54 protein-coding genes and 8 pseudogenes (1 of these 62 only partly in view) are annotated in these 56235 nt (G+C 61.9%); 27 read left to right on the top strand and 35 right to left on the bottom strand.

Translation table 11 applies throughout. The features are described from left to right. The 4 genes and pseudogenes from OMK73_RS00310 to OMK73_RS00295 form a co-directional block, all read right to left on the bottom strand. Positions 1-158 carry the 5' portion of a DDE-type integrase/transposase/recombinase gene (locus OMK73_RS00310; protein ID WP_267600204.1) on the bottom strand. 637 nt of this gene lie to the left of the window's left edge, so only the first 158 of its 795 coding nucleotides appear in the window; the start codon lies at positions 156-158; its stop codon lies off the left edge, out of view. 26 nt (positions 159-184) lie between these two features. Then, positions 185-379, bottom strand: a pseudogene (locus tag OMK73_RS00305) (IS5/IS1182 family transposase); the annotation flags it as partial. 323 nt (positions 380-702) lie between these two features. Next, positions 703-1344, bottom strand: a complete 642-nt coding sequence (locus OMK73_RS00300) for a glutathione S-transferase C-terminal domain-containing protein (protein WP_267600203.1) — start codon at positions 1342-1344, stop codon at positions 703-705. Between the two features lie 148 nt (positions 1345-1492). Continuing rightward, positions 1493-2161, bottom strand: a complete 669-nt coding sequence (locus tag OMK73_RS00295) for a LysR substrate-binding domain-containing protein (RefSeq protein WP_267600202.1) — start codon at positions 2159-2161, stop codon at positions 1493-1495. A 395-nt stretch (positions 2162-2556) separates the two neighbouring features. On the opposite strand from OMK73_RS00295, the gene OMK73_RS00290 reads away from it, so the two are divergent. Next, entirely contained in the window at positions 2557-3273 is a 717-nt protein-coding gene (locus OMK73_RS00290) for an SDR family oxidoreductase (protein WP_267600201.1), read from the top strand. A gap of 116 nt (positions 3274-3389) precedes the next feature. On the opposite strand, the gene OMK73_RS00285 is transcribed toward OMK73_RS00290, so the two are convergent. Continuing rightward, entirely contained in the window at positions 3390-4766 is a 1377-nt protein-coding gene (locus OMK73_RS00285; protein WP_267600200.1) for an epoxide hydrolase family protein, read from the bottom strand. A gap of 101 nt (positions 4767-4867) precedes the next feature. Beyond that, entirely contained in the window at positions 4868-5776 is a 909-nt protein-coding gene (locus tag OMK73_RS00280; protein ID WP_267600199.1) for a LysR family transcriptional regulator, read from the bottom strand. Between the two features lie 138 nt (positions 5777-5914). On the opposite strand from OMK73_RS00280, the gene OMK73_RS00275 reads away from it, so the two are divergent. The 9 genes and pseudogenes from OMK73_RS00275 to OMK73_RS00235 all read left to right on the top strand — a co-directional run bounded on the left by OMK73_RS00275 (position 5915) and on the right by OMK73_RS00235 (position 18313). Next, positions 5915-6580: a gamma-glutamylcyclotransferase gene (locus OMK73_RS00275; RefSeq protein WP_267600198.1), complete on the top strand. Its 666-nt coding sequence runs from the start codon at positions 5915-5917 to the stop codon at positions 6578-6580. A gap of 81 nt (positions 6581-6661) precedes the next feature. Further along, positions 6662-7636: a LysR family transcriptional regulator gene (locus OMK73_RS00270; RefSeq protein ID WP_267600197.1), complete on the top strand. Its 975-nt coding sequence runs from the start codon at positions 6662-6664 to the stop codon at positions 7634-7636. 218 nt (positions 7637-7854) lie between these two features. Beyond that, positions 7855-8679, top strand: a pseudogene (locus OMK73_RS00265) (alpha/beta hydrolase); the annotation flags it as partial. Positions 8680-8927: 248 nt separating this feature from the next. Beyond that, entirely contained in the window at positions 8928-10109 is a 1182-nt protein-coding gene (locus OMK73_RS00260) for an efflux RND transporter periplasmic adaptor subunit (protein ID WP_267600195.1), read from the top strand. A 23-nt stretch (positions 10110-10132) separates the two neighbouring features. Further along, positions 10133-13345, top strand: coding sequence for an efflux RND transporter permease subunit (locus OMK73_RS00255; RefSeq protein ID WP_267600194.1), 3213 nt, complete (start codon positions 10133-10135; stop codon positions 13343-13345). A 23-nt stretch (positions 13346-13368) separates the two neighbouring features. Continuing rightward, positions 13369-14917: pseudogene (locus tag OMK73_RS00250) on the top strand (efflux transporter outer membrane subunit). 357 nt (positions 14918-15274) lie between these two features. Further along, positions 15275-15799, top strand: coding sequence for a lecithin retinol acyltransferase family protein (locus OMK73_RS00245; RefSeq protein WP_267600193.1), 525 nt, complete (start codon positions 15275-15277; stop codon positions 15797-15799). Positions 15800-15976: 177 nt separating this feature from the next. Continuing rightward, a complete protein-coding gene (locus OMK73_RS00240; protein WP_267600192.1) occupies positions 15977-16456 on the top strand; it encodes a DMT family transporter in 480 nt (159 codons plus the stop codon). Positions 16457-16748: 292 nt separating this feature from the next. Continuing rightward, positions 16749-18313: pseudogene (locus OMK73_RS00235) on the top strand (MFS transporter). Between the two features lie 154 nt (positions 18314-18467). Here OMK73_RS00235 and OMK73_RS00230 read toward each other — a convergent pair. From OMK73_RS00230 to OMK73_RS00130, 21 genes and pseudogenes are all read right to left on the bottom strand, one after another. Beyond that, entirely contained in the window at positions 18468-18860 is a 393-nt protein-coding gene (locus tag OMK73_RS00230) for a hypothetical protein (protein ID WP_267600191.1), read from the bottom strand. 43 nt (positions 18861-18903) lie between these two features. Continuing rightward, complete coding sequence (locus OMK73_RS00225) at positions 18904-19263, bottom strand: VWA-like domain-containing protein (protein ID WP_267600680.1); 360 nt, start codon at positions 19261-19263, stop codon at positions 18904-18906. 111 nt (positions 19264-19374) lie between these two features. Beyond that, positions 19375-20021: pseudogene (locus tag OMK73_RS00220) on the bottom strand (DUF2201 family putative metallopeptidase); the annotation flags it as partial. 70 nt (positions 20022-20091) lie between these two features. Continuing rightward, on the bottom strand, positions 20092-21018 hold the full coding sequence (locus OMK73_RS00215) for a hypothetical protein (RefSeq protein WP_267600190.1): 927 nt from the start codon (positions 21016-21018) through the stop codon (positions 20092-20094). 92 nt (positions 21019-21110) lie between these two features. Further along, positions 21111-22139: an ATP-binding protein gene (locus tag OMK73_RS00210; RefSeq protein WP_267600189.1), complete on the bottom strand. Its 1029-nt coding sequence runs from the start codon at positions 22137-22139 to the stop codon at positions 21111-21113. Between the two features lie 252 nt (positions 22140-22391). After that, positions 22392-23249, bottom strand: coding sequence for a hypothetical protein (locus OMK73_RS00205; protein WP_267600188.1), 858 nt, complete (start codon positions 23247-23249; stop codon positions 22392-22394). Further along, positions 23201-23875 carry a hypothetical protein gene (locus OMK73_RS00200; protein ID WP_267600187.1) on the bottom strand — a complete coding sequence of 225 codons (675 nt, stop codon included), beginning with the start codon at positions 23873-23875 and terminating at the stop codon, positions 23201-23203. Before OMK73_RS00200 ends, OMK73_RS00205 begins: the two co-directional genes overlap by 49 nt. Before the next feature lie 124 nt (positions 23876-23999). After that, positions 24000-24383 (bottom strand): hypothetical protein, encoded by a 384-nt coding sequence (locus OMK73_RS00195; RefSeq protein WP_267600186.1) that lies wholly within the window; start codon positions 24381-24383, stop codon positions 24000-24002. Between the two features lie 232 nt (positions 24384-24615). After that, positions 24616-25089 (bottom strand): hypothetical protein, encoded by a 474-nt coding sequence (locus OMK73_RS00190; protein ID WP_183035940.1) that lies wholly within the window; start codon positions 25087-25089, stop codon positions 24616-24618. A 9-nt stretch (positions 25090-25098) separates the two neighbouring features. Then, complete coding sequence (locus OMK73_RS00185) at positions 25099-25479, bottom strand: hypothetical protein (RefSeq protein ID WP_183035941.1); 381 nt, start codon at positions 25477-25479, stop codon at positions 25099-25101. Positions 25480-25665: 186 nt separating this feature from the next. After that, on the bottom strand, positions 25666-26088 hold the full coding sequence (locus tag OMK73_RS00180) for a hypothetical protein (RefSeq protein WP_183035942.1): 423 nt from the start codon (positions 26086-26088) through the stop codon (positions 25666-25668). A gap of 119 nt (positions 26089-26207) precedes the next feature. Continuing rightward, the gene (locus tag OMK73_RS00175; protein ID WP_267600185.1) at positions 26208-26687 is read right to left on the bottom strand and encodes a glycine zipper 2TM domain-containing protein; all 480 of its coding nucleotides are present in this window, start codon (positions 26685-26687) and stop codon (positions 26208-26210) included. A gap of 400 nt (positions 26688-27087) precedes the next feature. After that, positions 27088-27348 (bottom strand): hypothetical protein, encoded by a 261-nt coding sequence (locus OMK73_RS00170; protein WP_267600184.1) that lies wholly within the window; start codon positions 27346-27348, stop codon positions 27088-27090. Between the two features lie 217 nt (positions 27349-27565). Further along, entirely contained in the window at positions 27566-28372 is an 807-nt protein-coding gene (locus OMK73_RS00165) for a PRTRC system ThiF family protein (RefSeq protein ID WP_267600183.1), read from the bottom strand. Next, positions 28369-28992 (bottom strand): PRTRC system protein A, encoded by a 624-nt coding sequence (locus OMK73_RS00160; protein ID WP_420715417.1) that lies wholly within the window; start codon positions 28990-28992, stop codon positions 28369-28371. Before OMK73_RS00160 ends, OMK73_RS00165 begins: the two co-directional genes overlap by 4 nt. A 20-nt stretch (positions 28993-29012) precedes the next feature. Beyond that, positions 29013-29737 (bottom strand): annotated as a pseudogene (locus OMK73_RS00155) (PRTRC system protein B). Continuing rightward, positions 29734-30762 (bottom strand): PRTRC system protein F, encoded by a 1029-nt coding sequence (locus OMK73_RS00150; protein ID WP_267600181.1) that lies wholly within the window; start codon positions 30760-30762, stop codon positions 29734-29736. The pseudogene OMK73_RS00155 and the gene OMK73_RS00150 overlap by 4 nt, the downstream one beginning before the upstream one ends. A gap of 11 nt (positions 30763-30773) precedes the next feature. Beyond that, entirely contained in the window at positions 30774-30974 is a 201-nt protein-coding gene (locus OMK73_RS00145; RefSeq protein ID WP_267600180.1) for a hypothetical protein, read from the bottom strand. A 10-nt stretch (positions 30975-30984) separates the two neighbouring features. Next, a complete protein-coding gene (locus OMK73_RS00140; RefSeq protein ID WP_267600179.1) occupies positions 30985-31200 on the bottom strand; it encodes a PRTRC system protein C in 216 nt (71 codons plus the stop codon). A gap of 9 nt (positions 31201-31209) precedes the next feature. Then, complete coding sequence (locus OMK73_RS00135; RefSeq protein WP_267600178.1) at positions 31210-31683, bottom strand: PRTRC system protein E; 474 nt, start codon at positions 31681-31683, stop codon at positions 31210-31212. Positions 31684-31729: 46 nt separating this feature from the next. Continuing rightward, positions 31730-33421 carry a PRTRC system ParB family protein gene (locus OMK73_RS00130; protein ID WP_267600177.1) on the bottom strand — a complete coding sequence of 564 codons (1692 nt, stop codon included), beginning with the start codon at positions 33419-33421 and terminating at the stop codon, positions 31730-31732. 410 nt (positions 33422-33831) lie between these two features. Between OMK73_RS00130 and OMK73_RS00125 the strand changes: the two genes are divergently transcribed. Continuing rightward, positions 33832-35175 carry an SMEK domain-containing protein gene (locus tag OMK73_RS00125; protein WP_267600176.1) on the top strand — a complete coding sequence of 448 codons (1344 nt, stop codon included), beginning with the start codon at positions 33832-33834 and terminating at the stop codon, positions 35173-35175. Positions 35176-35507: 332 nt separating this feature from the next. On the opposite strand, the gene OMK73_RS00120 is transcribed toward OMK73_RS00125, so the two are convergent. The 5 genes from OMK73_RS00120 to OMK73_RS00100 all read right to left on the bottom strand — a co-directional run bounded on the left by OMK73_RS00120 (position 35508) and on the right by OMK73_RS00100 (position 40776). Then, complete coding sequence (locus OMK73_RS00120) at positions 35508-35801, bottom strand: hypothetical protein (protein WP_267600175.1); 294 nt, start codon at positions 35799-35801, stop codon at positions 35508-35510. Further along, a complete protein-coding gene (locus OMK73_RS00115; RefSeq protein ID WP_267600679.1) occupies positions 35798-38911 on the bottom strand; it encodes a DEAD/DEAH box helicase in 3114 nt (1037 codons plus the stop codon). The genes OMK73_RS00120 and OMK73_RS00115 overlap by 4 nt, the downstream gene beginning before the upstream one ends. 220 nt (positions 38912-39131) lie before the next feature. Further along, positions 39132-39413 carry a hypothetical protein gene (locus OMK73_RS00110; RefSeq protein WP_267600174.1) on the bottom strand — a complete coding sequence of 94 codons (282 nt, stop codon included), beginning with the start codon at positions 39411-39413 and terminating at the stop codon, positions 39132-39134. A gap of 8 nt (positions 39414-39421) precedes the next feature. Beyond that, positions 39422-40195, bottom strand: coding sequence for a hypothetical protein (locus tag OMK73_RS00105; protein ID WP_267600173.1), 774 nt, complete (start codon positions 40193-40195; stop codon positions 39422-39424). Positions 40196-40260: 65 nt separating this feature from the next. Then, a complete protein-coding gene (locus OMK73_RS00100) occupies positions 40261-40776 on the bottom strand; it encodes a hypothetical protein (RefSeq protein WP_267600172.1) in 516 nt (171 codons plus the stop codon). A gap of 410 nt (positions 40777-41186) precedes the next feature. On the opposite strand from OMK73_RS00100, the gene OMK73_RS00095 reads away from it, so the two are divergent. The 10 genes and pseudogenes from OMK73_RS00095 (at position 41187) to OMK73_RS00050 (ending at position 49907) form a co-directional block, all read left to right on the top strand. Further along, positions 41187-41615, top strand: coding sequence for a hypothetical protein (locus OMK73_RS00095; RefSeq protein WP_267600171.1), 429 nt, complete (start codon positions 41187-41189; stop codon positions 41613-41615). Further along, positions 41612-42631, top strand: a complete 1020-nt coding sequence (gene istA, locus OMK73_RS00090) for an IS21 family transposase (protein ID WP_267600170.1) — start codon at positions 41612-41614, stop codon at positions 42629-42631. The genes OMK73_RS00095 and istA overlap by 4 nt, the downstream gene beginning before the upstream one ends. Positions 42632-42669: 38 nt before the next feature. Continuing rightward, complete coding sequence (locus OMK73_RS00085; RefSeq protein WP_267600169.1) at positions 42670-44118, top strand: site-specific integrase; 1449 nt, start codon at positions 42670-42672, stop codon at positions 44116-44118. Next, positions 44115-45995: an integrase gene (locus OMK73_RS00080; RefSeq protein WP_267600168.1), complete on the top strand. Its 1881-nt coding sequence runs from the start codon at positions 44115-44117 to the stop codon at positions 45993-45995. Before OMK73_RS00085 ends, OMK73_RS00080 begins: the two co-directional genes overlap by 4 nt. Continuing rightward, entirely contained in the window at positions 45992-47875 is a 1884-nt protein-coding gene (locus OMK73_RS00075) for an integrase (protein ID WP_267600167.1), read from the top strand. Before OMK73_RS00080 ends, OMK73_RS00075 begins: the two co-directional genes overlap by 4 nt. Beyond that, a complete protein-coding gene (locus OMK73_RS00070; RefSeq protein ID WP_267600166.1) occupies positions 47872-48234 on the top strand; it encodes a hypothetical protein in 363 nt (120 codons plus the stop codon). The genes OMK73_RS00075 and OMK73_RS00070 overlap by 4 nt, the downstream gene beginning before the upstream one ends. Positions 48235-48425: 191 nt before the next feature. Continuing rightward, positions 48426-48476: pseudogene (locus OMK73_RS38600) on the top strand (hypothetical protein); the annotation flags it as partial. 141 nt (positions 48477-48617) lie between these two features. Continuing rightward, positions 48618-48941: a hypothetical protein gene (locus OMK73_RS00060; protein WP_267600164.1), complete on the top strand. Its 324-nt coding sequence runs from the start codon at positions 48618-48620 to the stop codon at positions 48939-48941. Continuing rightward, entirely contained in the window at positions 48928-49689 is a 762-nt protein-coding gene (istB, locus tag OMK73_RS00055) for an IS21-like element helper ATPase IstB (protein WP_267600163.1), read from the top strand. Before OMK73_RS00060 ends, istB begins: the two co-directional genes overlap by 14 nt. After that, positions 49689-49907 carry a hypothetical protein gene (locus OMK73_RS00050; protein ID WP_267600162.1) on the top strand — a complete coding sequence of 73 codons (219 nt, stop codon included), beginning with the start codon at positions 49689-49691 and terminating at the stop codon, positions 49905-49907. Before istB ends, OMK73_RS00050 begins: the two co-directional genes overlap by 1 nt. Positions 49908-50876: 969 nt before the next feature. Here OMK73_RS00050 and OMK73_RS00045 read toward each other — a convergent pair. From OMK73_RS00045 to OMK73_RS00035, 3 genes are all read right to left on the bottom strand, one after another. Beyond that, on the bottom strand, positions 50877-51092 hold the full coding sequence (locus tag OMK73_RS00045) for a hypothetical protein (protein WP_267600161.1): 216 nt from the start codon (positions 51090-51092) through the stop codon (positions 50877-50879). A gap of 69 nt (positions 51093-51161) precedes the next feature. Further along, positions 51162-51470: a hypothetical protein gene (locus tag OMK73_RS00040; RefSeq protein ID WP_267600160.1), complete on the bottom strand. Its 309-nt coding sequence runs from the start codon at positions 51468-51470 to the stop codon at positions 51162-51164. Between the two features lie 328 nt (positions 51471-51798). Continuing rightward, entirely contained in the window at positions 51799-52314 is a 516-nt protein-coding gene (locus OMK73_RS00035; RefSeq protein WP_267600159.1) for a hypothetical protein, read from the bottom strand. 120 nt (positions 52315-52434) lie between these two features. Here OMK73_RS00035 and OMK73_RS00030 point away from each other — a divergent pair, with 120 nt between their 5' ends. From OMK73_RS00030 to OMK73_RS00005, 6 genes and pseudogenes are all read left to right on the top strand, one after another. Beyond that, positions 52435-52881 (top strand): hypothetical protein, encoded by a 447-nt coding sequence (locus OMK73_RS00030; protein ID WP_267600158.1) that lies wholly within the window; start codon positions 52435-52437, stop codon positions 52879-52881. Next, positions 52881-53186 (top strand): 3'-5' exonuclease, encoded by a 306-nt coding sequence (locus OMK73_RS00025; RefSeq protein ID WP_267600157.1) that lies wholly within the window; start codon positions 52881-52883, stop codon positions 53184-53186. The genes OMK73_RS00030 and OMK73_RS00025 overlap by 1 nt, the downstream gene beginning before the upstream one ends. A 3-nt stretch (positions 53187-53189) precedes the next feature. After that, positions 53190-54401 carry a DUF1173 family protein gene (locus OMK73_RS00020; RefSeq protein ID WP_267600156.1) on the top strand — a complete coding sequence of 404 codons (1212 nt, stop codon included), beginning with the start codon at positions 53190-53192 and terminating at the stop codon, positions 54399-54401. 4 nt (positions 54402-54405) lie between these two features. Next, positions 54406-54702: a hypothetical protein gene (locus OMK73_RS00015; protein WP_267600155.1), complete on the top strand. Its 297-nt coding sequence runs from the start codon at positions 54406-54408 to the stop codon at positions 54700-54702. Between the two features lie 369 nt (positions 54703-55071). Further along, on the top strand, positions 55072-56040 hold the full coding sequence (locus OMK73_RS00010) for a phage Gp37/Gp68 family protein (RefSeq protein WP_267600154.1): 969 nt from the start codon (positions 55072-55074) through the stop codon (positions 56038-56040). After that, positions 56037-56235, top strand: a pseudogene (locus tag OMK73_RS00005) (hypothetical protein); the annotation flags it as partial. The gene OMK73_RS00010 and the pseudogene OMK73_RS00005, both read left to right, overlap by 4 nt.

Raw genomic sequence — 56235 nt, 5'->3', positions numbered from 1 at the left:
CACACTTGGTTCGGACCCGTAGCCCGGTGCGTCGTCAGCGGGCGCACGCACGGGGCCTTGCTGCGGCCGCGCCGACGGCTTTGTCCCGCTGCGTGCAGCACCCGGTAGATCGTCGATACCGATCCCACGTAGATGCCTTCATCCGCCAGCTTTGGCACGATCTGGTGCGGCGTCAGGCTCGCGTAAAGTACATCCGCAACATCCTCTCTACGCCAATCGGCTGCCGCCCAACACGGCCGCTCGTCGGATACAGCGGCTCGATCAACGCGGTCCACCGTGCCCACGGCACGATCCGATCCATCTCCCCGAGAAACGTCTCGCGCCGTATCACGCGCTTCTTCTTCGCGAACTCAACATCGGCAAAGCTCGTTTGTTTCATGCTCGTCTTTGTTTCCCTTGCCTTCACCTTCAACGCGCCACACTTTCCGTCGGCTGACTTGTGGCTGAATTGATCAGCATTTCCCCAAAGCATTTTTTCCGGTGGGCGCCATCCGCACGCAGTTCCACTTGCAATACCGTTTTGTACCCGCATTGACCGGAAGCCAGACGAAGTGGCGATTGTTCATGTATTTGAGGATACGCACGAACGTGGCTTCGCACGCGGCCGACCTCCGCAAGTCGTCTTCGTTTATACGCAGGCTTCTTTCGGAGGGCGGTGATAGTTCCGGGCCACACCTGCAATCCCGGCGTTAAGGGAGTTCGTTAGGCAGCCTTCGCAGCCTCATGGAGGTTAAACATATCGGTTTCGTCCTTGATTGCTTTCTGCGCCGAAGGCCGGGCATTGATGCGTGCGATGTAAGCCATCAGATTTTGCAGGTGGCCAATTTGCGCGCCCGAACGCTCGTGCCACATCGTCGCCCAAACATAAGCATCGGCGACCGTGAACTGTTCACCGGTCAGGTAGGCGCGGCCGTCCGCAAGGCGTTCATCAAGCACGGTGTAGGCGCTGACGATTTTGTTGCGGGTCCACTCCGCACCCGCTTCCGTCTGCAGCTTGCGCATCAGCGGGATATGCTTCTGTGCGATTTCCGTTGCGATGAACGTGAGCAGTTGGTCGAGCTTCACGCGCTCAAGCGTGCCATGCGCCGGGATCAGCCCGGCTTCCGGGTGCTGGTCTGCAAGGTACGATGTGATAATGGTCGTTTCGGTTAGCAGGTCTTTCTGGTCGTTCTCGAGGGCAAGGACCGGTACGTACGCGAGGGGATTCACTTCCAGGAAGTTGTCGCCGTTAGACGTGGTCTTGCCGAACACATCGTAATGGACCAGTTCCGGGTTCAGGCCCAGTTCATTGGCAATGAGTTGGGCTGCGAGGGAGCAGGTGGCTTGGGCGATGTAGAGTTTCATGATTGGGTCCTTGGGGGTCTCGTAAGCGTTGCGCTTCGAACCACCGGGTCCGTCGCGCCAACAGACCCAACTCTAGTGATCGCCCGGAATAAGATAAACAGGCCAAAGTGACCTGCTGTGTCTCCGTGTTGGAGACAATTCAAAAACCTCAGGGTTGGGGCGTGTCCGGCGCGTGAGTTGTCCCCTTGGTCATCATCGTGCTCACGAACTTGGTAAACTTCTGCAGCTCCGGACGCGCAGCCGAGCTCTCCGCCCATACCAACCGGAAAGTGTGCCGGCTCCGGGTGTAGGGTTCCAGGACAGCCTCCAGCTTTCCAGCCTGGAGCGCGTCCCGCACCGAGAACTCCGACATGCAGGTCAACCCCAACCCCTCAAGCGCGAAATGCAGCCGCGCTTCATTGCTATTGCAGACGACCCGCGGCGCGAGTCGCGGCGGCTGTTCACCCTCCTCGAGGAGCAGTGGCCACTGCATAAGCTGGCCATTGTGCGGCATTCGGTACTGAACAATTGTGTGGTTGGCCAGATCGCTTGGGTGCTGGGGCCGACCATGCCGCGCGAGGTAGTCGGGCGTCCCCACGATGAACAACCGGAAGCTGCCGAGCTCGCATGAGGCGAGGCTTTCGTCCTCGACGTTCCCTGTCCGGATGACCACGTCATAGCCCTCTTCGACGAGTTTGACCTTGCGATTGTCGCAGTCGATATCGAGTTCGATGTCCGGATTCTGAATCTGGAATGCAGTCAGTGCCGGCAGAAACTGCACGCTGACGAGCGGGATGCTGATGCGGAGTCGCGAACGCGGCGTTTGAGTAATGTCCATGATTCCCATCCACTGACGAAGCCACCGAAACGATATCACGACCCTTGGGACCTCAGTCGGAGCGCGGTTTCCAAGGCCCAGCTTGCTGGCATTGTATTGCACCGCAGACCTCTAGAGTTTCGCCACTTTGTACGGAAAAAATGTCAGGAGATTGCGGCCGTTCGTGTCAATTCAATGACTGAAATGTCGCCTTGGGGGAGACAGATTGTATCCGCGCAGGGGATTTATCCCAGCGAAGGGGATCGGTATGTTCGTAGCTGCCCGATTCAAGGGCCCGAGTTCGCCTACCCCATTGTTTTGGTGACCTTGCGGGCCAGGGCTTAGTCCATACGAGCCGGAACAACTTCTGGCTGCCGTCTATCAGTCTCCTCGAGACGCTTTTAATCGGAACCAAGTTGACTCAGTCATTTGCAGGTAAAACCATTGTTATTGCTGGCGGCAGCTCGGGCATGGGCCTGGCGCTCGCCCGGAAGGCCGTTGCCCTGGGCGCGATTGTTCATGTCATCGGCCGCTCGCAAGAGAAACTCGACGCCGGACGCCTCGGTATTGGCGACATCGTGACGCATCGCGCTGATATCGGGGTCGAAGCCGATGTGGAAGCCTTGGCAGTGAACATCCCCCACGTCGACCACCTCGTATGCACCGCGGCGGACTTGGCCTTCAAGCCCTTCGCCGGTACTTCGAACGAGGATATCGAGCGGATGCTCGGCGGCAAGTTCTGGGGCCCGATCTACCTGGTGCGCCACCTTACGAAGCGCCTTGCGAAGGATGGGTCGGTGACGTTCTTCAGTGGAGCGGCAGCCTACAAGGCGATTCCAGGCGCAAGCATCGTTGCGGCGCTGAATGCGAGCCTCGAAGGCCTGGCGCGCACCCTGGCGCTCGAGCTCGCCCCCATTCGCGTCAACGTCATTTCTCCTGGTGTCGTCGACAGCCCGGTGTGGGACTTCCTTCCTGGCGACGCTCGTTCCGATACGCTTGGCGCAATCGGAACCGCGTTGCCGCGCGGACGTGTTGGCACCGTTGATGAGCTTGCCGATGCAGGACTATTTGCAATCAGCAATGGCTTTATGACCGGTTCTGTTTTGCAGATCGATGGCGGCAACAACGCCTGAAAGCGGGCTGCAGCAACGAATATGGGGCTGGCTGTCAGGCCAACCTCATGTTCACCTTGGTCAGCCACTATTGCTTCGGTGGCTGGCCAGGATTGTGGTAACAAGCTCGCGAAGTGCTACACGGTGTGCTTGCGCGCAAACGCCTTCCGCAGTTCATCGACGAAGATCGTCGGTTGCTCGAATGCTGCGAAATGACCGCCTCGCGGTGCGCGATTCCAGTAGTAGAGGTTGCTATAGGTTTGCTCTGCCCAGTGCTTCGGCGGCGTGATGATTTCACCAGGGAACACCGTCACTGCAACCGGCAACGACAGGGGCACCGAGTTGAAGGTCAGGTCGGAGTTTTCGGTGTACATCCGTGCCGACGATGCACCGCTGTTGGTCGCCCAGTAGAACATGATGTCGTCGAGCATCTGGTCATAGCTCACCACCGATTCCGGATTGCCGTTGCTGTCCGACCATGCAGCAAGCTTCTCGTAAATCCAGGCGGCCTGCCCGCTCGGCGAATCGGCCAGGGCATAGCCGATGGTTTGCGGACGTGTGACCTGAAGGCGATGGTAGTCCGAGCCGTTGTTGGCAAAGCGGATGCACTGGTCAATCGTGACCTTCTCTTCCGGCGTTGGATTGGACGGCAAGGTGGCGGGGACCACGAACGGGAGGTTGACGTGAATGGCTGCCAGTCCGGGGAGCTGCTGGCGGCCCATTTCTGTCGTCACCACGCTGCCCCAATCGCCGCCTTGTGCCACATAGCGCTTGTAGCCCAGTCGCTCCATCAGTTCCCCCCAGGCTTTTGCAATGCGCTGGCGGCCCCAACCCTTGGCAGTGGGCTTGTCGCTGAAGCCATAGCCAGGCAGCGATGGCAGTACCAGGTGGAATGCGTCAGTTGCCTGGCCGCCGTGGGCAGTCGGATTGACGAGTGGCTCGATGGTCTCGAGGAACTCGACGATAGAGCCAGGCCAGCCGTGCGTCATGATGAGCGGCGTGGCGTTCTCGTGCTTCGAACTGATGTGAAGGAAATGGATGCCCAGTCCATCAATCTCCGTCTTGAATTGCGGATAGCCATTCAGACGAGCCTCTACGCGGCGCCAGTCATAGCGGGTGCGCCAGTATTCCACGAGCGCTTGAACCTTGTCCAGCTGGGCCCCCTGTTCGTCCGTGCCCGCGGTCTCACGCTCCGGCCAGCGGGTCGTGTCCAGGCGACGTTTGAGGTCATCGAGGTCAGCTTGTGGCACCGCAATGTGGAAGGGCACGAGGGACGCAGAGGGAGTGCCTTTGGGCGCCGACCCAGCGAATGCGTCGACCGCCGGGATTGCTGCGGCACCGATAGCTGCAGCGACCTGGAGTACGCTGCGACGCGCCGGGTCAATCTGTTCCTGACCGGATTTATCGGCGCTTGATTGCTGAGAGTCTGCTTGGTTTGACATGAGTGTCGTCGCTAATGCGATGGTGAATCGCGAAGTTTTCCAGACACACCAGTGTGTCTGGGGATAGCGCAATCTACCGACACTGCTCACGTTGATAAACCGCCTGGCAGGCGACTCTCTTTTGCCAGAGCGAGAACAATTGATCTAGGGCCCCGAGCCGCAGGTCGACGAAGCTAGTCTGTCCGCTGCAAATACGCCACGATTTGATTCAGCACGGCGCGCGTCTTCGCGGGCATTTTCAGGCCCAGCGGAATCATGGCGTGCACGGGAGGCCCGGGCACGTCAGAGCCGGGAAGGACGTGGACCAATCGCCCGGCGTCGACATGTGGCTGGGCGACGCGGTCGTGGATTTGCGTGATGCCAAAACCCTGCACTGCTGCTTCAACGAGTGCGTGACCATCGGCCAGCGCGAGCACGGGATTGAGCGACAGCTCCTTGATATGCGGGCCGTCTGCCACCTTCCACGGCCGCAGACGGCCGGTGGGTCCGCGAAACACGATGGCATCGTGACCAGGCAGGTCGGCCGGGGAGCGGATTTCGGCGCGCTGCTTCAGATAGTCGGGCGAGGCGTAGAGCCCCAGGCGCAGATCGCACAGCTTACGGACGGTCATTTCGCCGTCGTTCGGCAGGTCGCCGATGCGCACGACGATATCCCAACCTTCGGAGACGGGGTCGGACATGCGGTCGTTGAGTGCGAGCTCAAACGTGAGGCGGGGATGTCGTAGCCGGAGCTCGGCCAGCGCGGGAAACAGAAGGCGGCCGAAGCCGGCAGGCAGATCGAGCCGTACCTTGCCGATGGGCTCCGCGCGTCGGGCCGCCAATGCCTGGCCAGCCTCGCGCAGTCCCTCGAGCGCGGTCTCCGAAGCCATTAGGTACGTCTCGCCGTCTTCGGTGAGCCGGACAGCGCGGGTAGTGCGCTGGAACAGGCGCGTCCCCAGTGCGGCTTCGAGTCGCTGAACCGACTTGCCGACGTTCGACTTGCTTGTTCCCAATCCCTCGGCCGCGCGCGTGAAGCTGCTGCTTCGGGCTACGGCGACGAAGGCCTCGATATCCGCAACGGAGGCATCTATGCGATCAGACATTGTGTCCTATCCGGAGACAAACAGTCGCATTTTAGCATGTTTATCAAGTGACTCCTGACACCAATAATGCTGCCATATCCGCGACATCGCGACATCGATTCGCGGCCCCCTCGGCCAAATGTGGCCAAGAGAGAGAGCATGTACACCAGAGAAACTATTCATTCAGGGGCCTGGCTGGGGAGCTTGGCCCTTCCCAAAGCCCTTATCTGGACCCAAGCCCAAATCGACGCCTCGCTTGCTGCCACGATGCGCGCCAGGCCTCCCGGCGAGGACATCTGGGTCTTCGCCTATGGGTCCTTGATGTGGAACCCATTGCTCAACTTCGATAGGCGCGAGGTGGCGACCCTTCAAGGCTGGCGCCGCAGCTTTTGCATCCGGATGGTGGCGGGACGAGGGTCGTCAGAGGTGCCCGGAAGAATGTTGGCCCTCGAACAAGGAGGGACCGCGCAAGGGGTAGCGCTCCGGCTCACTGCGGCACATCTCGAAGACGACCTCCGAGTTCTTTGGGTGCGCGAAATGATCGCGGGCTCTTACGTGCCGACCTGGGCCTCGCTTGAACTGGCCGACGGTTCCCAAGTGACCGGCATCGTGTTCGTCGCCAATACAACCGGCATCCAGTACGAGCGCGACGCCAGCGTGGAAAGCATCGCGTCAATCGTCGCCGGCGCCACGGGGGCCTTTGGGTCCAATGCCGAATATGTTCACAAGCTGGAGCGTGCGCTGTCCGATTGCGGGTTGACGGATGAATACATCGCCGACCTCGCCAATGTGCTCCGACAGAAATCGAACGGAACGGCACCTTAGACGTCTTTCGTCGCCGCAATCCCACATTGGAAACACATGTGGCTTCGCACTGGCAGCGGCACATTGCTCATCGTTGAGATCATGGACAAGCTTCAAGCAATGCAGGTGTTCACCCGTGTCGTTGAGACCAGCAGCTTCACGCGGGCCGCCGATTCGATGGACCTGCCCAAGGGGTCGGTGACGCGCCTGATTAAGGAGTTGGAGGCGTATCTCGATACGAGACTGTTGAACAGGACCACACGGAGCCTGAGCGTGACATCCGCCGGTGCGGCGTACTACGAGCAATGTGCGCGCATCCTTGCCGAAATTGACGAGGCGGAAGCCTCTTTCACCGATGCACCGCGCGCGCCGAAGGGCAAGTTGCGCGTCGACATGGCGAGTTCCATCGGCCGCTTGATCGTAGTGCCCGCCCTCGACGAATTCCGAGCCAAGTATCCGGAGATCGAGTTGACGCTTGGCTTTGGCGACCGGCTGGTGGATCTGGTCCAGGAAGGAATTGACTGCACCTTGCGCATCGGCAATCTCGACGATTCCACGCTCGTGGCACGGCGCGTGGGAGTGTTCCGTTTGCTGACCGCCGCCAGCCCTGGCTACATCCGCGAGTTTGGGGCGCCGAAGTCACCGCACGTCCTGGAAAGGCATCGAGCGGTAAACTACTTTTCGAGTCGTACCGGCCGCATGATTAACATGAACTTCCAGATGGCCGGCGAAGCGATGAACGTCAAGGTGCCTTCGACGCTTGCCGCAAACGACGGAGATGCGCATCTCCAGTGCGGGCTCAAGGGGTTCGGCCTCATCCAGATTCCGCGCATCCTGGCGCAGCCGCACCTCGATAGCGGAGAGTTGGTTGAAGTGTTGTCGGAATGGAACCCCGCGTCCCTTCCTATTTCCGCAGTGTTCCCGCAAAGCCGACATCTCTCGCCACAGGTACGCGCCTTCGTGAACTGGGTCGCGGAGATATTCGAGCGCTGTACGCTCCTTCGAAATTCTGCCCCAGGCTTCGACACGAATAGTCCCGTCAAGCAAGGCAACGTGAACTCTGGCCGCGGCTCCTGAGCGGCGCCCGGAAGCGTAGAAGGACGATGCGCTCGCGCCAGGTTGGCGCCTGCATCGTTCACGAAACATGAAAAGTCTTCCATCCCCGCGGCTACTTATCTTCGTGCGTGCTCGCAGTACAGTTCGGCGCGGTGCACGTAAGGGGAACCGTGCATCAGGGTGACCGAGTCGGCTGACTCGCGTAAGACCCATCAGGTCCTCGCAGCAAATGTGAACAGACTGCCGTAGCAATGCATTCGAATCTCGAGACACAGGAAATTTCCATCTCCGGGCATGCGCAGGACATTACGTTGCGCTGCTATCGACCGAAGTTTGAGAAGGCAACAGTGCCGATCTTGGTCTATTGCCACGGGGGCGGATTCGTCGAGGGTGACCTCGACGAGGCCGACCACCAGGCATCGGTACTGGCAGAGCAGGTTCGGGCCTGGGTTGTTTCGGTCGACTACTCGCTAGCTCCCGCGCATCCGTTCCCCGCAGCGCCGGAAGATGTCTACCTGGCATTGCAGTGGGCAGTCGAACATGCGCGGCAGTTCAAGGCCGACAGCCATCGCATTGCCGTGGCCGGACACGACGCGGGGGCAAGCATCGCCACTGGTGTTGCGGCCATGGCTCGAGACCGCGGCGTGATTAGCCTGGCGGCTCAAGCTTTGATCGCGCCGTTGCTAGACCCCAGCATGACGCGACTGACGCACGGGCCGGCGGGCTCCGGTCCGGAGGCGGACCCGCTCAACCGTGCGCGCCAATACAAGGCGTATCTGCCGGGGATGGCGCAGTGCGTGCACCCGTACGCCGCTCCGCTGGACTCCCGCCGGTTGGCCGGCCTGCCGCCGACGCTCATCGTCAGTGCAGAGCGCGATGGGGCGAAGAGCGAAGGAGAGCAATACGCGGGGCGGCTGATCGTGGCTGGCGTACCGACAGAAGCACGTCGGTATCCAGGCGTTTGCCACGCCGAACTGCCCGGCAATCCGGCGGCCCTCAACGATGTCGCAGGCTTCCTGCGGCGGCATCTGGCACCGAGACTCGGCCCCGCATCGACCCGATGAGCCCTGCAGCTCACCTAGGGTAACTGCCTGGCTATACAAAAAACGCGCCCAGGCTCCCTTCTTTCACATTGTCTCCATGAACGACACAAAGTGACCAAAAAACGGGTCTTTATCGGCGGTCTTGCGCGGTCAATACTGGGTTCCAAGCTTAGAGCCACACCCGCGAGACGCACCGAATGGATGGAGCTCCTGGACCGCAGTACCCGATTTGCTTTGAAACGACTTAAGACGGAAAAGGATTCTGAATCATGATTACCAATCGCAAGAAACTCTCGATGGCAGTAGGTATTCTGTTTATCGTGGGTGTGACGGGCCTGGCGCTCACCCACGGCAGTGACGGCCCCGTAGCGAGCGCCACGGCTGCGTCGCCTGCGCCTGCCGCGCCCGCCATTGACGTCGACGTGGCCACCGTAATCAGCCAATCCGTCGTGGAATGGCAGGATTACTCGGGCCGGCTCGAGGCCATCGACAAGGTCGAGATTCGTCCGCTGGTGCCTGGCAAGATCGTGGCGGTCCAGTTCAAGGACGGCCAACTCGTCAAGAAGGGCGATTCGCTGTTCACCATCGACCCGCGCCCCTATCAGGCCGAAGTCGACCGCGCCGCCGCGCAATTGGCCGCCGCCGAAGCGCGTGCGAGCTACACCACGAGCGACGCGGCGCGTGCCGACCGCCTGATCGAAAGCAATGCCATCGCGCGCCGCGACTTCGACGAGAAGCACAACGCCGCGCGTGAAGCGTCGGCTAGCGTCAAGGCCGCCCGTGCCGCACTGGAAGCCGCCAAGGTGAACCTCTCGTACACCGATGTCGTGGCGCCGGTGGCGGGCCGCGTGTCGCGCGCCGAGCTCACGGTCGGCAACATCGTGTCCGTCGGTGCCGGTGCACCGCTGCTGACCACCCTGGTATCGGTTTCGCCGATCTACGCCTCGTTCGATGCCGACGAGCAGACCTACCTGCGCTCGCTGCGTCGTGGCGCCAATTCGCCGATGCCGGTCGAACTGGGCCTCGCCGACGAGACGGGTTATTCGCGCAAGGGCGTCATCGTCTCGGTCGACAACCATCTCGACACCACGTCCGGAACCATCCGTGTGCGGGCCCGCATCGACAACGCCGACGGCGCGCTGGTGCCGGGCCTCTACGCCCGCGTCAAGGTAGGTGGCGGCCAGGCCCACCCTGCGGTGATGGTCGACGACGCCGCCATCGGTACCGACCAGGCCAAGAAATACGTACTCGTGGTCGATGCCAACAGTCGCGTGCAATACCGCGAAATCACGCTTGGCGCGCTCCATGAAGGACTGCGCATCGTGGCAACCGGCCTCAAGCCGGGAGAGCGCATCGTCGTCAACGGCATCCAGCGCGTGCGCCCCAACGACACCGTCAAGGCGCGCAGCGTCGACATGGTGAGCGCAGGTAACGCCAAGTCGGCCGCCTGATACCGGTCAACGGGAGTCATATCATGAACATCTCTAAATTCTTCATCGACCGGCCCATTTTTGCGGGCGTGCTGTCGGTGATTATCCTGCTTGGCGGCGTGATTTCGCTGTTCAAGCTGCCCACCGCCGAATACCCGGAAGTAGCACCGCCCTCGGTGGTGGTGCGCGCGCAGTATCCAGGCGCGAATCCGAAAGTCATCGCTGAAACCGTTGCCTCGCCGCTCGAAGAGAAGATCAACGGCGTCGAGGACATGCTGTACATGCAGTCGCAGGCGAACAGCGACGGCAACATGACCACCACGGTCACGTTCAAGCTCGGCACCGATCCGGACAAGGCCGCGCAGCTCGTGCAGAACCGCGTGAACCAGGCCATGCCGCGTCTTCCTGAAGACGTGCAGCGCCTGGGCGTGACCACGGTCAAGTCGTCGCCCACGCTGACCATGGGCGTGAACATCGTGTCGCCGAACGGCAAATACGACCTGACCTACCTGCGAAATTACGCGCTCATCAACGTCAAGGACCGGCTCGCCCGCGTCCCCGGCGTCGGCGAGGTCGCGCTCTGGGGTGCCGGTGACTACTCGATGCGTGTCTGGCTCGATCCGCAGAAGGTGGCTCGCCAGAACATGACGGCCACCGACGTGGTCAAGGCGATTCGCGAACAGAACGTGCAGGTGGCGGCCGGTATCATCGGTGCCTCGCCAATGGCATCGAACGTGCCGATGCAGCTGAGCGTCAATGCCCAGGGGCGCCTGAAGACGGAAGAGCAGTTCCGCGGGATCATCCTCAAGACCACGCCCGAAGGCGGTGTGGTGCGCCTGTCGGACGTGGCGCGCATCGAGCTGTCGTCGTCGGAGTACGCGCTGCGTGCAATGCTCGACAACAAGGATGCAGTACAAATCGTTATCTTCCAGCAGCCAGGTGCGAACTCGCTGCAGATTTCGGATGACGTGCGCGCCATCGTGGCCGAGCTGCAGAAGGACATGCCCGACGGCGTGAAGGCCGAGATCGTCTACGACCCGACGCGCTTCGTGCAGGAAAGTATCGACGCCGTGGTCCACACGCTGTTCGAAGCAATCGCGCTGGTGGTGCTGGTGGTCATCATCTTCCTGCAGACCTGGCGTGCTTCGCTGATTCCGCTGCTTGCTGTACCCGTCTCCATCATCGGCACGTTCACGCTGATGCACGCCTTCGGATACACCATCAACGCGTTGTCGCTGTTCGGCATGGTGCTGGCCATCGGTATCGTGGTCGATGACGCCATCGTGGTGGTGGAAAACGTCGAGCGCAATATCTCGGAAGGGTTGTCGCCGCGTGCCGCGACGTACAAGGCCATGCAGGAAGTGAGTGGGCCGATTATCGCCATCGCGCTGACCCTGGTGGCCGTGTTCGTGCCGCTGGCCTCGATGTCGGGTCTGACCGGCCAGTTCTACCAGCAGTTCGCGATGACCATTGCCATCTCGACGGTGATCTCGGCGTTCAACTCGCTGACGCTGTCGCCGGCCCTAGCTGCGCTGCTGCTCAAGGACCACCACGCACCGAAGGACCGTCTGACCCGCGTGATGGACCGCATCCTCGGCCCGTTCTTCAACGGATTCAACAAGGTCTTCCACCGCGGTTCGGAATCGTATGGCAAGGGCGTGGGCGGTGTGATCCAACGCAAGCTCATCATGTTCGTACTCTATGGCCTGCTGCTGGGCCTGGCGTTGCTGATGGGCAAGATGGTGCCGGGTGGCTTCGTGCCGGCGCAGGACAAGGACTATCTGGTCAGCATCGCACAACTGCCGGCCGGCGCCTCGCTGGACCGCACCGAAGAAGTGGTGCGCCAGATGGGTGAAATCGTACTGAAGCAGCCGGGCGTGGTCCACGCACCGATGTTCCCGGGTCTGTCCGTGAACGGCCTGACCAACTCGTCGAGCGCGGGCCTGGTGTTCCCGGTGCTCAAGCCGTCGAAGGAACGTGGCCCGGGTGAATCGGCTGCGGAGATTGCTGCCGCGCTGAACGCCAAGTTCGCTGAAATCAAGGGCGCGCAGATCGCCACCTTCCCGCCGCCGCCGGTGTCGGGCCTGGGTACGCTGGGTGGTTTCAAGCTCCAGCTTGAGGACCGTGGCGCACTCGGCTACGAAGCGCTCAACGATGCGACGCAGGCGTTCATCAAGGCAGCCTCCAAGGCGCCGGAACTGGGCCCGATGTTCACGAGCTACCAGATCAACGTGCCGCAGCTCGACGTGGACCTGGACCGTGTCAAGGCCAAGCAGCTCGGCGTGCCGGTGACCGACGTGTTCGACACCATGCAGATTTACCTCGGCTCGCTGTATGTGAACGACTTCAACAAGTTCGGTCGCGTCTACCAGGTGCGTGCGCAGGCTGACCAGCAGTTCCGCGCCACGGCCGCCGACATCCTTCAGCTCAAGACACGCAACGCTGCCGGTGAGATGGTGCCGCTGTCGTCGCTAGTGAAGGTTACGCCGACCTACGGCCCGGAAATGGTGGTGCGCTACAACGGCTTCACGGCTGCCGACATCAACGGCGGCCCTGCACCCGGCTACTCGTCGGGCCAGGCCAAGGCCGCCATCGAGCGCATTGCCGCCGAAACGCTGCCGCGCGGGATCCGTATGGAGTGGACTGATCTGACGTATCAGCAAATCCTGGCCGGCAACGCCGCCATGTGGGTGTTCCCCATCAGCGTGCTGCTGGTGTTCCTAGTGCTGGCCGCCATGTACGAGAGCCTGACGCTGCCGCTGGCCATCATCCTGATCGTGCCGATGAGTATTCTGTCGGCGCTGCTGGGGGTGTGGCTGACCAATGGCGACAACAACATCTTCACGCAGATTGGCTTGATGGTGCTGGTGGGGCTATCGGCGAAGAACGCCATCCTGATTGTCGAGTTCGCTCGCGAGCTGGAAATGCAGGGTCGCACGATCATGCAGGCTGCCATCGAGGCGAGCCGGCTCCGTCTGCGCCCGATCCTGATGACGTCGTTCGCTTTCATCATGGGTGTGATTCCGCTGGTGATGTCTACGGGTGCCGGCTCGGAGATGCGCCGTGCCATGGGCATCGCGGTGTTCTTCGGCATGTTGGGCGTGACGCTGTTTGGCCTGCTGCTGACGCCGGTGTTCTACGTGGCGCTGCGCAAGATGGCCGGTAGCAAGCCGATTGTCGACAAGCATCACACGCATACCGAGCCGTTGCACGCCGAGCACCCGGTGCACGTTGTCAAGGCGGCATCGGCTGAATGAATAGGGAAACCAAGGAGATCATCATGAACGCATCTATGACCCAATGGCTGAGCAAGGGCTCGATGTTGCTGGCGTCCCTGCTCGTTCTCGCTGGCTGCTCGCTGGCGCCGACCTACAACAAGCCTGCAGTGCCTGACGGCGCTGGCGCCAGCTTCAAGGAAGCGCCTGCGGAATGGACGCAGACCGCGCTGAAGCCGGCGGAGGCCGGCACATGGCAGACCGCGAAGCCGTCCGAGGAACTCTCGCGCGGCGAATGGTGGACCATCTTCGGCGATGACAAGCTCAATGCGCTGGAACAACAGGCGCTTGAAGCCAACCAGAACCTGGCGGCCGCCGCCGCGCGGCTGAAGGAGGCGAGGGCGTTGAACCAGGCCGCACGTGCTGGTCTGTTCCCCACGCTCGACGCGGGCTTTGGCCCGACGCGCCAGCAGGTGTCCGGCGCGTCGCTGCGCCAGCCTGACGGCACCACGGTCCCGCAGCAGACGTTGTGGCGCGCGCAGGCCAGTGCCTCGTACGAGGTCGACCTGTTCGGTCGCGTGGCATCGTCGGTGGATGCAGCCAAGGCGGACATGCAGCAGAGCGAGGCGCTGTTCCGCTCGGTGCAGCTCGCGCTGCAGGCTGACGTGGCGCAGAGCTACTTCACGCTGCGCGGTCTCGATGCCGAAGCCGAGGTGTTCGCCAATACGGTGAACCTGCGTGAACAGGCGCTCAAGCTGGTCCAAAGTCGTTTCGATGAGGGTGACATCGGCGAGCTGGACGTGGCGCGTGCCAAGGCGGAGCTCGCCACCGCACGCTCGGACGCGATGTCGGTGCAGCGCCTGCGCGCGGCGTCCGAACATAGCCTGGCCGTCTTGCTTGGCAAGACGCCGGCTGAGTTCTCGATGCCCGCGACGCCGATCCAGGCGGTCAACCTGCGTATTCCGGCAGGGTTGCCGTCGTCGCTGCTCGAACGTCGTCCCGACATCGCCGCCGCTGAACGTGCGATGGCTTCCGCGAACTCGCGGATCGGCATTGCGAAGGCAGCGTTCTTCCCGTCGCTCACCATCACGGGCGTGGGTGGATTCGAGTCAGCCACGTTGGGCGACCTGTTCAAGTGGAGCAGCCGTGCGTTCCTGCTCGGGCCGCTGGCTGGCACCTCGCTGAACATCCCGCTGTTCGACGGTGGCCGCCGTACCGCCAACCTGGAGAACGCGAGGGCGGCATACCAAGAAGACGTGGCGAAGTACCGCCAGCAGGTGTTGACCGCATTCCGCGAGGTGGAGGACGGCTTGTCGGACCTGCGCATCCTGGAAGGGCAGACGCAGACCCAGGCCGAAGCGGTCCAGTCCGCCACGCGCGCCGCGGACATCTCGCGGACGCAGTACACCGAGGGCGCGATCAAGCTTCCTCGATGTCATCGACGCCGAGCGCACCGCCCTGCAGACGAAACGTGCAGCGGTCCAGTTGCAGAGCGTGCAGGCCGCAGCCACGGTGAACCTGATCCGTGCGTTGGGTGGTGGTTGGGGTGACGCACAGGCCGTCTCGATGGCCGAGCCTCAAAAAGCGAAGGATGCCGGCGCCGTGAAACAGTGACTGCTTAAACAAATGGCTTCAACTTCCTGGCCGGGATGAGAAGCCTTGACCAAGGGGGCCGAGCGCCCCCTTGGAGACTTCATTCGCCACGCAGCGCCCGCGCCTGCGTGGCGATTTATGTCATCGCGTGCTCGCTGCCTCAGCCAGCGTCTCGATGAGCCCCGTTACGTGAGTACGCAGGCGGCACAAAATAACTCCCATCGATTTGTCTCCGTTTTTGATACAAAGAAACGCCAAAATGAGCATTTATCAACCATTGGTAGGCAACCATAATGCCTTCACCGTGGTTGACACGGTTACCCCTCCGGCCGAAGCAGACCTCGACCGGAGTGTCGCAAGCCTCACCGCTCGAAAGCCATGCGCCCACTCACCGAAACAGCATTCTCTGCACCTCAAGACGACAACCCGTCATCGGGCCTGTCGATGTCGGCTGAGCGGTTTGCGCTCGGAGCGCACCTCCTCAGCGAGCGGAATGGCTACGTTCACCACGGCCTCTATTCGGGTAACGGCAACGTCATTCACTACGCCGGCTTCACCCGTTCGCGCAGGCCTGGTCCGGTTGAGGAGGTGTCGCTTGAATGCTTCTCCTCGGGGAAGGCGGTGCGGGTCGGCAATGACATGGGTGCTCCGTACCGCGGGTACGTGGCGCTGGCGAGAGCGCGGTCCCGGATCGGCGAACGGCGCTACAGCTTGTTGAGAAACAACTGCGAGCACTTCTGCACCTGGTGCATTACCGGCATCGCGCGCAGCGAACAGGTTCGGGAGTGTCTTCGGCACCCTAGGAACGCAGCAAGGACCCTTGCGCTGATGGTTCGCCAATGGGTGCGTCGCGATGAGATGACCTCGTGCATGGAAGGCTTCCGTCCTTCCGCACAAACGTGAAGTTTGGAGTTGAAATGCGTCTCAAAGATTCGGTGATCATCATCGCCGGGTGGATCGTTCTTTGCGTTAGTTGCGGCTGGCTAACAGCCCAAGTCGCGCAGTTGCTGACGATGGTGTGAACACATCAGGCAGTCGCCGGTCGACATATTCCGAACCCAATTCAAAAGCGCCACGCCAATGACACCACTTCTGATTATTGCCCCACTAGCTGGGGGCGCCGCTGCATCTCTGGAGACGTGGGTCAACGGGCGTCTGGCCGCAGGACTCGGAGGGGACCGGCTGCTGGCAGCGCTGGTCTCGTTTGCAATCGGTTGCCTCGCGCTTGCGGGTGTCGCCTTTGCGCGAGGCAACCTCTTGTCGACGATGGGGTTGTTGCTCGCGCAACCCTCGTGGCGGCTCAGCGGCGGGGTGTTCGGCGCAGTCGCGATATGCGGGAGCCTGCTTGCCTCGCCTCGCATCGGCAGCGTCAACACTGTCTCTCTATTCATCTTTGGCCAGTTTCTCGCTGGAATGCTCATTGACCAGCATGGTCTCGCGGCTGCCGTTCCGCGGCCGATGACCGTGATGCGCACGGCAGGCGTATTCGTGATCTTTAGCGGCGTCGTCCTGGTGCTTTTCAGCGACAAGATTGCTGCGACGCTCGGCCGGTCGCCGTAGGCGAGGCCGCCTAGCCCTGATAGCAAGTCCTGGCGGCCCGTCCGCGATTGTCTCTACACGAGATACGGTGCGTCGCCATTCGAAGCCTTTATCGAGGAGGAGTCAAACGCTACATTTCCACCTTCCCAGGGTGCCGGCATGCGGCCAATCGCTGCGGCAATCTGCACGCGCAATTTCCCTCCCGCGAAGTACTCAACGTTGGATTCTGCGCCGAACCGCCGTAGGCGGATCGCAGCCAGGTCCGAGCATTCCGATGTCGTTGACGGCATACAATCCATCATCCAATTCGCCCATGAACTCGCCAGACTCTTTAACTGACAGTCACGCTTCCGAGCGCGGCAAACCTCTCATCTTGCTAGCGGTCTGCATGGCGGCAATCGTGCTGCCGCTTAGCTTCACCGGCGGTGCGGTTTCCACGCCCGCCATCGGTCGCGAACTCGGCGGCAGCGCTGTCTCGCTGACCTGGATCACCAACGCGTTCATGCTCAGCTTTGGCAGCCTGTTGATGGCGGCCGGCGCGCTGGCTGACGTCTATGGGCGCAAGCGCCTGTTCAGCATCGGCATCGGCTTCTTCGTGCTGACGTCGCTGGCACTCGCTGCTGCGCCGTCGGTCGCCTGGCTCGATATCCTGCGTGCCGTCCAGGGCATCGCTGCAGCTGCAGCACTGTCCGGGGAAGTGCTGCGCTGGCTCAGGAATTCGAAGGCCACGCGCGCACGCGTGCATTCAGCATGCTGGGCACGAGCTTCGGCATCGGCCTCGCATTCGGTCCGCTCTTGGGTGGCGTGCTGATCGACGCGTTTGGTTGGCGGTCGGTGTTCCTGTCGACGGCCCTGATTGGCGCGGCGGCCATGTTATTCGGCGTGCCGCGTATGCGTGAGACTCGCGACCCCAACGCGCAGGGGCTGGATTGGCCCGGCACCGTCTCGTTCACCGCCACGCTGGTCCTGTTCACGTTCGCCGTCATCCAGGCACCTGAGAGTGGCTGGTCCAGCGCGCTTGTCGCGGGTTCATTGGCTGCTTCGGCGCTGATGCTGGCCATCTTCATTTACGTCGAATCTCGCTCGGCGCGCCCCATGCTCGACCTGAGCCTGTTCCGCATCCCGCGATTTGTCGGCGTGCAGATGCTGCCCATTGGCACCTGCTACAGCTATATCGTGCTCGTGGTGATGCTGCCGTTGCGCTTTATCGGAATTGAAGGCATGAGCGAGATCGATGCCGGCATTCTCATGATTGCGCTATCGGCACCGATGCTGGTTGTCCCCGTGCTGGTCGCCACGCTTACGCGGTGGGTCTCCGCAGGCGTGCTCTCGGGCATTGGCTTCCTCATCGCCGCGGTGGGTCTGCACTGGTTCAGCCAGATCGACGTGGGCGCAGCCGGCTTTGCAGTGGTGCCCCCGATGCTGTTGATTGGTATCGGCGCAGGTATGCCGTGGGGCCTGATGGATGGTCTCGCAGTAAGCGTGGTGCCTAAGGAACGTGCAGGGATGGCGACAGGTATCTTCAATACGACGCGCGTAGCAGGTGAGGGAATCGCCCTTGCGACGGTCAGCGCAGTCCTGGCTGCCATTGCCAATGTGAGCCTGAGTGCGGTGCTTGTGGAAGCTGGTTCGACGGCCGGAAAGCTGGGCGAAGCCGCGCAACGGCTGGCCACTGGCGACTTGGCGCACGCTGCCGAAGCGCTGCCTCAAGTCAGCCATCAGTTGCTGGTAGCTGGCTACGGAGACGCGTTCCGCATGCTGCTGCATGTGCTGACTGTCATCACCGTGCTGTCTGCCGTCGCGGTATTTGGCTTCCTCTCGCGCACACCGCAGCAAGCCAGTGTGCCGGCAACTGAAGAGCTGGGCTCCAACGCCTAACCTTCAACACCAGACCTGGCTTGCGCATACCAAGCCAGGTCTGCTACTGCGCTAAAACTGCCAATATTCTTGCGCAAAACTGCGCAACGACCATCGGAAAGTGGACGAATTCATGCCTCGATTCCACTCCCCCTCAGGGTATAGCTTCCTTTTTCTACTTCCGTATTTGGCGCATCGTCACGATCTCTTCTATCGTGAAAAGCCCCGAGACGCAGAGCCAGGGGTATCGTGTGCCTGAGTCGGCGGATACGAACGCCACAAGCGGTATATTGCCAACGATCATGCAGCGGAACGTACGCTCCCCACGGACTGCGTCGGTGATGTGATACCAACCACCGTGCTGCAGTTCGAAAACGAGCCGCCCCTGCTGGTAGCGTACGGCTGGGCCAAGGCTGGCGCCCAGATGTAGCTGCGCCTCTAGCCATTCGTCGTAAGGCAGAAACGAAAGTTGTCTCTTCTTGTCGGCAAGCCATTGCTCTACGTACTGGGCTTGGCCATGGGCCGCGAGCGTGTCGAGATCAATAGCCGGATGTGCAGGCCTTTGCATTGAAGCCTCCAAATAGAAAACCCCGGCCGAGGCCGGGGCTAATTCAGACGATGACGTCAACTGTTTCGCCAAATGGCGGTGCTTTCGTCTTGTGCAGGGGAATGGTCGACGCCCAGAGGGTCGGGTAGGCAGGCGGGCTGGCAGGGAATGCGCCGTCCAGATCGGTCAGGTAGACAAGGAACGCCGGATCGACGCCCTCCTTCTCCAACCAGGCGAACGGGGCCCGAAAGCTGGTACCGCCGCCGCCCTTCACAGGGCCGAGATCAAGCGTGTCTCCGCGCTCAAAGACCTGGACCTGACTGATCCTGGTGTCGCAGTCGATAACGAAGAGTCGCGCGGGCTGCAGCTGGTGGAAAACCGATTCGATCTCCGCGGCAAACTGCCGTTGCGTCTCACCGAACACCGAACCGCTGGTGTCGCGCACCAACACCGCATCGCCAACGGCCTGGGTGTGCAGAGAGGGCAAGTACAGCCCGAGGTGGGTGTACCGGGAGTTGGGCCGTGACCAGGTGTAGTCGGTCTTGCTGGCCTCGTGGACGAAGCGGTGCAAGACCGCACGCCAGTCGACAGAAGGCCGGCTGGCTGCCTGCACCATTGCTTCCAGACCCCGCCCATGGCGCCACGCATGCGGGCAGCTTGCGCTGCCTGCAGCATGGCCACCTTCCATTGCCCTTCGACGTTTCCGTCTTCGGCATCATCAGGCCGGTTGCGCACCTCCCCCGGTTCGAACACCGGGGTAGGCCCAGTACCTTGCCGCGGCGCCGCCTGAGCACCACCCGTGCCCGTGCCCTGGCCGTTCGGATCCGGCTGCGCTTGTTGTTGCGCTTCCGAATCTTCCTGGCGCAACTGTGCGTAGATCTCCTCGGCGGACTTGCCAAGGAAACGGCCGTCGACCAAAGCGCCTGCGGGCAACTGGAACCCTGCCCCCAGCACCATCGGGTTGATGGCGTAGTGGCAAGCCCGATTCCATCGCTTAGCATCCCGGCCGCCGCGGCGCCAGTTGTGGCCGTTAGCCGGGTGCATGACGCTACGGGCCAACTCACCCCGCAATTGCAAATCCGTCAGGGTTTCGACATAGCGCGGGTTCAACCCCAGCGACACGCCATCCGTCCACGTGCTCTTGCAGGTCGGATCCTCAACGATGAGTAGCCGCCTGGCCATAACGCCGAAGAACGGCTCCGACAGGATCATGGCCACGCGCTGGTTCTTGATGCGATCGAGCATGATCACCTCACGCCGACAGCAGTCGGAACATGGTCGACGGGGCAGCTTGCGCCGGCGCAGGCATCGAGAAGCTCGACATGCCGCCCATGAAGGCCGACATCTGCGCCTCGATCTCCATCGCCTTCTGCGCGACCTGCTGACGCAATTCCGGTGACTCCTTCAACTCCGCACCAGAATGAACGGCGAGGTGAGCCTTGGCATCGGCCAGGATGGTTGTCAGCGCCGGATCGGCAGAGAAGTTCAGCTGAGGCAGCAGGTCGCAAAGCTCGCGCACCTTATCCGCCACGTCCAAACGCACGCTGGTGCCTTGGTAGAGCCGGTTGGCCAGATGCTGCACGGCCTCGAACAGCCGGCCGACCAGGTCGTCGTTGGCCGTCTTCACCGCGCTGAGCACGCGATCGTCCATCTCGCCCTTCAACCCCGCCAACACGTCGTGTGGCAGGTTGATGTCGAACTGGTCAGCGTCGGGGAACGGAAGAACCGCCATGCGCATGCCGAACTTCTTGCGCAATTCGGCCACGGTCGGATAGTCGGCCTCGTCAAAGAGGTCGTTCAGTGCGCATTTCGCCTCCTCCATGAAATGCGGGTAGTCGGCGAGAAACGTCTCGGTCGCGGCGCTGAACTCGTCCTGGTAGTGGCGCATGCGATCGGCGACGTCCATATAGACGGCAGTCGGCATGAGACGCACGCCGAGTTGGTCATAGTCGAGCGTCCGGGCATCGAACAATGCGCGAGCGCGATTGCCAATGGCGCACACGTCCTTGTACGACATGGCACCGTCGGTCAGCAGGCGCTTGTTGAAGCGGCCGATGTCCTTGGCCTCGTGTTTGCTTTCCACTTCGGCGGTGGCCTTGGTGTCGAAGCGGCGTGCCCGCCAGACGGAAACGTTGAGTGTGGCCAGCATGACGCGCGAGCCAATGTCTTTGATGTTCATGGTGGTTCCTGGAAATGGGATGGATACGGCAGAAACGAAAAACGGCGAGCCAGGTGGCTCGCCGTTCAGGGGATGGATAAAGCAGGAAGGGGTTAGTGGTTGCCCATAATCAGGCGACCGAACTCGGTGCCCTGAGCCATGATCCACGCTGGGGTAGCGCAGATCTCCGAGTTGCGGCGCACCGCGTCGCTACACAGCATCACGGCATACTCGCCGTAGCCTTCGGCCATCATGCGATGTGCGTACACCATGACGCGGTCGAAGTTGTTGGGGTGTGCCGCCTGGCCCAACGCAGTCGAGATAGCGCAGAGCGCGGAGAGGTTGGTCGGTATCGGCGCAACATCCGGTGCGGTCAAAATGCCGTCAATCGATGGCAGGTGTTGATAGATCTGGCGGAACGCAATGAACTCGGCTGCGGCCGCCTCGCCAACAGCGCCGGCGATCGCCTCCAGTTCAAGTCCTTTCGGCACTACCGGCAGTTGCCGGGCCACACTGCCCCAGCCGCGCGGCGATGGAAGATTCTCCAGTTCCTTCGTCTTCTGGTCGGTCGACAACAGAGCTGGCCTGAAACGCAGGAAGGCGATCAGCTCGGGGGTAACGTCGTTGGACACTGCCCATTCCGTCCACGCCTGAATAGACGGCTCCAGCTCCACAATCGTCGCAAAGCGGGACTTCAACGGATCGAGGATATTGGAGACGCCAGCGTTGTCGATGCGCCGGTTGGTCGCGGCGACGAACGTGACATGTTCGGGCAGCCTATGCTCGCCAATCTTGCGAGCAAGCAACAGTTGCATCTTCGCGGCCTGAACGGACGGCGAGGCCTGGCCCAGATCGTCGATGAACCAGACGAGCGGGCATTTGGCATTCAGCGCTTGCTCCAGATCCCCAAAGGGCAGGAAGCGGGCAGCGGATCCGTCTGAATTCGGGAAGGGCAAGCCCTTCGAGTCCGTTGGATCTTCGACAACGGGGTGGGAAATGAGAAGGTCGTGGCCAGCGGCTTTCGCAGCTTGCTCCACGATGTCGCTTTTGCCGGTGCCGCAGGCGCCGGTGATGAGCACAGGCAGACGGGCCGGAATATAGGCGGCCAGAAGGGAACGGAGTTGGGAAGGATTGATTTTCATTGGGGATCCAAAAAAAGATCCCGCATGAACGCCACCCTGCAGGGATGGAATCCCTGCGGGAGCGAGAAGAAAGCCGGCGGAGCCAGCTGAGGTCGATGCGTCGAAGACGCGGGTAAAACGCAGTTGGGATTGGCTCAGGCCAATGCGAACAACGCTCAACGAAATGGAAGGTTACGACGAATAGCGCGCCAGCGCCAGTAGAAGACGCCGCCCTCCCACGAAGGGAGGGCGACAAAGGTATGGCCTAAGACTTCACGCTGCCACAGAAGCACCTACAGCCCTGTTGGCGAGCCTGGCCTGCGCGTAGGCCAGGCTTCCATCCTTGGCTCTCAGGGGACGAACTGCCTTGCGCCCGGGATCTTGGATGTAGTAGCGACGCGCGCTGCCGGTTGGCACGTGACAGATCATTGAAAACCCTTCCGCAATGCAGAGGTCGACATACTCTCGACCGTTGAGCACGGCGCCGGTCTCGAGGCGATAGTTCATTGCCTCAGCCCGCTTCGCCGCATCCTCCAGATCGCGAAGGCTCATCGCATTGGCACGGTCGGCCGCAGCCTGCGCGTCCCATTGTTGCTGCTCGGTCTCCGAGAAGCCGCATAGGTCAAAAATGCGCCGCCGGCGAATGGCCGCAGTCACGCCCGTGAGGCTCACCCCAAGGACGTCGCGGATGGCCCGCTTGGTCGCCGTATTGCTGTCCGCTGGCGTGTCCAGCATATCCAGCAAGGCGGCAACGTTGCGCTCCAGAACCGCCAGCGCGACGCGATTTCCCCATTCATAGGAAGCACGCGCCTTCTCCTGATCGGCGAGCCTCAGCTGGTGCTCCGCCTCGCGTTGCGACATCAGGCCCCGCGCACGCTCTTGGCTAACCCGTTCCAACGTTTTCCGATGGATTTGATCTGCCACCACGTCACGAATTCGGGCCGCCAACGGCGAGGCCGGCGGATCGAGCGCGACTGGTGGGCGCACGGCCGCGGTGCGCGGCGGCATCACGCCACCGGCAAACAGCGCGTCGTCCACCTGAACAAACGTGCAGTCCGCCGGTAGCGGCTTCATGAGGTTGATCAGACGGCGAGCGTTGTCCGCCGCGATAGGCAGATGCTCATGACGCATTGCTGCGCACAGCCACTGCAGCGGGTTGGGCGCGAGCGCCCCCGCAGCGCCGGGACATCGATCAGCACCCGCATCCATTGCAGATCGTGGCGCCCAATGTCCCCATTGGCACGGTAGGCATTCAGTACACTGTCCTTGACCGTCTCGCCGCGCTGCAGGGCATAGGCGACATGCACCTCGTGCCGCGAGTTGGTGCTGGATCCGGGCGCGTACTCGGGCCCGTTGGTCCCGTAGCCGAACCGTTGGCGAAAGAATTGGTCAACGTGGGCTTGCGGGTCAATGAATGCCGCGCCTGGGTCGGCAAACAGCGTGCCTTGGTCGATGCACTCTGGTGCGAGGGCTTCCTCCGGGAAATAGCCCAACCGCCCCGCGGCCGTGACTGCCTCCCATGCCTCGCGGCTCATCTCGAACGGGCGCAACGGCTTGCCGTCAGGACGGACAATCACCCGGTCAACCTCGTTGAGGATGGTGTCCAGGATCTCGCGGATCGCGCCTTTCGGGCGAACAGCGAAAGTCCCGTTGGACAGGCGAACAAGCGGAATGTCACCGCGTGCTATGTGGCGAACGCTCACGGCGTCCACCGATGTGCGCCGACGGAGATCGTCGTTGCAGTTGAAGAAGGCCAAGACGCCGGCCAGGGTGGTGCAGGATTCGGTTCGACCCGAATCGAAGTGAATCACATACATGGGGTCTGCTCCGGGAGCAAGGCCCCAACGGGGCATTGCCCCGTCTGGGTTGGAAGGAAATGGCTCAGGCGGCTGCCCGGGACCGGCGCTTGGCCGGTAGCTGGGCGCGAAGCACAGCAGCAGCGCTCAGCAGTTCGGCCGACACGACTCGCCAGACTTCGGCGCGGCCGGTGCCGTCAGGGATTTGTCGGACGGCTTCGAACAGCCCGCTGGCCAAAAAGGAAGCCTTGAGGTCCGTCGGCAGGATCCAGCCGGCCTGAACGACGAACTCGTCGTCAGCCAGCTCGACCTGCGGCACGTTTGCGGTCAGCATGCCGTAGGGCATGCCGTCATCCGCGTCCGTGAGGCGCAGTGCGATGCGGCGGTTGCCGCTATACAGCTGGACGTCCAAATGGACGCCGGCGGGTTGGCCGGTCAGGCCTGCGCCATAGATTTTCCGTGCGGTCATGTTGGGGTAACTCCGGGTGTGGATGCGAGCTGCCCCAGCGGGGCACGCCCCGCGTGATAGACAAAAAAAGCGCACCCGGTCGGGGTGCGCTTCATGGATGGCCCGGCAGTGCCGGGCGACATCGTTGGATGGCTAAGCTGTCAGTCCTTGTGGTAGCGCCGACCATTGCGGTCGGCCCATAGGAAATACGCGGCCAGGCCAAGCGCCAACACTAGCACAAATGTTCCAAGCATCACTTTTCTCCTTTGGAAAGCACAGCTCCTACGGCGAATAATACAACGCCGGTGACGGAAAAGCCTATGACATTGAGCGCAGCGCCCCAAGACCAGCCGGGCTTCCCAGCAAGATAGCCCGCCATACCGATGACCGCCGAAGCGGACAACGTATGGACGAAGCGACCGTACTGCATGCGCTGGTCCTTGGACGGTAGAAACAGGGCTAGCCTTACCTCCTGCCAGAAGCCGCGCTTGGCAGCCGCGAGCAGATCCACGCTATAGCCGCCATCCTCGCCAATCGCCAACGGATACTGGAATCCATTGTCAAGAAGCACGAGGACATACTTCTCCCCGTTAGCCTCGGCGTCATCGATCAGGTCAGCCAGACGGGCGGGCAACTCCACCCTCCCTGCTCCCACATTGTGGTGTACGGAACAGGTGAACTCGTCGCCGCTAGTAGTCTTGAGAATTACCTTTGCGAGCTTGGTCATGGCAACCCCTTAACCGCGCCGGCCAGCGACCGCGCGAAGCGAGGTCAACAGGTCGGTGTAGCCTCGGGGTGTATCCAGCGAGTCCAGGCTCACGACATTGTCGCGGCCACCACTCATATCGCCGCGACCGCGGCAAGTGCGAAAGGAAACGCTTGCCGCGTTCCGGTCGGGACCGTGTGCAATCTGAACGCACAGCGTCTCGGTATGCAACGAGAACACTTCGACCTGGTGGCGGCGCTGGCGTCGGGCACGGATGTCGAAGTCGCGTTGACGCAGCGACAAATCACCGGCGAAACGGCGAAGCACGCGTGACGCATCACGCTGCAGGGTGGCACAGGCCGAACGGTTGTCCGGCACGTGTGGATGGGTAAAGGATTTGGGGATCTTCATGGTGTTTCCAGAGAAGCGCGAGACTCCAATCCCCAACGGGACGATGTCCCGCATGGGTGGGGTCTGGGCAAGCCAGACATAGGTTCGATGCGTCGAAGACGCGGTCAAAAGCGTTTGCCGAAGCGGAGATACGTTTCCGAAAGCGCTCTTTTATGGTGGCCAGGCACCTCGCGGCGCCCTACCCTTTCAGACGAGATCCAATGCCTCGGATATCACCCTCGCGATCATGAATGCGAGGTCAGAGCCGAAGACCTTGGCACACAGCAGCTTCTGTGCGGCCAGGTACTGACCGGAGGCGTCCGTCACGAGATGGATCCTCTCGACATTAACTGTCCAGCCTTCGGACCAACCACGGAAGACCGACACAGCCAGGCGGTCGCGGGCACCAAGCGCCGGCCACAGTGAATCCGCGTGCAGTCCGTGGATGCGCTCTTCGTCCCGGTAGCGATTGGTGGGGCTGATCCATTCGGGCTCGATCTCCATGCCGCGCAGCAAGGCATAGAGCACGGATTCGACTTGCTCAACCGTCAAGCCGCTCGTTTCGATCGGGGCGACCTTGGGGCGCCGGACAACGGTGCTGTGGGTAGCAGTGAGTGTGGAATGCAACATGGGGGCTCCTTGAAGCGGAGCGCTCCCCGTCGCGGGAGGCGTCCCGCGGGGTGCGTTGAATCGGTTGGGGGAAGCGAGGGGCGAGGAAGTGGGGGACCGGCAATCCGGTCCCCTTGGCATCAACGCGTGAGTCGATAACCGTTTCCGGCCGCGACCAAGTAGACGCGGTCTCCAGCATTGAACTGCTGGTCGGCATCTTGCGTGATAGCAAGCTGGCGGCCATTGTCCGTGCGGACAATCACCTCCAGCCCGGCACGCTTGCTGACATGCTCGGCGATCTGCTGCGACACGAAGCCGCTTGCAGCGCCTGAGACCGCACCGACCAGGTAGCGACCGTTGCCGCCACCGATCGTGCGGGCGCCGAGCAAAGCACCGACGCCGGCACCGATCATCCCGGGAAGACCGCTGCTCGTGGAGAGCATGCCGTCATTGCCGGTGATGGTGACCTGGCGCGCGCGTACCACCGTCACCATCTCGATGTCCCCTTTACGGAGGGCTTCGGAGGTGCGATAGACGTTAGGCGAGGTCTGTTGCGTGGCGCAGCCGGAAGCAAGCGCACACAGAGCAACGAAAAAAGCGATGGAGAACGTGCGGATCATGATGGCCTCAAAAAAAATAGGCCAACATGCCCACGGGCAGGATGGCCCGTGGTGGGAGAAAAAGCTGTGCCAACGGTTGTCGGCAGGTGTCGATGCGTCGCAGACGCGGTAAGTACTTCTATGATAGCAGCGAACCTCGGCGCTGCGAAGCTTCAACTAGTTGGTCGCATGCAGCAAAGCCGACCATCGGAATGCTCGCCGAATTCGATCTGCAGAGCTGCTGGCGCCGGCTCGATGATCGAAGTCGATCGGCATTTGTTGCATTGCGCGACTAGCTTGAGGCTTGGCTCGCGCTGAGCGCTGTACATCCGGAAGAGGCCGTGGCCACAATTGCCGCAGGCCATCGGCTCCAGGTTGCTCATCATCCTTGGCTCCTGATATGGTGGCGAAAATACAGGCTCTACCGCCACTCGTAAGTCGGCAGCCCTTCAATCTCCTCCGCATCGCAATCGAAATGCAGCAGTGAGGCACCCAGAGCGCGTGCGCGCTCCAGAATCGTCCGCAAGTCCGACGGAACCTGATCGCCAATCTCACCAGGCGTAGGTACCCGTACAAACAGGCCGGTGTCGACCTGGCCGATCACGGGAAAGCGAGCGAATCCGCAAGCGGTGTGCTGCGTCAGATGGGCGGTGGATAGCATAAGGTAGTGCTGAATGGCCATGGCGTCTCCTGGAGGTACTAGAAACGGGGAAACCATCGCCCGAACCGGGGATAGGAGTCCCCGTGGGTGTGTGCTTGCGCAGGCAAGCGAATCGATGCGTCGACGACGCGGTGTGTGCGTGCATTCTAGCAAGCGCACAACCCATTGCTCAAGACCGTCCAGGGCAAAAAAAGCGCCGCCCCCCCCATGATTCTGGGGGAACGGCGCCGCTTCAACATCATGCTGAACTCTTCTTTCTGGACGGAGGCACGCACTTGGCGGCATCGTAGCCAAAGCGTGCCCACGCAGCCGGATCGATGGGCAGCGGGTTAGTCCGACCTGCCTGGAGGTTCACAAACACCCCGGAATAGCTCAGCGTGCCAGTCCGGAACAGCGTCCAGAGTAAGTTGAACGCCTGCACGGCGATCGCTTGGTTAATCACCAGCGACTGCTTGGCTAGTGCGTCCGCCATCGAGCAAGAGGGAGCGACATCAACAGCATCGCCCCTCGGGTTAAGCAGGTCGGGGAAGAGATCACCTACGTGCGGGAGACGATCCGGACCGCGAACGCCAACCTCACCCAGTATCACCTGACCACGGTCGGTCTCATTGCCACAATCCAGGTAGTAACGCACCTTTCCCCGTTTAGCGGCACCCAGGATGGTTTTGCGCGCCGTGCGTGTGTCCACACAGCCAACCACCAGGTCACAGGTCAGACGGTCAGCGCTAGCCAGCCGTTGGGTCCGCGCTTCCCAGCGCGTGCCCATCAGCAGGTTCAGGCGGTTGACGATCAGCGATGCCTTGTACTGGCCGACATCGTTGGGATAAAAGCCTTGCCGCCCCACGTTGGTCTCGCTCACTGTGTCGTCATCCAGCACGGTGCAGTCGATCCCACCGGGGTGGCCAAGCTCTAACATCGCATGGTGCAGCCGCGCCAGGTTCGGAAGCAGCGCGCTGCCAGTGCCGCCGGCGCCCACCACCACCACATTCCAAGCGCGGCTCGTCATCCCTGATGGGAGATTGTGCAAAGCAGTGGATACGCTCACAGGGCGACCTCCACCTGCGAGACTGCATGCCGCCATGCCGCTGGGACATCGGCGGCAGGTTCAAGGACGCCTTTCGCGCATAGCCGTACCTTCATCGACGGATGGCGGCTCGCGCAGTTGCCAAGCACGAACGCGAACTTCACATCATGCCTATCGTCGGTGTTGTCGGTGTGGGAAAAGAAAGCTTCCGCAGCGCCGTGGGAATGACAGTCCATCACCAACGATTCGCCGGCCACCAGCTCCGGTCGCTCATAGCGAAGATGGCCAGCGCTATGCTCCAGCACCTTAACCGGCACCAGCCGGAACGTGCCCGTGTCACGACGCCAGGTGATCCACGCGCCAGCCTCGTTCGGCATCGTCTGCCGCGCAAGCGCGGCGAACTCACCAATCAATGCGGGCGGCACCTTTCCACAAATCAGCTCCGTGCGCTCCTTGACCATCCCATACGGGATGGCGGTGGCGACATCGAACTGCCCAACACGACGCACAAGGTTCAACCAGGGACGGAGTATTTCCAAAAACAGGCCATTGCTGGCCACCACGAGCCGTTCTCCGTCGGCCTGCATAGCCTGCAGGCTGCCGAAGCGCGGCATCATCACAGTCGGGAATGACTGTTGCAACGTCAGATCCATAGGATGCATCACAAGACTCCAATTTTGCCGGCGATCAAGTCGCCAAGCGTCTTCTTCAAAGGGATAAGGACCTGCTTCGGATAGGAAGGAAACTTCCCATCCAGGATGTCTCGCCAGAATGCGAAGGCACCGTCCGCATAGCTGACACGCTTGCCACCCACATTGGGGTGGGTGAACGCGGAGGAAAAGAACCCGGCCTCCCAGCCGGGAATGGAAGCGACGTCAATCTGCTTGGGGAGATGCGCGTTGCCGACGCAGATCTTGCCGTTGTCCCACGTATTGAAGTACGGAGGCTCGTGCAACATCGAGTCGGGCATCGGCCTTTCGTCAGCGCAGAGGCTAAAGACACGGAAGCCGCTCTCGGAGGCCTGGAATACCAGGCCCGGGTGCGGCACCAGCTCGCTGCGGGTACCTAGCTCCTTGCATTGAAAGAACACACGACGCACTGCAGGCGGACACCACCAGGTAACCGCATGCGGGCTGATCGACAACACGTTGGGGGTCAGAAACTCCCCTTCGGCAGCGTGGCCGCCGCAACCTGGGTGACGGCGTGAATCAACGCCCGTCGATTCAACGGCGTGCCGGCACCGATAGTCGGGCGCTGGGACTTGTCATCTAACGTCACCACGTGCGCAGTGGCGTAGGAGAACTCGCTTGGCCTGGGGCCATACAGCAGAATGGCCCCTTGCAGGGCCACCTCGTTTGTGCTCTTGTCGGAGAGAATCTTGGTCATTGGTTCGGATCCGGAGAAGAAAGTAGAGTGAGCACCCGGTCAAGGCGTGCGATGACCTCGAAAGCGATTGCCCAATCCGCATACTGCGCACGGATGGACTCTGGTGTGGTCGCAAGAGGGACAAACATCTGATACATCGTGCAGTCGCCGGCGTTGCTCAGGCATTCAAAATGATCGTCAATTACCTCTTCCGCATAGCCACCGGGAATAGTGACGATCGACGCTGCAGCATAGGCAGGCTCGCCCCACTGTGCGTCGCCAAATAGCCGTCGCGCTTTGCTCCGCGCCAACACCTTTTTCAGGGCCGCCAGTTCGAGGCAAAGGCTGCGCACCCAGCCGCGCTGACGCGCAGCGACCGCCATCAGCGACTTACCGGAAAGCTCCCGATAGATGTCACTAGATCGACGATCTACACGCATGTATTTCGGCAGGAACTCGTCCGGAGCCATTTCTGACCGGACGACCGAAGGCAGGTAGCGCTCGATGTCGGAATCTCCTTCCCCGAAACGCTCTGCAAGTCCCTCCCTGACGTCCTCGTCGGTGGCACTGGTTTCATACTCCCAGTGCCACCGCCCGAACATCTCGAGATAGTCATCAGGCGTCCGTACATGCACTGTCCTGCTCGAGGCATCGCGCACCAGCGCCATGGCGGTGCACAGCAGACCCGGGGACGTTGCACGTAACACATCGGCCTTGTCGCCGATGACAAAGACGCTCTCTTGGGGCATCACAATGCCGAGGTAGACAGGTGCGTCCAGGTTATCCTCCCACCCGAACTGTTGGAGCTCAGTACTTACTACGCCGTGGTCCAACAATTCGAAGCCGAAGTTCAAGCGTTGGCACCGCGGACGATGTCGCCTAATCCACGCGGTGATGCCCTCTGCAAGGGCATCACCAGCGCACAGGGCTGTCTTAACGTCCCTTGGGCGAAGGACTCCGGATTCAAATTGCGCAAGAGCTAGCGCGGCCAGATCAACATCCTTCCTTCGCTGAACAAGCGCCCGCGCAGGGACGCTGTCCGTCACAGAAGGCAGTGTCAGAAAACCATTGGCAGGTCGATGTCGGGCAGCGGCAGGCTGTCGCGATGTCGTCCATCGGGAGAGGTCTGCTGTGAAGCCCGAATCAGTGAACCCAGAATCGAACAGCATTGCTCGTTCTCCTTGTCAAAATGAAAAACCGCCCTGACGGGCAGCTTGTCGGAGGAAAAGCCCCCGGCCGGGTCGGCCAGGGCTTTCATGAGATCGCGCTTACGCACGGCATCCCTTTGCGCCCGCTGCGCGGACAAAGGTGTAGCGTGCGGTATCGCCTTGGTGCACCGGGCCATCCACCGCGGCGGTGGTCAGCTCGGGGTACTGGGCGGTGTACATGTCGCGCACTTGGTCCGCCGTAAAGGCCGGTCCGGGGTCAGGCAGGTTCATGCCGTTGTAGATGAACTCGCGAACGAGCGTCTTCACTTCGATCATGGGTTCCCCTTAGATTAGGTCAGCGAGGTTTGTGCCAGTCGGCTTGGCCACCGGCGCAGGTACGACAGCCTCACCAACGGGTTCCTGCGCAGACGCGCCATCCGAGGACAAGCTATTTGCATTGCCGTCATCGTCATCGCCTTCCGAAGATAGCTCGCCGTCGGGCTTGCCCGCCTTCGCCAAGGCCTTGGTGGCCTTGTTCGATTGCTTGGCGGTCGCCGCCTTTAGGATCGAAGCGGTTGCTTCGATCTGGTCGACCAGCTCCGCACGCGCAGCAACAACCGACTGCATCGCAGCCGTGAAGCTCTCGTCGAGCTCCTGCGGTGTGCCCGTGAGCACCATCGGTGTCGCAAGGGCCGGATCGGTTGCGTTCTTCACAACTGGGGCCACGAACACAGTGAGATTCTCCCCTTGCGGGGTGATGGTAAGGACAACCTTCTCGCACGTACGCACGAGCGTTGCCAGTTCCTGGAAAAAGGACATGGGAAACCTCTAAAAGAATGGTGGATGTAGACCGCCGAACGGCGGCTTAGAAATGCAGGACCTTGGGCAGCTTGCCGGCATAGTCGAAACCGTCGACAGCCAGCAGTGCGGTGACCAGGTCGGCCTTGGAATTGGCAAAGAGTTTGGCGAAGCCAGCACCGATCTTTTGGCGCAAGCCCAGCTCATCCGCGATCACCTTCATCTCGGATTTGGTCAGCAATTCCAGAAAGTCCTTCGATTGCTGAAGGTTCCAGTGCTGCGTCAGGTCAAGCTTTTGGTACTTGCACAGCGTGACCAGATGGTTCACCTCAATACCCTCGATCGCTGATACTGCGAGTGCGATTGTCAGGTTGTGGCGCTGCCCTGCCTCGAGCGCGTGGACGCCGTGCAGGTTGGCAGCCAGATCGATCGACGAAGCCTTCTCGTCGGCGATCTTCTCAAAGAGCTTGCCCATGCTTTCCGCTGTGATGTTCCGCGACAAGCCGGTCATGCCCATGGCGAGCAGGTACTGATTGGCCATGTTCGGATCCTTCGCCACCTCGCGGCGCAAAGCCTTGCGCCAGAGAGCGACGCGATAGGCCTTGACGCGGTCGGTTTCCGACACGGCCGTGACCGGCTTCTCAGCGTCCTGCGTCTTCGGCTTCCCGCTGGCGGTGGCCTTGCCGGCCTGAATACCAGCTGCCGAGGCACCAGCCTTAGCGGCTTTCGCCCCTTCAGCCTTCACGTCGCGGTCAGCCTTGAGGCGCGCTGCCACCTTTTTGGTGTGGCACGGCGTATCGAAGCATTGGCTGCGGTAGACCTTGCCCAACGAATCGGGCAGTCCGCTCACGGCAGCGCCGAAGTTCTGGCAACCGTGGCAAGCCTTGGCCTGCTCATCACCCACCCCGGTCGGGCCGTCAGCCAGCAACTGGATGCGCGTGTGGTTCTCACCAGCACGCACGATGCGGACGACTGGATACTCGTCCTTGAGGCCGTAGGCAACCGTGCTGAGCTCCTTCTCGGTCTTTTCCTTGAAACAGGCGGCGCTCGTGCAGTTGCCGGACGCAATCGCCTCGCTAAACATCTCGACTTGCATCGAGGAGTTATGCGGGCACTGCGCGCAATCGGCCTTATCGAAGATCGCGGCCGCCAGGCTGCAGGCAACTTGCTCGATCGTCGCTTTGAGCTCCGCGACCGACTTGCCCTCGCTGGTAATGACGGGCAGAAGCGTGTCCTGCTTCTCCTTAGCCAGAGTGGCCAGAAGCTCGGCATGCCCAAGATTGATCTGCTCGCGGGATAGCGCTTGGAGCACCAACGCGCTGCAGTTCATGAGCGCGAGGCGCTTGTCAAGCTTGGAGCGCGACCAGCCGATTACACGGGCGGCCTCCTCCCGGTCGCCCTTGAGCTTGCCCACAAGACGAGCAGCCCATACGGCTTCGTCCGACGGGGCCATGTCCGCGCGCTGCGCGTTCTCTATCAGCGCGAGCATGTCCGCGGTCTCGTCATCGACATCCTTGACGAGGACTGGCATCTCATAGTCGAGGCCATGTTCCGCCTCGGCCGCATCCAGGCGGCTCTCGCCGGCGATATGTTCGTACTCGTACTCGCCGTCCGGCTCGATGGGCCGAACCAGAATGGGCTGAATGACCCCGTGAACCTTGATCGAAGCGCGCAGTTCCATGAACTTGGCTTCGTTGCGGTGGGTACGGGGGTTCACCCTGTGGCGGATCTTGCGCAGGGGGACAGTAAAATTGGACATTGTGGGGTTCTCCGAAAAGATAGGGAACCCGTTGCCGCACCGGGAACAGGTTCCCGATGGGGTAGAAAGAATCGTCGTTGGTTGGTCCGCGAGCGGCCCAGTCCAAGGTAAAGCAAGAAGCTTTGCACCAGGTGGTGCGTGGTCGATGCGTCAATGACGCGGTTGATGGCGAGAGAATACCGCAACTGCAGCCGGCGCGCCAGAGGGCGACATTGAGTGGAAGTGCATCTTCTTATTCCCTCATCGGATACAAATGGACATCGCGTGCTTTGCCAGTAATCTATCGCCTGCAGGCTAGCCGGAACTGTCTCACGCTCTAGGCTGGCCTGACCGACCCAGGAAATCGTGGCGCCTCTCAGGCCTCTCAACCCGCACTCTCTTTTTACCCTGCAGACTGCCCTTCTACACCGATGAACTCGAATCAAACTTTAGCCGATCGCCTGGCGATCTATCTGGCCGCCTATAAGCACTATGTGGCGATCAAGTCGAAGGCCCGTCTGCAGGATGGCGCCATCTTCGGTGAGGCCCTTGCCCGGGATCTCGCGGAGATCGCCTTCGATTACAAGGACCTCGTCAACCTAAACCTTAAAACCAGCTTTCCCGCTATCGATCTTGGTTCGGCGGCCGCGGGTTGCGCGATTCAGGTCACGACCACGTCGAGCACCACCAAAATCCTTGAGACACAGCGGAAGTTCTTTAAGCACCGCTTGGACCGCACTTTCTCAAAGCTAAAGTTCATAGTCCTCACAGACAAACAGAAGACTTATGAAAGCAAGCAAATTGTCAGGGCAAAGGGCGCCTTCAGCTTCGATCCGAAGGTAGACATTTACGACCTAGGGGATCTATTCAATATCCTGGTCGCTGCGGCCAACCCGGTCAAATTCGAGGCCTTTTACAAGAGACTGGAGAGCGAACTCGGATCCGCGATCCGGCCCTACTTACTGGGCGCCGATCGGCCTGGCCAGCACCTGCGCGATCTCCTCGATGCGCACGATGTCAGGACCACCGACGCGGTGCAGGCACTCAGTTCGTTTGGCATGACACGTAGCATCTTTTCGGACACCATGAGCATTTCGGAGGTGTGCAGCAGGGACCTAATCCAGTACGTCGCCGAACAGTTCTGGGTCAGCAGCGACTGGATCGATGGGACTTACACGCATATCTACAGCGGCGGCCCTGGCGAGGAGAATGGAACCGACTGGCGGCGCAGCCTGCGAGGCGCATATGACCTAGTCAAGCACGCCAGTTCGACCGGCGAGAGGCTCGGCCTGCTCATGCCGGCCGGGCTCAGCTTGCGCGAAGTGGACGCCACCAAGGACGTCGTGGATCCCAATGCAGACGACTACGAGCCTTTCTTCCTTTTTTCCCGAAAGACGAATGAATTCGCGGTCGATTGTTTTCGACTTGTCATCAGCGATCCGCTGAGGTACCGAGGTTGTCGAGAAGGCATTTTTCTGCTCTTCTTTGCAGCGGAGATCTACCAAGTTGAAACGGGAGATACGACGTACATTGAGGTATATGAGGCGCCACGAGCGAACATAATGAGTTGCTATCTGGGCGATAGCTTCCTCGTGGACCTCTACCGCGCTGGTCAGTTGATCGGTAATCACAAGGACTATATCTATAGCGACGGAGTGGTACTGAGAGCAACCCGGGACGTACCCAGCCGGCTCGCCCCCATGCTGCAGGAGAATCTGACTGAGTTGATAGACCGGCGCTCAGCCTCGAGCCCCGTTGCTATCGTGTTCCCTTGAGCCGACGCACCGGAGCGCATTGCCGGTCAGTAGTAGATGCCCTCGAGCGCCGCGCTCGATGTTGTCGGCTACCGCTACCCACCTGCGTAAGGCAGTCCGTATTGGCCGCCTGTCGCTCGAACGGCTCAGCCATACAGATGCCGAACCGCAATGTTGCTCGCCTGAGAGCGCTGCTGAGGGGCTAGTTTTTTGGGCGACTCTTGAAACAAATCCAGGTGCATACCGCCCCGGGCATGCATTGACTCTCCCGTCCCCCTGTAAAAAAAGCCCTCCACGAAGGAGGGCTGAGGACATCATTAGCTTTGGGTCAAGTAGCGGGTCGGGCTACAGAACTAGCTTACGGCCGGATTGAGCCGGTGGTGGCCCAGAAAGCTCACGAATTCAGCGAGCTTTCGGGGGAAAGGCCCGAGTGGCCTGGACAGCAGCGTGGTAACCGCCCCCGCCACCCTCCACCCGTCCATTTCATCCTCAAAATGGCTGTGGACCAGGCGGTCGAGGCAAATCACCTCAACGCCATCCGCCTCGATTGTGCCGAGCACGTTGGCGATCACCAGGCGCTGGGTGCCTTTGCGCTTCACCGTCACCATGCCGTCGCCAAGGCTCACCTTGCAGTCGTCTACCTTCATGCTGCCTCCTTCAATAGTTTGCGCAGATCGTGCGGCTTTTGGCCGCGCAGGAGCGCCAAGTCATCAACAAACGCGTCCAACACGGTGTCCATGTGCAGGAACGACGCGTCTTCCAGCTCTGGCGTAGCCCAGTCCAGCCCGGCCTGCATCGCGTCGCGCTTGTGTGCAACCATCTGGTCCTGGTAGACGTCGATGCTGCCCGGGAGATGGAAATACAGCACCTTGAGCACGCCCTTGCGGTCCCAACGCAACGCGCGGCGCATCGCCTGGTACTCGATGCGCCAGGTCCAAGAGCGGTCATAGAAAAGCACGTAGTCGGCCATCGGCAGGTTGTAGCCCGCACGACCGGAAGCCTTGGTGCAAAGCAAGCCCGTCGCGCCGCCACCAACAAAACGCTTGTCCTTGTCGGCCACGCGCTTGATGATGGGGATATCACCGTGGAACGGCACCGTCTCCACGCCACGCTTGTCCAGCTCGCTGGCGATCAGCCGGATCACGCCGGGGTTCTCAGCAAAGAGGATGGCCTTCTTGCCCTCTGCCGCGATTGCCTCCATGCGGTCGATTACCGCCCGTTGCTTGCTGGTCAGCTGATGCAGCCGCTCCACGCCCTCCAGGCCGTGTTGCGGATAGTTGGCAGCGAAGTGCACGGCGCGGATCCTGGCCAAGATGGTCAGCAAGTTGTTTGCCTTCCCATCCCCGCGGACCTTCCGATACCAATCGGCGAACTCGTCGGCCGCCTTCATGTACACCGCAAGATGGCCGGGATCCCACTCAGTCTCAATGACCTCTGAAACCGGGTCGTCGATCTGGATGTACCGAGCCACTTCCGGTTCGCAGACCAGCCGTCGCTTCACGTGCGGCGCCAGCATCTGGCGATACAGCGGCAAATTGCCGATCTTGGGCACCTCCCGCTTCGCCCCGTCCTGCAGGCTCTCCGCAAACTGCCAGGTGACCCACTCGAGCACAACGAAGTCGTTTCGGAACTGTTCGATTCCGCGCACCGCATGCTGAACCGTCGCTAGCCAGTTGGATTGCAGATACCCGCGCCGATAGCCGTAAGGCTGCGCCGCGGTACCGTCTCCACCAGTGAACGCGATCAAGCCGAACACATCGCGCGGATAGTTCGGAATCGGACTGCCGGTGAGAACGTATCGCCGGCGAGCGGACAGTTGCCATAGCGCGCGGCTCTGGTCGCTCATGGGATTGGCCAACCGCTCACCTTCGTCCGCCACCAGCAATCCAATCCGCCGGCGTAGACGATGGGCGTAGGTAGCCCGCAAGGACTGCCGTCGGTCTACCACCATGCGCAAGCGCTCATAGGAGATCAGGTTGATGCGGCTTAACGTGCCCAGGTCCTCCGGTCCGTTGATGATGTGCACCGCCTCGCATGGCAAATCCAGCTTGGCAAACTCCTTTTGCAGTTCGCTGATGAGCCGAGATTCGACCACGATCAGGCCGTGCCGAACCCCCGACAGCAGAATCAGTGCCACCGCCAACCGGGACTTGCCGCAACCTTGCTCCCAGGCCACGACCGTTCCCAGAGGCTTGAGCAACAGCTCGACCAGGTCATCCTGCTGGAACTCCCAGTCCAACCAACGATCAATGCCCAGCGCACGGGCCCGTGCGTGCAGGGCGGCCGCCATCTCCGGATACCGAGTGCGAAGCCCCTCGTGTACAGCTTCCCACCCCTCGGACTGGTTCTGGACCAGCGCCAGGGCGTTCAGCTCGTCAAGGGATACGGTATAGCTCTCCCCCGCCCGCTCATAGGTATAACGACCGCCGTCGGTACGGGCAAAGCTCAGCGTTTCTCCCGCTTTCACCACCGGGCTGCCCCAGCGAGTGCGATCGACGCAGAAGGTTTTGCGTGCTACCCCTTCCAGGGTCTCGGCAGACGCCGAACCCGCGATCCAGGCAATATGGCGAAGTGGCGTGGCCTGACGCAGGCTGCGCCGCAGACGGGCACCGAAGTGCGCCAAGAAGCCTTGTGCCAGAACAGGCTCACCGCCAGCGCTGCGAATCAAGCGCAGCAATCCATCGAACGCGGCCATCGGGTCAGCCTGCACCATGTACGTTTCGAGATCGAGCCTGGCTTGCCCGGCGTACCGGAAACCCTTGGGAAGACGTTGCCCGTCCAGGGCTACGATCCGCCGTTCGAAGATCCTGTTCAAGACCATAGCCTCGGTGAAGCCGCATTCAAAGCCCAGCACGATGCGTCTGCCGTCGTGGCCGATGCGTACCCGTTTCTGCGAGGTGACTGCCCTAGTAATTGCGGGGCCATCCTCATCCAGCAGCTGATGATTCAGGCGCGGATCACCGTACTTGCGATCGTCCCAATTCAGATCCAGGGATGGCAATCCGGCGTTCAGGCACTTCACTTCATCCCTAACCACCTTCTTGCCGTGGCTGCGATACCGTCCAAACACAGCGATCCCCGTGCGCACTTCTGCGCCCTCCTCTCGGAAGGCATTAGCCGGTAGCTCGAACACGCCGACCAGCCGCGAGAGCATGTCGACTGCAGGATCTGTCCAGCTGTGCAGCTCCGCCGCTAGGGTGCGTTCGATGAAGCTCATAGGGAGCAACGCCACGACAACCTGTGCAGCATCCAGAGCCTGCTGGAGCGCATACTCGTGACTGACTGCGCTGGTGTGCGGCCCAAACCGTCCCCAATGCGTCAGCCCATAGGGTTTCAGGTGAGGGGACTCCAGGTGAATCGAGAACGGCGGGTTGATCAGGGCCACGTCGAACCGCGTCGGATGGATGTCTTCCATCCCTGCATGCCGAAAGCTCCCTTCAAATCCCGCGGCCTCGAAAGCACCCTGCACCGCTTCAATCGTCGGTGCATGCACGTCAACACCGAAGACAACGTGTCGCGCAGGATCGGAGAACTGCACAAGACGGCCAGAGCCGACTGAGTTGTCGAGGATCGCCACCTTGCGATTCGGCGCCCAGTCAGCCACGACGGACCACATCAAGCGTGCGATCGTGTCGGGGGTAAAGAACTGGGACAGATGCTGCTGCCTTGCGGCGTGCAGCTCGCCCATATTTGCGATCTTGCCGGCCTGCGAGCCAAGGCTCACAAGTCCGCGCAGAGGGTCGTACCAATGGTTCATGAGAACTCCAGAAAGGAAAATGCCCCGCTCGATGACGGGGCAAATGGAATGGACAATGCGCAAATGTGCTCAGGTGGCTGTTGCCAGCTCCCAGCACCACCAATCGATGCAGTAGGTGTGGATCTTGTGACCGTCGACTTCAATCTCCGTGGTCGCGACCGGGATGACTTCCTCCCCGTCTCGCACCCGCGCCGCCCCCGAGTCGTCTACCTCGACAACATCAGGCAAGCGCTGGGCAAGCTGCCGGATGCTCGACAAGGGCAAGCTCAGGAACCGGCCAGCCGTGCCAGCGCGTGCCGTTCCAATAAGCCAGCAAGGAAAGATCGGCCGGCTCTTCGAGAGTCACCTGGACCTGCCGATAGACGCGGTCCTCCGCCGGCACAAACTGCTCTGAGAAGGCGACCCTTGTGAGGGTGCGGGATATGCCACCAGCATGCGGGGCGACTTCGACCGAAACAACCTCAACGAGGTTGCCTTCCTTGTCTCGAAACGTCTTTTGCATGGCGGCTCTCACTCCACTTCCGTGGTAGTGCGCAGGTGCTCTCGCATAAAGCCAGAGAGGGAATCCCACAGGCAGTGGGACAAACGAAATTCCCAACGCGTGTTGAATTGCGTGACATCAACCTCAGGGAACGTGCGGCGCTGCGGCGTGACGAAGCTCTGTGACAGTTGGAACTGCCGCAGACCCATTGCCGTCGCCTTGTGCCCACCGATCTCAGCAGCTGCCGCAAGCGACTGGAACAGGCGCCCTGCCTCATGCGCTGCGGCCAGTGCGAGCCGGCGCGCGTGCGTTTCGGTGTCGACCACCTCAGACAGCAGGTCCGCACGAACGATTGCCACTGCGCGGGTACGCTTTATCGGTAGTGTCTCGTGAGCGCCGAAGGCGTTCACCAACACCATCGCCGCTTGCCTGTAGGCAAGCTTCGTTCCCTCCTGGGAATAGACCTGCACCAGCAGACCCCAGAGAACATCCAGATCGGGCTCGCGGCCCATCTCGATCAGATCCCAAACGTTGTTTCTTCCGTCCAGCAACAGACGGGTTTCGTCAATTGCAAGCGGCGCTTCCGGTGGCGCGAACCGCTCGGACGCCCTGGCCACCATCTTGGTCACCAGCCGCTTGTAGAACCCGAACAGCTCGCGTTCGCGCTCCTGGGGCAGCGGCACTTTGACCGCGTCCAGTTCGCTTTCCGGTAGCTGGGATAGTTCAATGTTGTGCGCAAGCTGGTAGGCCTGGCGGCCGCTCTCTTGAGCCGCCTTGAAAGCGTTTGCAACGATGTTGTACATGATGGTGCTCCGAGACTTGGGAGCACCCCATCGGGATGCCCCCGAGGGTGAATGGATCGAAATGGTTAATCGCGCTCGGCCATGAAGGCCGCGCCGTGCTCGCCAATGAAGAGCATCAGCTCGTCGGCAAGCTGGTGCGACAAACGGAACTCCCACTGGTCCTTGAAAAAGACGAGATCAAGCCCCGACATTTGCCTCTTCTCGCGGTAGTTGTACTCGATCTGATACACATTGATCGCGCTCAGCTGCCGGATCAGCAGGTCATTGCCGACCGTCCCTGCGAACGTGGCCAGTGCCTGAAGGCACTGGGCTGTGTGCTCGTAGCTGTAGTAGGCAAGCCGGCGTGTGCCGCGGCCACCGGGCGCTGCCTCAGAGGTGGCGCCCTTACGAAGCACGACCGCTGACGCCGTTCGCTGAACCTCCGTCTTTCGGGCTAAGCCAAAGCAGCGAATCATCGTCTGCGCCGCTTGCTGGTAGGCCGCCATGGCGCCCCCGCCAGCGTCATACTCACGACGAAGGGATTCCCAGTAGGCATCGAGGTCGGGAATGGTGCCGCGGTCAAGAGTGCGACCGATGTCCAATCCGGCCCGCTTGCGCTCCTCGGACGCGTCGAGCTTCAGGGATGTGAACGGCGGTCCAAATCCGACACTAGACGGCGGCGTGATCAGAAAGGCGAAACGATTCCCGTTCTGTGGAGCTGATTAGTGTTTGTTGCCGACGGCATTGAGGGGCGGTACCGGGAGCGTCGGAAGGAGCCCGGAGGGCGAGTGCAGACGCTCCCGGTATGGCTCGCTTCGTGAAGGGATGACGCAGAAGTCGGGATGCGGTAGAAGAACAGCTTACCGCCGAAGAAACAGGCCCGACACCGGCACAAACTGCCAGGTTCACCCCGATGTCGAGCCCCACGCGCGCACGGGGCACGGGTGCCGGTCCAGTATGGCATGGCCCGCCCGCCCCGTCGATACCGTTTCGGCATTGACAGGGATTGCCGATGCTGGCCACGGGCCGCCTCTTTGTGTGCGCTCGCTGCCGGGCGCAGGTCATCGTTTGCCGCCGTTGCGACCGCGGCCAAATCTATTGCGACGGCGACTGCTCCGAGGTGTCACGCCAGGCCAGCCTGAGCGAGGCTGGCCGGCGCTACCAGCGCAGCCGTCAAGGCCGCTTTGCGCATGCCGAGCGGATGCGCCGCTATCGCAACCGCCAGAAGAAAGTGACGCATCACGGTTCCGTGGTGCCAGCCGCCAATGCTCTACTGCCGCTGACTTCGACGACGCCGGCCAATGCATCGACATCCGCTTCTGCCGCACGGGTTCCTGAACATTGCCACTTCTGCCACGGCGTCTGTTCTGGCTTCGTACGCCTTGGGCCATTGCGCCGTCGGGTCTTCCTTGAAGTTCCTACGACAGGATGCGACCCATGACCATTGGACCCGAACTCGAAGCGCAAATCCTGCGCTACTACCATGTCGAGAAGTGGCGCGCCGGCACCATCGCGCGCCAACTGCATGTGCACCGCGGCACTGTCCAACGCGTGCTGGCCCAGGCCGGATTGCCCCGGATCGGTGCCGTGCTGCGGCCCTCGCAAATCGATGCTTACCTGCCGTTCATCCATGAGACGCTGAAGAAGTTTCCATCGCTTACGGCTAGCCGCCTGTATGCGATGGTCACCGAACGTGGCTACCGGGGCAATGCCCACCACTTCCGGCACCTGATCTCGCGGCACCGGCCGCGTTCCGTTCCCGAGGCCTATCTGCGGCTGCGTACGCTGCCCGGCGAACAGGGGCAGGTCGACTGGGCTCACTTCGGTCATCTGCAGATCGGCCGCGCTCGCCGGCCGCTGATGGCCTTCGTGATGGTGCTGTCCTGGTCGCGGCAGATCTATCTGCGCTTCTTCCTCGATGCCCGTATGGACAGCTTCCTGGCCGGCCATGCCGGGGCCTTCGAAGCCTGGTCCGGCTTGCCCAGGGTCCTGCTCTACGACAACCTGAAGAGCGCAGTCCTTGAGCGCCAAGGGGATGCGATCCGCTTCCACCCGACGCTGCTCGCGTTTGCTGCGCATCATCGCTACGAGCCCCGCCCCGTGGCCGTCGCTCGGGGCAACGAGAAGGGGCGCGTCGAAAGAGCAATCAGGTTTGTACGGGATAGCTTCTTTGCCGCGCGCAAATTCGTCGATCTCGACGATCTCAACGCTCAGGCTGCGCTCTGGTGCGCAGGTGCCGCCGCCGATCGCCCCTGCCGGGAAGAGCCCACGATCAGTGTGCGCGAAGCCTTCGCCCGCGAACAGTCCAGTCTGCTCGCGTTGCCGGAGAATCCGTACCCGTGCGAACTGCAACTGGCCGTGAAGGTCGGCAAGACGCCGTACGTGCGCTTCGACCTGAACGACTACACGATATGCGCAAGTGAAGAACGATTTCCGGATACTCGCAGGCTGTGTTAAAGCGGACACCCGCACAAACACAGCAGAGGATCTGCACGATGACAGCAAGACGAACGACCATCCGGCAACTGCCGCTGACCGAGGTCGTTGACCGCGACACACCCGGTGCGACGCCGGTCAGCATCACCGCCTCCGAGGGCGGCACTATCTATCACACGGTCCCACTCGCAGACCCTGACACCGGCAGGCGACGCGACGCCCGCCCGCAGTGGATCGCAGGCACTTTCCCTCTCTTTCCCGTTGTCCGGCTCGCTGACGGCGCGCCGTGGGCTGAGGCAAACGTCTGGCTCATTGATATGATGGAGTCGAAGTCGTCGCCAAACATGCTGACGTTCGCCAGCATCGCAGACGACCTGGTGGCGTTCCGTCGTTATCTCGATGACGAGGACGTCGACTGGCTGATGTTCCCCGCGAACAAACGGCAACGGCCCACCTACCGCTACAGCGCCTCGATCAGGCTGGCTGTGCAGGCAGGCGAACTGTCTCCGGGCGTTGCCAGGCGTCGTATGGGTGCCGTGGTGCGTTTCTATCGCTGGCTCATGGCCGAAGCAGGCTTCAGGCCCGCAAACGCGCCGTGGGTCGAATCTGGCCGTTTCATCGAGTTCAAGGACCAGAAGGGCTTCAGCCGCGCGGTCGAGGTCAAGACTACCGACCTGTCGATCAGTGGTCGGCGCGCCGAAGACCCGTGGGACGATCACATTCAGGACGGCGGTCGCCTGCGCCCACTGTCCTCTTGCGAGCAGTCGGTGCTGCTCCAATCGTTAGCCGCACTCGGCAACACCGAGATGACGCTCGTTCATCTGTTCGCGCTGTTGACAGGCGCTCGTATCCAGACGGTACTGACCGTGCGAGCGAAACACGTGATGCGCAAGCCTGGCGGGTATCACGGCGACGACATCCGCCTCGCCTGCGGGCCGGGTACGGGCATCGACACGAAGGGCGGAGTCAAGGGCGTGTTGCACTTGCCGCGCGGTTTGTACGAGCGGCTGTACATCTACGTGCACAGCGATCGTGCTCGCAAGCGTCGCCAGCTGGCAGACGGCGGCGATCATCCCGACCAGCCGCTCTTTTTGAGCCATCGCGGTGCGCCACTCTACGAGGATCGCGCGTCGCGTGCCCCGCTCAGCGCTGGCCCGCAGGTACGCCGCCATGTCAAGACCGGGCAGGCCGTGCGCCAGTTCATCAGGGACGAACTGTTGCCCGTGATGCGCGTGCAGCTTGGCAACCCCAGGTACGAGTTCAGCTTCCACGACCTGCGCGCCACCTTCGGGCTGAACATGGTCGACACGATGACAGCGAATGAGACGAAGTACACGCGGGCGCTCGATCAGTTGCGGCAGTTGATGTGGCACGTACAACCGTCTACGACCGAGCGCTACCTCGCTTACCGCGAGAATTGCAAGCTGTTCGACGCGGTACAGGACGGCTGGGGCGCGCATCTGTCGACGCTGGTTGCGCGCACCCTCGACACGGCGGTGGCAGCATGAGTCGCCAGTACGAGGAAGTGCACATGCCGCTCGCGGAGGGCACAACACTGCTGCACCCCGAGCGCGCGCTGCTCAAGTGGGAAGGCACCAACAGCCGTTCCGATATCGGTCAGATCTGCTATCTGACGCGTGACACGTCAAGTCCGCAGCGCACGCGACACACTTTCGAGCACTCAAGCTTCAGCAGCGAACGCGCCAGGGTCGTGCGCCTGCTGGTGACCCAGATTTCCGGGCGTATGACCCTTGGCACGAGGCGCCCGGAGACGATCTCCATGTATTTGCGCGTCGTGCTTGAGTTCGTCAACTGGGCCGACAGGCAGGGCTTGCATCAGACGCTTTGTCACGAGAAGGCTACGGCGGAGGCCGTTCATCGCTACTTCCGTGAGAAGCGCGAACAGGTCTCGCTGGGCAACCTGAAGCGCAATTCCGTCGGCACCAATCAGCGTTATCTGTTGTCGATGCTACGTGAGTTATTTCGAAACGACGACTTCTGCGCCGATGAGAAGGTGCTACGCCGTCAACTGGATGCTTCTGTGCCGACGGCTGTGCCTGACGCCGGGGCACAAGCCGCCCTGCTCGCGTGGGCTGACGCGCTCTTCAGCGGCATCAGCACGCTGGTGCTCGACTTCAAGCCGTACCCGGTGCACGTGACTACCGCGCGAGGTGAGAGTCTTTGCCTTGTTCCGTACAGACACCATCGTCGCGAAGGCGACGGCTCGCACGGCCTGGCCGGCTGGAATCTGGAAACGGGAGAGCCGCGCACCCGGGAAGAACTCACGATGCGCATGGCGGAGGCTGGCGCTAAAAACCCTTTTAAGCGTTCGGGGGACATCGCGACGCGTGCGGCTAAACATTTTGCGGCGGCGAACGAGGACGCGCAGTCACCGATCCGTCGCTCACATGCTTCGATGGCGGTCTTTTGCTTTGCCGCGCTGTTTCTGGCCGAAACGGGCGTCAACCCCGCACAACTGCTGGCCATGAGGTGGAGCCCGGAGTTTGCCGCGAGCCTGCAGGATGCGTCGGTTGCACGTCAGAAGTTTCGTGAGGTCAAGTACCGTGCAGGCGGTAGGGACGTTACGTTCACCGTCTCGCTGGGCTTCATGCCGAAGCTCAAGGCGTATCTGGCATTGCGCGAGTATCTGGTGCAGGACGCAGACTACGACGGACTGTTCATGGTAGTCGGGTGTTCTGCACAGAGACGACAGCCAGTGGGTCTCTCACCCCAGTTTCTGGTTCAGCTTTACCGTCGACTCGACACGTTCGGGATCGTGCTGCCACGCATTAGCGCACGTCAATGGCGTGCGGTGAAACAGGATTGGGCGGTGAGCAACCACGGCCCTGTCGTCGCAGCCACGCTGATGGGGCACTCGCTGGTCACGGCGCTGCGCTCGTACTCCAACGGTACGGATGCCGCGCACAAGGCTGAGATGGGCGCGTTCCTCGCTTCGGTCGAGAAGACCGTGCTGAAGCCCGGCGACGACCCAGCTGGCAGCATCAGGGGCGCGGTGGGCATCTGCATCGGGTTCCACAAGCCTGCACCGATCGCGGACTCGGTCACCGTGCAGCCTGACTGCCGCTCGACCGAAGGGTGCCTCTTCTGCGACCAGTACCGCGTGCACGCCGACGCCACCGACATCCGCAAGCTGCTGGGCTGCCGTCACTGCATCAGGCTCGTGAGTGGGCGTGCTGGATCGGTCGAGCAGTACGACAGCTCGTTCGGCGCGGTGCTGCGCCGCGTTGACTTCCTGCTGGATGAACTGCGTAAGCGCGACGCCGCGCTGGTCAATCAGATCGAGCAGGACGTTGATATTGAGGGGAACCTGGACGCTTTCTGGTCGACGAAGCTCGACCAGCTTTACGAATTGGGAGTGGCATGAACAACACGCTGATCTCACCGATCGCTGAGTGCCCCGACTGGTATCGGGTCGAGGATGATACGGTCGTCACGCGCGACAAGGCTGGAAACGCGGTTTCGCTGTTTGGTGACGACGCCTGGGACATCCAGGCATATACGATCGGACTGCGTCGCACCCACATCCATTTCAGGGGACACCTGCCTGACGGCGCGAGTCGCGCCCTTTCAGAGGCGACTACGCGTCAGTGGAAGCAGGTGATGTACTTTCTGATGCACGAAGTTACCGATACGGTCCCGGCGTCCGGTACGCTACACGCTCGTTCAAATCACCTGAGGGCGTTCGCGTTCTTTGCCGCCGCACGTCAGCTTACGCTCTACGAGGGCCTGTCCACTGTCGCTGTTGTTCTGGACTATGCGGCGCAAACCGGGATGGAGACGAAGGCCCAGATCCTTCATTCGATTCTGGTAAAGCTTCACCGTCTGGGCGTCGGGACCACAGGGCTGCGCGTACCACTGGGCCAACTGCACAAGCCTCTGCTCGAGCGCTTCGCGCAACGTGCTGGATACTCACAACACCCTGTCATCCCGACGCGGATCTACCAGCACTTCCTGTCGGCCTGTGAGCATGACCTCAGCATCGCAGAGGGCGTCGCTGACATGCTGTCGGACTACCTCGCACGCAGGTACGCTGGAGAGAGGCCGGGCGTCTCTGTGGAACTGGCGAGGACTGCTTTGCACTTCGGGTGCAAGGACTCCCCTTACGTTGTGTCGTTTCTTGTAGCGGCGATCGGCGGGCTATGCCAGCTTGTCATCCTGTCGTTCACCGGCATGCGTGCGGCAGAAGCGGAGAACCTGCCGTACAACTGCCTGAGCGAGACCCGTCTGGATGGCGTGACGCACTACACGATCGAGGGCATCACGACCAAGCTGTCGGGCGGTCGTTCCAGGCGCGCATGCTGGGTGACCAGCCAGCTCGCTGCCCGTGCCGTCAGGCTCGCGCAACGGCTGTCGGGCGAGGCACACCGTGCGCACTGCGCGCAGGGCTACGCCGAATCGACGGACGGTTCGCACCTGCTGTTCTGCCGGATGGGGCTGCGTTTGGGGTACGTAGCAAACCGGGCGGCGAGTACCGTTCATAACGATATCGAAGCCTTTCGTGAGCGCGTCTTCCCGACAATCACGGTCGAGGACATCGCTGAACTGAAGCGTGTCGACATGCACCGCGCGTGGGAAGACGAGCCGAAGTACGCGGTCGGGCAGCAGTGGCCGTTCACGCGCCATCAGCTTCGCCGTACCCTGGCCCTCTACGCCCATCGGAGCGGACTCGTGACGCTGCCGACGCTCAAACGTCAGTTGCAGCACGTCACGCAGGAGATGAGCATGTACTACGCTCGTGGCTCGGCATTCGCTAAGGGCTTCATCGACGCCGACAAGACCCACTTCGCGAAGGAATGGGCCGGGGCACAGGGCCTGTCCGAGTACCTTGCATACGCCGAGCAGGTGCTGTTCTCTGACGAGCGGCTGTTCGGCGGCCACGCAGCGTGGACGCAGAGCCGTGCCGTGCAGGCCTCGCCTGTGTCGGTCTACTCACGCGAGCAGACGGTGAGGATGTTCGTGAAGGGCGAGCTGGCGTACCGCGAGACGGTGCTGGGCGGCTGCGCCAGTGTCGAGCAGTGCAAGTCGACGCCGCTCGACTGGATGCGTCTGGATTGCCTTGAATCGGACTGCCGTAACCTCGTGGTCGTGCCATCGAAGCTTCGGCGCGTGATCAACGCGCAGCAGGTTACGGTCGCGAAGCTGCGCGCGGTCGATGAGACGAGCGTCGAATACCGGATCGAGGCGCAGGTGCTTCAACGACTGCTTGACGCGCAGGAGAAACTGATCAAACCGGAGGCAGCATGAGCGGCGCCATGACCGACTACTATGCCGCCCTTGAGCGGCTGAAGAACCGCAAGGGTGCGCGTATCAACAACGACACCGTGGCGATCGAGGCGGGCCGCAAGAAGGGCAGCATCAAGAAGTCGCGCCCACAGTTCACCGAACTGATCGCAGCGATCGACGCGGCCAACGCAGTGGCCGGGCGCCCGAAGCTCGAGCTCACCGAGCGTCTGAACCGCGCAAAGGGCGACGCGAAGGATCTGCAGGCACAGCTTGACGAATCGCTGGCTCGTGAACTTGCTCTGCTGCATCAGGTGTTCCGCCTGCGCAAGGAACTGGCCGCGCTGCGTGGCGGTAGCGTCCTGCCCTTGCAGCCGCGCTAGATTGCGGCGGGCATCTTCGCTCGAAATCAGCTGCGAAACTTGCGACTGAAGATGGACATTCCGACGGTCGTTGTGTCCATTTTTTCTGCTGACTTTATGGACACCAGGCAGCCTGCTGATTCCAGTATTTTCAAGGCTCTGGCTGATGTCCATTTTTCTCTCTTGCGCGTAACTCGATCCCGCACACCCATGTGCAGCGCACACTCACGGTACGGGCCGATCCCCGGCAGGTACGCATTCTCGATGGTGCCGATCTGCTCGCCACCCATGGGCGCAGTTACGATCGCGGCGCGCAGATCGAGATTGCCGCCCACATTGACGCCCTCGTTGCGCGCAAACGCGAAGCCCGCCACCATCGCGGCCTCGACCATCTCACCAGAGCCGTGCCGGCCAGCCAGGCGCTGATGCTGCGTGCCGCTGAACGGGGCGGCAATCTGGGCAATATCACCACCCACCTGCTGCGGCTGCTGGACCGTTATGGCGCTGCCGAACTGCAAGCAGCAATCGACGAAACGCTCGCGAGCGATGCCGCACCACACCAGAACCCAGTGCGTCTGGCGCTGGAACGCCGGCGCGAGGCGCGACACGCGCCTCCGCCAGTGCTCGTCAATCTGCCCGAGCACGTCCGGCACAAGGACAGACCGGTGACACCCCACCGGCTCGACATCTATGACCAACTCACGGGAGAGGCCGATGACCACGCCTGAGAATCTGCAAGCCCGGGCGAACGCCTTGCGCCTGGTTGGACTGCTGGCGCACTGGCCGGAGGTTGCGACCGAGCCATGGGTCGCGCCGCTGCTGCAGTGGGAAGAAGAAGAGCGTGCCCGTCGCTCGCTGGAGCGACGCATCCGGGATGCCCGTCTGGGCAACTTCAAGTCACTGTGCGACTTCGATTGGACCTGGCCATCGCGCTGCGACCGGGCCACCGTTGAGGAACTGATGTCGCTCGAGTTCCTCAAGGATAAAGCCAACGTCGTGCTGATCGGCCCGAACGGCGTCGGCAAGTCGACGCTGGCGCTGAATCTGGCCTATCAGGCGCTGGTGCACGGTCATACCGCGTTGTTCACCACCGCCGGCCAGATGCTCGGCGAACTGGCCGCGCTCGACAGCGACTCGGCCCTGCGCCGACGCCTGCACCGCTATGCAACCCCGGACGTGCTGGTCATTGACGAAGTCGGCTACCTGTCCTACTCGAACCGCCACGCCGACCTGCTGTTCGAACTCGTCAGCCGCCGGTATGGGGCCACCAGTACGGTGGTCACGACGAACCGGCCGTTCGCCGAATGGTCGGAGGTGTTCCCCAATGCCGCCTGCGTCGTCTCGCTGGTCGACCGGCTGGTGCATCGCGCCGAAGTCATTGCCATCGAGGGTGAGTCCTATCGGGTCAAGGAAGCGCGGGAACGGGCCGAACTGCGCGCCAAAAGACGCCATACCGCCCGTATGGAGAAAAAGTAATGAAAAGCCTCGCACACCTGCCCTCGGGTATCGTCCGCGGGCTCGACTTCTTGATAGACGGGGACTGGACGCCCGAGCAGGCACTCGCCGTCTTCGAACTGCTCAGCGATCTGCGCGCGCGAATCTGGATGCGCTACTCCACCGAGTTGCATGACCTGATTCGCGCGCAGCGAGCGCCTCCTGACGATCCAGAAGATATCCTCGACAATCTCTTCTGAACCATCCGACTCGCCCGGCGGCGGTCACTGGCCGCCTGGTGTTGTTGACGCTTTTACTCAACCTTGCGCCGCCGTTTATGCGCGGTTTTACACCGCCGCTAACAAGGGACGCCCCCGGAGGCGCGAACTCCTTGCTGGCCCGCATTAGGATGCGCCCCGCGACGTGCTCGCAGAACGCGGCAAGCTCCCGCGCTGTGGAGTAACCGCTACGAACTTCCGCACTGTAGAGGTGCGACTCCAACCCCGGCAGTTGCGCCCTCTCAAAGTCGACAGCGGCTTGATAGGCGGCCTCGGCAGCCTTCTGGGCATCGATGAACTTGGAAACGATTGCGTTGTACATGGCTTTGTAAGTGAAAAGCCGGAAACGCCCCCTCCGGGAGCGCCCCCGGACGGGTCGATAACGTGGTTCTGGTTCAGTGGTGACCAAGCACCGGCGCTGCCGCCGTTGGTGTCCAGCCCAGCGCCATCCAGTACGCGACGGGATGGTCGGGGAAGTCGGGTACAGCACCGAGATACAGGGAGGTACCTCATCCGGTCCGCGCATGCCGGCCCAGTATTCCTCGCGGTAACGCCGGCTCAGCAGTGACCAAGTGAGTTCCGCGCGGGCGATATGGTCCCAGTTCGTTGGCAGCATCGCTTCGTCGAAGCGCTTTGCGCCCCGCGAGTTCATGCAGGCGACGACCTCGTAATGCCGTCCGAAGTCGTGGGAAAAGCCCTGGCGTTGGAACGACAGTTGCTCCGGTGGCGGAAAGCCGAAGATCCGTTGCAACTGCCGTACGTACACGGCGGTCTCGCTGCGCGAGCGCGCCATGTAGTCTGGATCTCGGACCTGAGCGCACGCCTCTTCGGCAGGGACGGGCCCGACTTCGATTCGGATGGGGAAAAGGTTCATTGTGGCTTCCAAGAAGTATGGTCCGGGAAGCCCCACTGGGGGCGTTCCCCAGTGGGTGAGAGTGCGAACGACCGGCCTTACGCCTGGCCGATCTGGCTATTGCCGGCGTCCAGCGTAGCGAGCGCCCTAAGCAGACAGCCAACCAGAAGCAGCGCGCCTATCGCGCCGCACGACAGCATTTGCTGCAACAGAACAGCGTCGTCCTGCGTCGTCATCAGGCAGTACAGGACCGAGAGCAGGTCCTGCATCAGCGCGACAAGAACACGGGCGGCGAAACGCGTGGAAAAGATCATGTTGGCTCCGCGTGGAGGGAGCGTCGCCCATGGGGGCAAGCCCCACGGGGTGGAAAGAGGAGAGACGAATCAGTAGTGGTCCATCAAGAATTGGCCGCCATGCTTCTCGACGAATGCAAGCAGCTTGTTGCCGAGCTCGGTATCGAAGCGGAACTCGCACCAGCCTTTAAAGAACGCTAGCTCGAGACCCGGCAGCGGCACCGCCCGTCTTCCCATGCAGCCGTACAGATTGAGCGGGAGAAGCTCAGCCGCGAGGTCATCCATGTCGCAGCTTTCAGCGAAAGCCTTCACCGCGTTGAGCGCGGCATCCATGGTCTGGACACTTGTCGAAGTCAGGCGTCCGGCTTCGGACACCTGGAAGCTCTTGCGCAGCACCACGGCACCGACAGGCCTTCGGTCCAAGGCGAGCTTGGACAGCACGAACCGGCGGGTGTTTTCGATAGCAGCGTGTCGAGCACGATCGCAGGAGCCAGCGTGGGCGCCAGCAATACGCGACGGCTGTGATGCCTGTTGGGAAACGAATTGCATGGGAATGCTCCGAAAAGGGAACACGCCCATCCGGGACGTGAGTCCCGAGAGGGTGAAGACTGCCGGCGTGGGCCGGGCAGTTTGTGCTAGCCATCGTGGAGATGGCGGGGTCGATGCGTCTGAGACGCGAGAATTGCCGAGAGAATACCGCAAAGCCGCCAACGGTGGAAGACCCGGCCTAGCCGCGACGTCCTTGTATGCGCAGGTGGTTGATGACGGCCCATCGATACCGCTCGCGCTCAGCCGGATCCTGCAGATGCGAGAAATCCGGCATCGGCCCGCCGCCGACGGCGGAGCCATCATCCTCGTGGGTTCGGCCGGCATCGATGGCCTCTTGCCGGTACAACTTCGCCATTCCCCAGCCGATTTCCGAGAATGCAACGTAGTCCCAACGACCAGGGATCAGCTCCCTGTTGAACCAGGCCACCCCGGCGTCCGACACCAGGGCAACCACGTCATAGATGCTACCCACGGGGGACGGGTTCGCCCGCACCTCAAACCTCAGCACCTCCGGTTCGGGATGCCAGAACACGCGGTCCAACATACGCCGGAAGGCGAAGGCATCAATCGTGGTCAGGGCCTGATAGTTCTCGCCCCCAGGCGGGACCATCTCCCGCTCCGAGGCGGGACGCGGGCCGAGCGAAACCTCTCTCATGGAAGCAGCGGCATTACCGTAAAAGCGACGCGAAATCATACAGCTTTCCAAGGCTGACGCCACCCAGTCTCGGGCCAAAATGCTCTCTGGAAAGCTGCGCCCACCTTGACATCGCTGGCGGGCCGGTAGGCTAGAACTACCCAACAATACTCCGACACCATGCGATTTACCCGCCGCGAACGTTACCAACCCATCGACTTTAACCAGCGCCAACAGGCTGCGTTCGCCCGCAAGCAGCAGAAGGAGCAAGCGCGGTATCCGCTTTTTTGCGAGCACATCCAGGCTGAGCAGCACGATGCAACGGAGGAGATCACCCGCCGCCAAAGAAGGGCAGACAGTATGGAGCGCACCATGCGGGAATTGGACGCAAGACATTGGCGGCACGGCCGCAGGATGTACTTCGCGCAACCTGAGACAGTCCGCGCCGTGATCCGCGCGCGGTGGGAGGCCTGGGTTGGCCCGACCTCGCCGACGTACTTTATCTATGTTGTCGAAAGCGTGACCGGCGAAGGGGAACGCAGGAGCGCCGCGGCGCGAACTGCGTATCAGGCAATTGTGGATAGGCGCCCCGCCCCTCATATCCAAACGCCGATGAGGCTGGCGTGATGAGGTCGACTGATGAGCAGCATGCCGTCGTAGAGGCAGTCCGAACTGGCAAACCGATCAAGGCGAAGGCCTACGCCGGCGCAGGAAGGACATCGACCCTGCGCCTTGCGGCCGACGCTCTGGAATGGAACCGCGTCCGCCTCGCCGGAGACTTCCGCTTCCGCCAAGGCGATGACGCCAAGCTGACCATGCCCGCGGAAGATAAGCGTCTGTTCTACGTCGGCGCGACCCGGGCTAAGCAGTTGCTGGACACATCCGATGTGCATCGCGACATACAACGCGTCTTTCTCGACGCAGGAGTCTGAACCATGCCCCAAATCCGAATTGGCGCCGAGGAACATGACCTCGGCGATGTACAGGAGCACCCGGGGCGCTATTCGCGCGTCCTTGAAGTGGCCAAGATCCGGCCGGGCTATGCAGAGTGCGGCTGCACCGCCGGCCGGCCGCGGCCGCGGGTCGTGATCCGCCGCCACCGGGACATCTTCCTGCTCGCGCGCTGGCCCGATGAGGCCCATCTCCACGACAAGGCATGCCCGTTCCATCGCAAGCAGGGGCAGAGCGGGAAGGCCGGCACCTCCCTCGATGCCTTTCGGCAGGAAGCTGGTATCCACGACATCCGCCTCGACCTCTCCATGGTCCTCAGCTCGAAGTCCCCGGCTCGACCGAAGAGCGAAGCATCCTCGCCAAGGGCTTCCCGCGCGCAGCGCCGTAGCGCTGGCCTTCTGGCGTTTCTTGAGTATGCCTGGGAGCGCGCCGGCCTCAATGTTTGGCCTGGCTCGGGTCGGCGCAACTGGAGCGCCTGCTGGTCGCAGCTCACGACTGAACTGGACGGTTGCCGCATCAATGGCAACGCCGACGAGACGGTACTGCACGTCATGCAGCCGTGGCATCCAGATCGCAAGGACCAGATCCTGGCCGACCTTGCGGCGTTCCAGGCGCGACTCGCACCGACGCCAACGACAACGCCACGCGGCATCGTCATCGGCGAAATCGACAGCATTGGCCCGAGCAAGTTTGGATACCAGCTGATCCTGCGCCAGAGCAGGAATGTCTACTATATGTCCAAGTCCCTGTACGCCAAGCTGTGCGAATCCTATTCGCCCGCTGTATCAGCAATTGGCCAACCCGAACGTCGCGCGATCGCGGTCCTCGCCGTGGAACTGACCGCGAGCGGAAACCGTAGCGTCGTCGACATGGCTGCCTTGCTCGCGAACCGCGATTTCCTCCCCTGTGACTCGTCGTTCGAGGTCGAGATGGCTGATCACCTTATTTCCCACGGCCGGGCATTCGAGAAGCCGGTACGACACGTCGACCGGAAAGCCGTTCACCCGGACTTCGTCCTGAACGACTGCGCCTCGCCCGTGGTGATCGAGGTGCTTGGCATGTCCGGCAACGCGGCCTACGACGCGCGCCAGGCTGAGAAGCGTGCCTACTATCGGCGGGAAGGCATCGCCTGCATCGAGTGGACGCCGTCGGTACAGCCTCTGGCGTCGCTAGTCCTGCCACCAACTGCCCAATAGGACCATGCCGAAAGAAGCTCAAGTCCTCTCAGACCCGCTAATCGCCGAGGCCCTGGCCATCGTACAAGCCAATCGCGCCGGATCGATCCCGCTGCTGCAACGCCGGCTAGCCGTCGACCCGCTGACAGCCGAAGCGCTTTTGCAGGCCATAGCCAACGAGACCGGCGTGATTCAACGGCTTCCAGGCGGCGTGTACACCTACACGCCGCCGGCAATCGCCAGGAACTCGACGCATTGCGCGCCTTCGCCAGACAAGCACTGTCCGCGTCTCACGAACGGCTTCTGGACAACGCAGCATTAACTGCGCTTGCCGCCTCGCATGGCCTAGCGCCCCGGGTCGATGAAACTTGACATCGACACTCGCGCGTTACGCTTTTGGACGACAAAACTCTGAACGCACGAATGGGCTATATCAATCCGCTATTCCAATTGCCTGCAGCTGATAGCCTTCGCCGCCTCCCGCTCGAACAACGGCGCGCGATTGCATTGGTGTTTCGCCAGCTACGAGATCAGGCCAACACGGAGGCAGAGCAGGCGTGTCGCCGGCGGAAGGGACCGATGGCATCCTATTGGCGATCCGTGGCCACCTACGCCCGTCACACGGCACACGTCCTTGAACAGAAGACGGAGACGGCAGCCCCCGAAGACACTTCCCAACGACAATCGTCCAATGGCTGAGCAAACTGCCATCGCTTGGTGCGACAGCACCTTTAACCCGTGGATGGGCTGCACCAAGGTCAGCCAGGCCTGCGACCATTGCTACGCGGAAGTCTCGACACCCGCCCGCGCCTTGGGGATATCCTGGGGACCAACGGCAGAGCGCAGACGCACGACCGCGGCAAACTGGGGACAGCCGCTGCGTTGGCATGCGCGCCGCGCCGAGTTCGAAACGGCACACAACCGCCGCCGCCGCGTATTCTGCGCAAGCCTAGCCGATGTGTTCGACAATGCCGTTGACCCCCAGTGGCGCCAGGATCTGTTTGAGCTGATCCGCGCCACGCCATCGCTCGACTGGCTGTTGCTAACGAAGCGCATTGGCAATGCCCCGTCGATGCTGCCCCCGGATTGGGGCGCCGGCTGGCGCAATGTGTGGCTCGGCGCCACCGTCTGCAACCAGGCCGAGGCCGATCGCGACGTGCCAAAGCTGTTGAGCGTGCCTGCGGCGATCCATTGGCTCAGCGTCGAGCCGCTTCTCAGCAGGATCTCGCTGAATCCTATCTGGTTGCGTAGCGATCCCTTTGAGACCCAACCGCCGCGGCGCGTGGGCTCCGAACAGGTCGACTGGGTCGTCGTCGGCGGAGAGAGCGGCCCCAACGCACGGCCGATGCATCCCATTTGGCCCCGCGACCTCCGTGACCAATGCCGTGAAGCCGGCGTTCCGTTCCTGTTTAAGCAACACGGCGAATGGCTGCCTCTGAATGAGGTGCCGACGGAGCCTGGACGGATGGTTTATGCAAGCGACTCTCAGGGCGAGCTCCACTCATGCGCCGCCGCGCTCATGAAGATGGTCGGAAGGACGGTAGCCGGGCGGCACCTCGATGGCCAATTGCATGACGCCTTTCCAATCTTTCGACAACAAATGACCGAGCAATGCCGAGGGCTCCAGCCAACCGGTCACCCTTCCCACCCGCCGCAATGATTAGCAATACAAACGACTTTACCGACGAGGCAAGCATCGCGACCATTCTGGCCATCCGCGGTGCCATTCAGTTGGGCATGCGGGGCGGCCCTCAGGGTCCAGCCGGCCATTGGCTCAATGAATTCTGGCATGTCGGACAAGCTGCGGCCCAGGACGCCCAGCTCGTCTCCGGCTTTCAGCGGAAGGCCGCCCAGG

The sequence above is a fragment of the Cupriavidus sp. D39 genome (genome assembly GCF_026627925.1).
In the GTDB taxonomy this organism is placed as follows: domain Bacteria; phylum Pseudomonadota; class Gammaproteobacteria; order Burkholderiales; family Burkholderiaceae; genus Cupriavidus; species Cupriavidus ulmosensis.
This window is presented reverse-complemented; position numbering and strand designations above follow the sequence as displayed.

Bases quoted from the DNA above. Each gene is read 5' to 3' on its own strand.
- OMK73_RS00300 (WP_267600203.1), bottom strand. From the start codon at position 1,344: ATGAAACTCTACATCGCCCAAGCCACCTGCTCCCTCGCAGCCCAACTC.
- OMK73_RS00295 (WP_267600202.1), bottom strand. From the start codon at position 2,161: ATGGACATTACTCAAACGCCGCGTTCGCGACTCCGCATCAGCATCCCG.
- OMK73_RS00280 (WP_267600199.1), bottom strand. From the start codon at position 5,776: ATGTCTGATCGCATAGATGCCTCCGTTGCGGATATCGAGGCCTTCGTC.
- OMK73_RS00275 (WP_267600198.1), top strand. From the start codon at position 5,915: ATGTACACCAGAGAAACTATTCATTCAGGGGCCTGGCTGGGGAGCTTG.
- OMK73_RS00270 (WP_267600197.1), top strand. From the start codon at position 6,662: ATGGACAAGCTTCAAGCAATGCAGGTGTTCACCCGTGTCGTTGAGACC.
- OMK73_RS00260 (WP_267600195.1), top strand. From the start codon at position 8,928: ATGATTACCAATCGCAAGAAACTCTCGATGGCAGTAGGTATTCTGTTT.
- OMK73_RS00255 (WP_267600194.1), top strand. From the start codon at position 10,133: ATGAACATCTCTAAATTCTTCATCGACCGGCCCATTTTTGCGGGCGTG.
- OMK73_RS00245 (WP_267600193.1), top strand. From the start codon at position 15,275: ATGCGCCCACTCACCGAAACAGCATTCTCTGCACCTCAAGACGACAAC.
- OMK73_RS00240 (WP_267600192.1), top strand. From the start codon at position 15,977: ATGACACCACTTCTGATTATTGCCCCACTAGCTGGGGGCGCCGCTGCA.
- OMK73_RS00230 (WP_267600191.1), bottom strand. From the start codon at position 18,860: ATGCAAAGGCCTGCACATCCGGCTATTGATCTCGACACGCTCGCGGCC.
- OMK73_RS00215 (WP_267600190.1), bottom strand. From the start codon at position 21,018: ATGAACATCAAAGACATTGGCTCGCGCGTCATGCTGGCCACACTCAAC.
- OMK73_RS00210 (WP_267600189.1), bottom strand. From the start codon at position 22,139: ATGAAAATCAATCCTTCCCAACTCCGTTCCCTTCTGGCCGCCTATATT.
- OMK73_RS00205 (WP_267600188.1), bottom strand. From the start codon at position 23,249: ATGCGTCATGAGCATCTGCCTATCGCGGCGGACAACGCTCGCCGTCTG.
- OMK73_RS00195 (WP_267600186.1), bottom strand. From the start codon at position 24,383: ATGACCGCACGGAAAATCTATGGCGCAGGCCTGACCGGCCAACCCGCC.
- OMK73_RS00190 (WP_183035940.1), bottom strand. From the start codon at position 25,089: ATGACCAAGCTCGCAAAGGTAATTCTCAAGACTACTAGCGGCGACGAG.
- OMK73_RS00185 (WP_183035941.1), bottom strand. From the start codon at position 25,479: ATGAAGATCCCCAAATCCTTTACCCATCCACACGTGCCGGACAACCGT.
- OMK73_RS00180 (WP_183035942.1), bottom strand. From the start codon at position 26,088: ATGTTGCATTCCACACTCACTGCTACCCACAGCACCGTTGTCCGGCGC.
- OMK73_RS00175 (WP_267600185.1), bottom strand. From the start codon at position 26,687: ATGATCCGCACGTTCTCCATCGCTTTTTTCGTTGCTCTGTGTGCGCTT.
- OMK73_RS00170 (WP_267600184.1), bottom strand. From the start codon at position 27,348: ATGGCCATTCAGCACTACCTTATGCTATCCACCGCCCATCTGACGCAG.
- OMK73_RS00145 (WP_267600180.1), bottom strand. From the start codon at position 30,974: ATGAAAGCCCTGGCCGACCCGGCCGGGGGCTTTTCCTCCGACAAGCTG.
- OMK73_RS00140 (WP_267600179.1), bottom strand. From the start codon at position 31,200: ATGATCGAAGTGAAGACGCTCGTTCGCGAGTTCATCTACAACGGCATG.
- OMK73_RS00135 (WP_267600178.1), bottom strand. From the start codon at position 31,683: ATGTCCTTTTTCCAGGAACTGGCAACGCTCGTGCGTACGTGCGAGAAG.
- OMK73_RS00130 (WP_267600177.1), bottom strand. From the start codon at position 33,421: ATGTCCAATTTTACTGTCCCCCTGCGCAAGATCCGCCACAGGGTGAAC.
- OMK73_RS00125 (WP_267600176.1), top strand. From the start codon at position 33,832: ATGAACTCGAATCAAACTTTAGCCGATCGCCTGGCGATCTATCTGGCC.
- OMK73_RS00120 (WP_267600175.1), bottom strand. From the start codon at position 35,801: ATGAAGGTAGACGACTGCAAGGTGAGCCTTGGCGACGGCATGGTGACG.
- OMK73_RS00115 (WP_267600679.1), bottom strand. From the start codon at position 38,911: ATGAACCATTGGTACGACCCTCTGCGCGGACTTGTGAGCCTTGGCTCG.
- OMK73_RS00110 (WP_267600174.1), bottom strand. From the start codon at position 39,413: ATGCAAAAGACGTTTCGAGACAAGGAAGGCAACCTCGTTGAGGTTGTT.
- OMK73_RS00105 (WP_267600173.1), bottom strand. From the start codon at position 40,195: ATGTACAACATCGTTGCAAACGCTTTCAAGGCGGCTCAAGAGAGCGGC.
- OMK73_RS00095 (WP_267600171.1), top strand. From the start codon at position 41,187: ATGCTGGCCACGGGCCGCCTCTTTGTGTGCGCTCGCTGCCGGGCGCAG.
- istA (WP_267600170.1), top strand. From the start codon at position 41,612: ATGACCATTGGACCCGAACTCGAAGCGCAAATCCTGCGCTACTACCAT.
- OMK73_RS00085 (WP_267600169.1), top strand. From the start codon at position 42,670: ATGACAGCAAGACGAACGACCATCCGGCAACTGCCGCTGACCGAGGTC.
- OMK73_RS00080 (WP_267600168.1), top strand. From the start codon at position 44,115: ATGAGTCGCCAGTACGAGGAAGTGCACATGCCGCTCGCGGAGGGCACA.
- OMK73_RS00075 (WP_267600167.1), top strand. From the start codon at position 45,992: ATGAACAACACGCTGATCTCACCGATCGCTGAGTGCCCCGACTGGTAT.
- OMK73_RS00070 (WP_267600166.1), top strand. From the start codon at position 47,872: ATGAGCGGCGCCATGACCGACTACTATGCCGCCCTTGAGCGGCTGAAG.
- istB (WP_267600163.1), top strand. From the start codon at position 48,928: ATGACCACGCCTGAGAATCTGCAAGCCCGGGCGAACGCCTTGCGCCTG.
- OMK73_RS00050 (WP_267600162.1), top strand. From the start codon at position 49,689: ATGAAAAGCCTCGCACACCTGCCCTCGGGTATCGTCCGCGGGCTCGAC.
- OMK73_RS00045 (WP_267600161.1), bottom strand. From the start codon at position 51,092: ATGATCTTTTCCACGCGTTTCGCCGCCCGTGTTCTTGTCGCGCTGATG.
- OMK73_RS00035 (WP_267600159.1), bottom strand. From the start codon at position 52,314: ATGATTTCGCGTCGCTTTTACGGTAATGCCGCTGCTTCCATGAGAGAG.
- OMK73_RS00030 (WP_267600158.1), top strand. From the start codon at position 52,435: ATGCGATTTACCCGCCGCGAACGTTACCAACCCATCGACTTTAACCAG.
- OMK73_RS00025 (WP_267600157.1), top strand. From the start codon at position 52,881: ATGAGGTCGACTGATGAGCAGCATGCCGTCGTAGAGGCAGTCCGAACT.
- OMK73_RS00020 (WP_267600156.1), top strand. From the start codon at position 53,190: ATGCCCCAAATCCGAATTGGCGCCGAGGAACATGACCTCGGCGATGTA.
- OMK73_RS00015 (WP_267600155.1), top strand. From the start codon at position 54,406: ATGCCGAAAGAAGCTCAAGTCCTCTCAGACCCGCTAATCGCCGAGGCC.
- OMK73_RS00010 (WP_267600154.1), top strand. From the start codon at position 55,072: ATGGCTGAGCAAACTGCCATCGCTTGGTGCGACAGCACCTTTAACCCG.